Origin of the sequence: Rhodococcus sp. H36-A4 (genome assembly GCF_027158005.1) — a bacterium.
Classification (GTDB): domain Bacteria; phylum Actinomycetota; class Actinomycetes; order Mycobacteriales; family Mycobacteriaceae; genus Rhodococcoides.
On the sequence record NZ_JAPVLQ010000004.1, the window covers coordinates 397,859 to 455,529 of the forward strand.

The following is a 57,671-nucleotide window of genomic DNA, read 5'->3' on the forward strand; positions in this document are numbered from 1 at the left end:
GCCGCATCGACCACGATGGCCATTGCGTCCTTACCTGCTTCGGCCGCGGCCTCGAGCACTACTACCCGATCCTCGGCGAAGAGCGAGGGGCTCAACAGTTCGGCCAATTCCGGGGCGCTGGCGTCACCGGCACGAAGCTTCGTCACCGGGAGATCTTCACCGGGTTGTTGAGTCGATCTGATCTGCCCGACGATCGACGCCACTGCGCGGTCCATCAGCAACTCCTCGTCGCCGAGGACGAGATGAAGGGCTGCAGGTGAGGTATTCGCATTCACATGTGCGATCGTGCCATGCCGGTCCGACCTTTTCCGAACTCCATGCAGCTCTCACGACCGAAGTCCCGTGAGCCAGAACAACACGAGGACTACGCAGAGACCGCCGAGGATCCAGCGGGCCAGCTGAAAGCGCAATCCGAGTATCAGGACGGTGAGCGCACCGATCACCGCTGCGGCGCCGGGAACGCCACTGGTGATCTCGAACCCGGCCCCGGGTACCGACGCGGCCCAGTGCGCCACGGAGATCAACCACCACAGTGGCGCGGATGCCACCAGCACGATCAGCGATGCGGCGCCGGTGGCGAAGCTCGCTACGACGGCCACGATCGCACCGATCACCGTGACGGGCGCCACGAGTGGAGCGACGGCTACGTTCGCCACCACACCGACCGCTGAGAACGTGCCCGACATCCCTGCCACCACTGGCGCCGTCACCGCGTGGGCGGCGGCTGCCACCGCCACGATCTCGGCGCTCGCTCTCCCCCATCCATGTCTGCGCAGCCAGTCCACCCACACCGGCGCCAAGACGACCAAACCTGCCGTCGCCGATACCGACAGCGCGAATCCGAAGTCCACGGCAAGTTCCGGCCACCAGGCGATCAGTCCGAGTACCGCGGTACAGAGACCTGGAACCGCTTGGCGCCTGCGTCCGGTGACGAGCGCGAGCAGTCCGATGCTTCCCATCACTGCCGCGCGCAGGACACTCGGGGACGGACGCGCGATCACCACGAAGATCAGCAGAACAAGAGCACATACCAATGCCGTTGTGCGCGGCCCCGTTCCGATTCCTCGGGCCAGCAGAAGGACAGCACCGAGCAGGATCGAGAAGTTCGCGCCGGAGACCGCCGTCAGATGAGTCAGACCAGCAGCCCGGAAATTGTTCGCTGTCTCTTCCGGTAACGCGGACACGTCGCCGACCACCAGTCCCGGCAAGAGACCGCCCCGGTCGGGCGGCAACGACGTCGAAGCGACGAGGGCGAGATTCGATCGGACATGCCGAGCGGCCGCCGCGAGCAGTCCGGGTTCGGAGACCGAGGTCGGCGGGCCCCCGACTCGCACCACGGCCACGGTGAGGTCCGCGCGGCCCGGTACGGACAGCTGCCCGCGGAGCGTCACCTCTTGGCCTGGTACCAGGTCGTCCCAACCGTCGGCAGGTGCGATGACCAGTACACGTCCACCGACGCGGTGTGGTGCGCCGGCGATATCCATCTGCGTCAGCTCGGCTCGGACCGTCACGGTTTCGGGCCCAGCGGACCGCGACGACCGCGGATCTTCACGCACGGTCACGGCGGCGCTGACCCAGGCCTGCCGTTCTGCGGCTCTACCGACCGGGCTTGTCTCGAATACTCCGACGTGTATCGCGGCCGCTGCGGCGAAGCACGCTCCCAGAACGAGCATCGCCACAACGCCTGGCACCACGCGCCGAACCGAGCCGGACTGTTCAGAAACCCGTGCAGTGCCGGCCACACCGAGCACGGTGGCGGCAACACCGAGCGCAGCGGCGAGAATTGTCACTGCTGCGGCACCGGCCAACACGCCGAACACCATCGCAGCCCAACACAGCAGAGTCGAAGGGACCAGCCGAAAATCGTAGGGACGAATCTCCGGTTCGATCACACGAACACCTGGCTCCGGAGCTTCTCGAGACGAACGGGGCCGATACCGTCGACCTCACCTAGTTGAGCGACATCGGTGAACGGACCGTTCACCTCACGCCACGAGACGATGTTCGCAGCGGTTACCGGGCCTACTCCCGAGAGGGCATCCAGCTCGGCGACCGTCGCAGTGTTCAGATTCACCGTGCCGGCCTCGGGGCTGCCGGACAACAGCGCTCCGGTCGATCCCGACTGCTCCGCCGTAGTCGAACTCGCTTGGCCGCCTGCGGTTCCCGAAGCCGCTGATACCGTTCCGCTCACCAGCGGCCGCGGATCCGGCGGGATCGCCCCGACTAGGATTTGATCACCGTCGGTGACCTTCGCTGCCAGGTTCAGTGCCAAGACGTCCGCACCGTCGAGCGGACCTCCCGCCGCAGCCAACGCGTCCGCCACCCGCGAACCGGGAGGCAGATTAATCAGACCCGAAGACGACACCAGTCCGACGACACTGACTACGACGTCTACTGCAGGAACCGGCTCCGATCCTTCGCTGGGCGGACCGGACTTCGGCGGTGTCGCAGCAGCCACCGACTCTGGTGTCACCACCGGAAGCGGTGGTACCGGAACGACTTCCGCTGAATTACGGAGAAATCCGTAACCGGCCACGAGGACGACGAGAAGGCCGACGGCGAACAATGCGAACATGCCTTTTCGTCCCGGATCGAACCTGGCACCTCGCCAACGCTCCGGAAGATACGGCGAGAGTGCCGTCGTACGGCCTTCTTCTACATCGAGCCAACTATCTTGTCCCAAAGCATCATCGATACTTTCAACGGACTCGGGATCGCTACCCGAACCAGTCAGTGATCGCAGTCGCTCTTCAGGTCTCGCCATCTCACGGACACTAACGATGGCCACATCACGTCGGCACAGAATTGCGTGGTCACCGATTGCCCTGTGGAACAAGGCCTCGCCTGTGGACAACCCCCCTCGCACAACCGAAACTCTCGTGCGAGAGGACGGTGGTCACACCTGGGGACACACCGCGACGCCCACTGCGCCTGGACCCACATGAGCACCGACAACAGCACCGAACGGCAGCGTTTCGAGCGTGACGATCTGCGGGATTCGGTCGGCGAGCATCGAAGCGACAGTCGCTGCGCGGGCTTCGCACTGCATGTGATGAACGGTGAGCGCAACCCCCGATTCACCCGATACCGCGGCAACCGCCTCGACGAGCTTGCCGAGTGCCTTCGTCGAGGTCCGAGTCTTTTCTTTCAACACGAGCTTTCCGTCGGCGAGGTGGAGCACAGGCTTCATGGCAAGCGCCGTCCCCAACAACGCTGCCGCCGCCCCGATCCGCCCGCCGCGGCGTAAATGATCGAGCCGGTCGACCACGATGAAGCATCGCGTCCGGGCCGACACCGCCACGGCTTCGGCAAAGACCGAATCGAGAGTGCCGCCGCCAGCAGCAACACGCGCTGCCGAAAGTGCGGCATAACCAAGTCCCATGGCCACAGCAGCCGAATCCACGACGCGGACGCGATCGCCCAGTTCAGCGGCGGCTTGCCGCGCCCCATCCCAGGTGCTCGACAGTCCACTCGAGATATGGACGGCCACCACTCCTGCACCGCCACTTTGCTCGAGTGCCGCGCCGTAGAGTTCGACCAGCTCGCCCGGCGAGCTGCCCGCGGTGGTCACCGGCCCGCCCGCGGCAAAGTCCGTGGGAATGTCGTCGACACTTTCGCGGAGATCGACGCCGCCGACGAAGACGTGCAGTGGTGCGATCGTGATACCAGCACTGCGCGCGGCACCCGGTTCGAGGCACGCCGAAGAATCGGTCACTACCGCGATGGTCATAGCGCGGTTCCCTGTGCCTTGCGAAGTTCGACCAGCATCGCTTCGGCCACGGCGACGTGCGCGTCCCAGCCCCAGTGGATCCCGTCCGGGTTGGCGTTGTCGGAGAAGATGTTGTCGCGGACCGCTTCTGCAAGGTCGACCAAGGGGACGCCCGTGCTCTCACTCCAGGTGCGTAGTGCGCGCTCGGCCGCTGGTCGACCTGCATGAACCTTGCCGTATGCGTCACTGCGATGCACTGAGGGCAGTGTGCCGATGACGGGAAGCTCCGGTCGAACGTATGCCAAAGCAGCGCGCGCCTGCTCGAGATAATCGACACTCAGCTTCGGTGGCAGCGCTACCGGCCAACGCAAATGCGCGAATCTCGGTTGTACCCACTGATATCCCGCTCGAACGACCCTCCGCAGCGCAGGCGGGCGGACGTAACGAATTTGCTCGCGAAGAGCCGTCGGCAACGGCGACGGCAACGAGTCCATTCCGCCGACACCGAAGACGACTGCACCCGCTTTCGGGATGGCAGCCCAGACCCGCGGATCCTGTGTCAGAGCCCACCAGACGTCGCGACTGGTCCAGCCGATTCGGGCAACCAACTCGACCCGCCATCCGAGCTCGGCCGCGACGAGGTTCGGCCAAATTCTCGGATCATCAACCGGCAGACCACCTTTGGGGCCAAAGTAACTGAGGGAATCGGCGAGCACCAGCAGTACCGGCGGAGCATTCTTCTCGGCCACAGGCGGTGCGTAGTCGTCAGAGGATGTCATTGGCCACTCGCGCCGACGCGTTCCAGACATCCAAGCGCCAACCGAGGTCTTCGCCCTCCCCGTGACTGCTCAGCTGTACCCAACTCGTGTTGGAGAGACCACCGAGAACCGGCCAGCGATCGACTGGAAGGTCGAGTAGCGACGCGGTGAGAGCGGCGATCAATCCGCCGTGCGCGACGAGCACGACCGGTCGATCAGAGGCGTCGGCCCCCCACTCTGGTAGCTGCTCCAGAAGTTCTTCGACGACGGGCACACTGCGACGGGCCACGTCGAGACGGCTTTCACCCCCGGGTGGTGTGATCGAAGCGTCGGCACGCCACTTCAGACGCGCTCCAGGTGCCTGCACATCGACATCGAGGTGCGTGAGCCCCTGCCACTGACCCAGGTGCGTCTCACGCAACCGCGCGTCGGTCGAGACCGGCAGTCCCGAGGCGTCCCCGAGTGCGACGGCGGTGTCGAAAGCGCGAGCAAGGTCCGACGAGACCACGCTCAGCGGCGAACGCAGTGTCAGTTCCGCTGCCGCAGTTTTGGCCTGTGTGCGCCCCAGCTCCGACAGATCGGTATCGAGCTGACCCTGCATCCGGCTCGTCGCGTTGTATTCGGTCTGACCGTGGCGCAGCAGGATCAAATGCCGCTTGACGGCAGCGCTCACTGCTCCGTTTCCGGTTCCGCGCGCTCGCCGAGCCCCGGAACCTCCACGGTCGGGCAGTCCTTCCACAAACGCTCGAGAGCGTAGAAGTTGCGCTCGTCCTCGTGCTGAACATGGACGACGACGTCCACGTAGTCGAGCAGCGCCCATCGACCCTCGCGGGTGCCTTCTTTGCGCACCGGCTTGAAACCGGATTCGCGCAGGGTGTCCTCGATGCTCTCCACGATCGCGTTGACCTGACGCTCGTTCGATGCCGAGGCGATCACGAAGCAATCGGTAATGAACAATTGATCCGACACGTCCAACACAACCACGTTCGTTGCGAGCTTGTCGTCGGCTGCGAGTGCCGCAATTCGCGCCATTGCGACGGCCTCGTTTGTTGCAGTCACTTGACTTCTCTCCCACTGTTCAGGCTCGAGTCCTCGGTCACTGCGCTTGTGACGGACTTTGCCGGTTGCTGTTTTTGTGGCGCAGGCTCCGACATGGTGACGGAGCCGTCGAGACGCTGTGCGCCCCTGGGTCGGTATAGGTTTCTCTTCGAGATGTACTGCACCACGCCGTCGGGTACGAGGTACCAGACCGGGCGATTCTCGCTTGCTCGGAGCCTGCATTCGGTAGAGGAGATTGCGAGTGCAGGGATCTCGATGAGCGTAAGCGCATCCGGTGACAAGTCTTGCAGGTGATCCGCCAGGTGCTCGACACCCAATTCGAACCCCGGTCGCGATACGCCGACGAATTTCGCCAGTTCGAAGAGTTCCTCCCAGTTCTGCCAGGTGAGGATACTCTCCAGCGCATCGGCTCCGGTAATGAAGTACAGCTCCGCAGTGGGATGCTGCGCGCGAAGATCGCGCAGTGTGTCGACGGTGTAGGTGAGCTTCTCGCGATCGACATCGACTCGGCTGACCGAAAACCGCGGGTTGGAGGCGGTAGCGATCACTGTCATCAGGTACCGGTCCTCGGCCGGGCTGACAGACTTACCTTCTTTCTGCCACGGCACACCGGTCGGAACGAAGATGACCTCATCGAGATCGAACGTATTGGCAACTTCACTCGCCGCTACGAGGTGCCCGTGGTGGATCGGATCGAAGGTTCCACCCATCACGCCCAGCTTTCGGCGCGTTGCCGAATCGGAGGCTACGGCCGGAGATGGTTGCTGCACGATTGTCGAGCTTACTTCGCCCCGGCAACGTGTCTTCGGCCAGACACCGTCCGGAGGTCCCGGTGGGCTCGAAGATCACACCGGGAGCAGTCTCGACACGATGTCGGCCAGCTGCTGCGCCGAACGGCACTCGTACATGTTGATGACCTCGCGATAGACATCGGCGGCGGAATCGCCGGACCCCCATTGTCCGATCGGCTCCGGGTTGAGCCAATAGGCATGCTTGGCGACCGACACCGTGTGGGCCAGAGCGGCGACCTTCGGATCACGGTAGTTCGTCCGGGCATCACCGAGTATCAACACCGAGGTCCTGGAGGTGACGGATTGGGCGAATCTGTCGTCGAAAGTCTGGAACGCATTTCCGTAGTCCGAGTGCCCGTCGAAGGTGATCAGATCGGACTCGCGGATGATCCGCGACATCGCAGCGCCGAGATCGGCACTGGAATCGAAGAACTGCGTCACCTCGTCGGTCGAGTCTATGAAAGCAAAGATTCGGACCTTCGAAAACTGCTCGCGGAGAGCATGAACCAACAGCAACGTGAAATGACTGAAGCCTGCGACCGAGCCCGACACGTCGCACATCACCACCAGTTCGGGTCTGGCCCGACGGGGCTTGCGCTGCACGAGGTCGATCGGTACGCCGCCGGTGGACATGGATTTGCGCAGGGTCCGACGCAGGTCGATGGAGCCTGCGCGGCTTCGGCTGCGTCGCGCAGCGAGCCTGCTGGCCAGAAGCCTGGCAAGCGGTGTGACGCTGCGTCTGAGTGCCACCATTTCGGTGTCGGACGCGCGCAGAAAGTCGACTTCTTCAGCCAACTTGGGAACGCCGTAACTTGCCACTCGCTCGCGTCCGAGTTGCTCCGCTGCGCGACGCCGGGTCTCGTTGTCGATCATCTTGCGGAGGTCGGCGATACGCGCCGCAGCGGTGCGCTTGGCGACCTCGTCCTCGTACGGCGAGGAGGACCGGTCCGAACCGGTCTCCGCGTTGCCGAGAAGACCCTCCAGAATTTTGCTCAGCAACGTATCGGGTGCGACGTCGCGTAGCGCCTGATACGCAGAGAACGACGGCCCGTTCGTCGAGGTGTACTGCCCGAGTTCCTCGACCATCTGCGCCGCGAGCATTTCGGTGAGGCTCACCGCCTCCGGGCTGCCGTCGACGAGCAGCTCGGTGATGAGTTCGCGCAGCGCAGTGATGTCGACCTCGCCGTCGGCCGTGCGTGGAAGGGCAGTGTCGATCCCCCCTGAGTCCCGTTGCCCTGATGCCGCTGGAAACCACAGATCGAAGAGAGCGTCGAACGTGTCACGATGAGTGGGCCGACGAAGGAGCGAGCATGCAAGCCCCTCGCGAAGCGCTTCGCGGTCCAACATATCGAGCACCGAGAGCACTCGACCTGCGTCGATGGTTTCGGACGGCCCGACCGCGATCCCGCGTTTACGCAACGCGGTGACGAAATCTACGAGGTGACCGGGCAGACCGTGCGGAGGTGACTGCATGTCAGTTCAGCCGAAGGTCGGCCGCAGCTTTGATCTGGTCGGATTGGTGTTTGAGGACGACACCGAGGGTGGCTCGGACCGCGTCGTCGTCCAGGGTGTCCATGCCGAGTGCGAGGACAGTGCGACCCCAATCGATGGTTTCGGCCACCGATGGCAGCTTTTTCAGTTGCATCGCGCGCAACACTCCGATTGTGCGCACCATCTGCTCGGCAATCGCTTCCGGAAGCTCCGGCACTCGACTGGCGAGGATTCGCAGTTCGAGATCGGCGTCGGGGAAGTCGAGATGCAAGTAAAGGCAGCGCCGCTTGAGCGCTTCCGACAACTCACGGGTTGCGTTCGATGTCAGGATGACGAACGGCTTCCGCGTTGCGGTGATGGTCCCCAATTCGGGAATGGTCACAGCGAAATCGCTGAGTACCTCGAGCAGCAAACCCTCGATCTCGACGTCGGCCTTGTCTGTCTCGTCGATCAGCAGAACGGTTGGATCCTCGCGTCGAATGGCCTGCAGCAATGGCCGGGCAAGCAGGAACTCTTCGGAAAAGACGTCCAGCTTCGTCTCGTCCCAATCCTGATGGCCTGCCGAGCTCGACTGAATGCGCAATATCTGCTTGGCGTGATTCCACTCGTACAGTGCTCGTGCCTCGTCGACACCTTCGTAGCACTGCAGTCGAACCAGTTCGGCGTCCGTCGACTGAGCGACGGCACGGGCAAGTTCGGTCTTCCCGACCCCTGCCGGGCCTTCGATCAGAAGAGGCTTGTCCAGTCGATCGGCAAGGAACACCGATGTTGCCGTGGCTTTGTTCGCCAGGTAGCCGGTCTCGCCGAGCCGGGTGACGACGTCGTCGACGCTTGCGAACAGCGGCGGCGACGTCGGTAGTGCTCGATCCACGTCTGCTCCTTATGCTTTTTCTCAGACCGCGCGGGTGTGTCCTTCGCCCCAGACGGTCCATTTGGTAGAGGTCAGTTCAGGCAGGCCCATGGGCCCGCGAGCGTGCAGTTTTTGCGTCGAGATTCCGATTTCTGCGCCGAACCCGAACTGCTCTCCGTCGGTGAATGCTGTCGACGCGTTGACCATCACGGCCGCGGCGTCGACCCGGTTGGTGAACTCGCGGGCCGCGCTGAGGTCCGCGGTGACGATTGCTTCGGTGTGTCCGGTGCCGTATGCGTCGATGTGCGCGATGGCCTCGTCGATACCGTCGACGACCTTGAGGGCGACGTCGAGGGACAAATATTCCTCGGTCCAGTCCTGTTCGGTGGCGGGCACGAGCCCGGGTAGGTCGCCGTGCACGACGACGCTATGGCTCTGGAAAGCCTGTAGGAGCTGCGGGACGGCAGTCTCGGCGATTGCCGCGTCGACCAGGACGGTCTCTGCTGAATTGCAGACGCTGACGCGTCGAGTTTTCGAATTGAGAACGATCTTCTCGGCCATGAGAAGGTCGGCCGCGGAATGAATGTAAATGTGGCAGTTACCCACTCCGGTCTCGATCGTCGGTACCGTCGCATCTCGCACGACGGCCGCGATCAGTCCCGCGCCGCCGCGCGGGATCACGACGTCTACCAGCCCTCGTGCCTGGATCAAATGCGTGACGGAGGACCGATCCGCGCTCGGAAGCAGTTGCACTGCGTCGACCGGAAGACCGCTTGCTGCCAGCGCATTCTGCAACACCTGGACCAATGCGGCATTGGAACGGGCAGCGGACGAAGATCCCCGCAGCAGCGCCGCATTTCCTGACTTGAAGGCAAGTCCGAACGCATCGACCGTGACGTTGGGTCGGGCCTCGTAGACCATGCCGACGACGCCGAGGGGCACCCGTACCTGGCGAATCTCCAGCCCATTGGGCATAGTCGAACCACGTACGACGCCGCCGATAGGATCCGGCAGCCCTGCGACCTTACGCAGGCCCGCAGCGATACCGTCGATACGTGTGTCGGTGAGTCGAAGTCTGTCGAGCAGTCCTTCGTCGGTTCCGGCGGCGCGCGCGGCGTCGACATCGGCAGTGTTCGCGGCCAGTACCTCGGGAACTGCCGCCAACAGGGCATCGGCTGCAGCATGCAGCGCAGCGTCCTTGGCTGCGGTCGTCATCAGCGCCAAGGTCTTCGATGCCACGCGTGCGCGTCGGGCCGCGGTGTGAACCTGCTCACGCGTATCGAGTTCACCGATGGTCGCGTTCGCCGAAACAGGTGTGACCGTCATGCCCTACACAGTAGCCAGCGGCTTCTTCCAGCACGATGCGGTGCCCCGTGAAGCGAAGATCCTCCGCTCGACGCTACGGAACGAACCCCAACTTCTTGTCGACGACGTTCCGAAGCTCCTCCGCGTGCGCATATCGGTGGAAGTTGGACACGAAGACTTCGGCCAGCTGCCTCCGCCACCCGGTGGCATCCCCGCTCATGTGCGGGGTCACGACGAGGTTCGCGGTGGTCCATAGGGGATCGTCCGCAGGGAGTGGTTCGCTGTCGAAGACGTCGAGCGCTGCACCGGCGACGTGTCCGCTGCGCATGTATTTCACCAGCGCATCGGTGTCGAGTAGTTCACCCCTGCCGACGTTGACCACACGCACACCCGGCTTCGCTGCAGCTAGAACGCTCGCGTCGACGAGTCCTCTGGTTGCCGCGGTCAGCGGGGCGACCAAAACTAGATAGTCGACGTCGTGCACGACGTCGGCGAGGTCGAAACTGGCGTGAACGACGCCGAAATCGACATCTCCTGCGCGTGCCGTTCTACCCACGCCCGAGACCGTCATACCTACCGCCGACAACAACCGGGCAATTTCACGCCCGATTGCACCGGTGCCGACGATCATTGCGTGTGCAGCATCGATGCGCTCGGTCTCACGATGCTTCCAGACTCGCTGTCGCTGCAGCTCGGCTGATTCGGACGAATGCTTGGCAAAACCGAGAATGTGGGCAAGCACGAACTCCGCTATCGGGCGATCGAATACTCCTCGCGAATTCGTCACCACTACATCCGAAGCCACGAGATCGTCGAACATCAGGGAATCGACGCCCGCGGCAGCTATGTGGATCCACTTCAGATTGTCGAACCTATCCCACACTTGCCGCACGGCGGGCGAGAAGAAATCCCACAGCAACAGAACGTCCGCCCCAGGCACCGCGTCACCGAGGGAGTCCACTGTGGCGTAGCGCATGTCGGCCACAGCGGCCACTGACTCGAAGCCTTCGGGGACATTGTCGGCGTGAAATATCACGACGACGGGCCGGTTTGTCATTTCGATTTGTATCCGACCAGTTCGATGCCTCGAGCGGCCAACTCGGCGTCGTTGTCACCGGGACACTGATTTCCGCGAAGCGAACGCCCGGCCGTCTCCGGCATCAGAAGAATCGGTACGAATGCAATAGCCGCGGCCAGCATCATGTACCAGCCTGGGATCAGGTTCGATCCGGTCCTGTCGATGAGGAATGTCAGAATGAGCGGAGCTGTACCACCGAAGAGTGAAGTGGACACGTTGTAGCCGATTGCAAAGGCGCCGTAGCGAACCTGTGTCGGAAAAAGCGCCGGCAACGTCGAGGATACGCACGACAACATGATCACGAGGAGAATTCCGAGCCCGAGCAGACCCACGGTCTGGCCGACGATGCCGGTATTGATGATCAGCAGAAACAGCGGAACACTGAACACGAAATAGCCGACACAAGCAGTGAGCAACAGCGGCTTTCGACCGACTCGATCGGACAAGGCACCGATCGGATTGATAATGGCCATCAAGATCAGCATGATGACGACAAGCGTGAAATTCGACTGTGTGGTGCTGTGCCCCAACGTGTCACTGAGGTAGGACGGCAGGAAGGTGAGCACCGTGTAGTACGCAATATTGAGTAGCAGCACGAAACCCATCAGAATGAGGATTCGCTGCCAGTGGGTCATCGTGGACTTCAGCGAGGCGATCGCTCCGCCCTGCGAGCCTTCCGAGATGGTCTCGCCGTCGGCCTTGGCTTCGGCGAATACCGGCGAATCTTCGAGTCGGGTACGCAACCACAGCGCCACCATGCCGAGAGGAAGAGTCAACAAGAACGGGATTCGCCAACCCCATGCCTCCATGGTGTCGTCTCCGAGACCGAGGTTCAACAGGGTGCACAGCGTCGCGCCTGCGACAGTGCCTGCCAGCGTACCGAATTCGAGAAACGAACCGAAGAAACCTCGACGTTTGTCGGGCGCATACTCCGCCATGAAGACAGCCGCACCACCGTACTCACCGCCGGTCGAGAATCCCTGCACCAGGCGGCACACCAACAAGAGAATCGGTGCGAAGATGCCGATGCTGTCGAAGGTAGGCAGGATGCCGATCGCCGCGGTCGCCAGGGACATCATCGTCACGGTCAGGACGAGCACCTTTTGGCGACCGATTCGGTCACCGAGAGGTCCGAGTACGATCCCACCGATCGGCCGAATGATGAACGATGCCGCCAAGACTGCGAATGTCGAGAGCAGGCTCGCTCCCCCATCCTCGGATGGGAAGAAGTTCGCGGCGATATACACCGCCAGATAGCCGTACACGGCATAGTCGAACCACTCGACGGCGTTGCCCAGGGCAGAACCGCCGATAGCGAGGTGGAGAGTCTTGGTTTCTTTCCGAGTCAGTTCCTTGGTATTCGGCGGATACCCTGTGATCGGGTGACCATCTGCGTCGGCTGTCGGGCTTTTGGGTGACTGTGTCACTGTCCAATACCTCTCGCTGTGTGATGAAAATGAAGCGGCGGGTTGGTCCTGTGCAGCGGTTCACGTTACTTGCGTATACATCTCGGGTTCGTGCAACCCCTAGGTTGTAGCCATAACACCTGGTAACTGCGCGTTTCTGAACGCAATGAGTGCATACGCCGCTGCGCTGTCACATAATTGGCGCACGGACACAGACTCGTCGGGCTGGTGAGCTTGCATTTCGATCTCGCCAGGACCTAGCACGATGGTGGGAATACCCATGTCGCGCACGATGAAACCGCCGTCGCACGACGCGGTCCAGATGTCGGTGCCGTAAGGTCCGGCCGAGTCGGCCACTGCAGCGAGAGCAGAGTGCACGATATCGGAATCTTTGCTGGTCAGAAAGCCGGGCATCTCCATCGAGACGTGCACTGTTACCTCGATCCCGTCGCCGATGATCCCGGCCGCGGCAATGCGTCGATGCAGCTGGGCCGCCACGAGATGAGCATCTTCTCCTGGTAGCAACCGCCGGTCCACGGTAATCACGGCGCAGTCGGCAACCATCGAGGTCCCGGTTCCGCCGGAGACAGTACCGACGTTGAACGTTGCTGCTCCCAGCACCGGGTGAGCGCCGGCACGTAGTTCCTCGCCTATCGCGTCGATCACTACGATTATCTGCGCCGCCGCCGAGATTGCGTTACGCCCGTTGGACGGCCGCCCTGCATGAGCCGAACGCCCCCGTACGGTGATCTCGAGATTCGCTGCACCTCGACACCCGATGATGGTCATCAGATCCGTAGGTTCGGCGACAATACACCGAGAATAGCTACGGCGCTTGCCTGTTCGTACGAAAGACCGAATTCCCAGTCCGTTGTCTTCCTCGTCGACAAGACACGCCAACGATACGGGCGCGGAACCTACTGCACCGCAACGCTTCAGGGCGGCCATAGCGACTACGACGGCCGCTAGTCCCCCCTTCATATCGCATGCGCCCCGTCCGTACAGGCGCCCGCCGCGCACTGTTGCCGCGAAGGGATCCCTCGACCATCCGCCTCCTGCCGGTACGACGTCGGAGTGCCCGAGAAACAACACACCAGGTTCTTCGCTTCCCCCGACCGACACCATGACGTTCGGCCGTCCCGGTGCAACCTCGTCGATCTCGATGTCGAATCCGAGCTCGCGGCACGTGTCGGCCAGCACTTCGGCCACGCATTCCTCGGTACCACCGGGGTTTTCTCCCCCCGCATCGATCAGCGCCGACGCCAGCGCCACCAGCTCACCTTCGTCGATCGCAGCCAGTACCCGAGCCTCCAGTTCGGCTCGACTGTTCGATCTTCCCCTCATCGAGTGGAATCGGCATTTCGTCGAATGGCATGTGCAGTCCGCGGCACGGAATCGAGAGATCGAAGCGAGAGCGACTTGTCCACTGCCGCTGCCAGTCGCTTGACGCCCTCGTCGATACGCTCGGGCGAGGAAGATGCAAAACACAGCCGCAGGGAATCTTCGAATTTGCCGCCGACCGACAACGCCGGGCCGGGAATGTAAGCAACGCCTTCGGCAAGAGCGACTTCGAACAGCGCCTGTGTGGACAGCGCGGCGGCGTCGCCTCTCAGTGTCGCCCAGAGAAAGAAACCGCCTTCCGGGTCGGTAGTCGAGATCCGATCACCGAAATACTTGTCGAGACTGCGTTGCATTGCGATTTTGCGTGGGCGATATACCGCACTCAACGAACGCAGATGCGTCGCGAGGTGTCCTCGTCGGATGAATTCGGCGATCATTCGTTGCCCCGGAAGGTTGGTGCACGTGTCCATCGCCTGCTTGGAGTTGATCAATAGCTGTCGCGCCTCGGGCGCCGCGTCGACCCAACCGACTCGAAGCCCGGGGGCGATCATCTTGGAAAAGGTCCGCACCGAGAAGAGGAGTGGATCGTTCGGGCTCAGAGATTGGAAGCTCGGGATGTGTTCGCCCTCGAATCGGAGCAGACCGTACGGATCGTCGTCGAGAATGACCGAACCCCATCTGTGCGCCAATTCCAGCAGCAACTTTCGTCGCGCCAGTGACATCGTTGTGCCCGAGGGGTTTTGAAAGTTCGGGATGACGTAAATCATCTTGGGCAGCCGGCCTGCGGCCTCGACCAGATCGGGCAGCGCCTCCACCACGAGGCCGTCGGCATCCATCGGCGCTTCGAGCACGTCGCCCCCGTAGCTCAGGACGGTGGCGGTCCCGTTGGTGTACGTGGGACTTTCGACGATCACGAGATCCCCGGGATCGACGAACAGCTTGCATGCAAGATCGAGGCCCTGCATACCACCGGACGTGATGACGATGCGATCAGAAGACGACGGTTCACCGACCGAATCGAGATATCCCAGGAGTGCGTCGAGTAGACCCGGGTCGCCCTCGGTGGCCGCGTAGTCCATGGCATCGGCCGTGAGAACGGTAGCGGCGATTTCCGAAAATATCTCGGCTGGAACGGTTTCCGAAGCAGGCGAACCCATCGCGAACCGGACGATATCGTGCTTTTGAGCGGCTAGAAGCGATGTCGACGAGTCGATCACCGATCCCACCAGCTTGTCGGTGCGCAGGGACCACGGAATGGTGGTGGCGATCATGTCTCACTCCTTCGTCAGTAGTTGCCGCGGGAAATCGGTGAAAGTCTCGACGCCGCGTTCGGTCACGCGAACGGCCTCGGATACCTCGTATCCGTAGTCGTCCATCCACATTCCTCCGATGATGTGGAACGTCATGTTCTCGGTCAGAACCGTGTCGTCGTCGGTTCTGATGCTCACTGTCCGCTCGCCCCAGTCGGGCGCGTAGGCGATACCGATCGAGTACCCGATGCGCGACGGCTTGTGCAGTCCATGCTTGGCAAGACTGACGTTCCATACCTGCGCAAGTTCGGTGGTGCTGGCGCCGGGACGAACGGAATCGAGGACCTCGTTCAGCGCCTCACCGGTGGCACGAGCCAGGTAGTCGAGCCGCTTGCTCGGCTTACCCAGAACAATCGTGCGAGCCATCGGGATGTGGTATCGCCGGAATACACCGGCAAGTTCGACCACAGTGGTCTCACCTTCGACGAACACCTGATCCGACCAGGTGAGGTGCGGAGTGTCCGCACCTGCTCCGGTCGGCAGCATCGGCACAATTGCCGGATGGTCGCCACCGAAGTCGACGGTGCCCTTGATCTGTGCATTCATGATCGCCGCCGCCGCGTCGCACTGCCGCAGTCCGACGCCGATCGCATCGAAGGCCGCCCCCATCGCTGATTCGCACACCTGCGCGGCACCCCGCATGAGGTCGATCTCGGCCGGGCTCTTGACGACGCGAACCCAATTGATCAACTCGAACGAGTCGGTGAACTGGTACTCGGGCAATGACTTCACCAAGGCTTCGAACGCTTTGGGGCTGAAGTAGTAGGAATCCATCTCCAGGCCCACCAGACCGTGGGAGAAGTTGTTGACCACTCCCAGTTCGCGTAATTTCTGTGCAACCCATACGAACGGGTGTGTTTCCTTGCGCTGCACGAATGTTTCCGGGTACCCGAAGGTCTGGTCCTGAGGCAGCCAGGAGGTACGGAATGCGCCGTTGGCGTCCATCTCCCTGGCGAAGAAGTACAGGTCGCCCTCGAGCGGCACGTACAGGACTTGCGGTGTGTAGAAGGAGAGCGCGTTGTAACCCAACAGGTAGTAGAGATTGGACGGGTCCGTGACGATCAGCGCCGTGAGATGCTGCCGGGCCATTCGCTCTCGCACTGTGGCCAGGCGATGGGAGTACTCGTCTTCGGTGAACGTGATCGGCGTGGTGTTGGGAAGGTCTGCATACTCTGCCAGCCCGGGGGCGTGGCGTGGACCGACAGCGCTGGTGAATGTGACTGCTGGTTCGGCTGGATCGATCGGTTCGACTGGGTGCCCGGACTCGTTCACTCGTACCCCCTTTCGGGGCATCGCGGGAGGCTCGAGGCCTCCCGTGCATTTTGCAGATTGTTGACAATCAGGCTATGCGGAAGAGTCCAGGTGCTGCAAGAGAACTCGTGTTACTTCTTCGTTTCGATCAGTCGCACGCTGTCCACAACGTGCACGCTCAGTCGGCCACGGCGCCGACGCGGCCGCCGAACCCATCGGCAGCCGCCTCGGCCTGCATGGACCGACTCAGATCATGAATCGCAGTGTCCATGTGCTCATGTAAACCTGCTTCGAGTGCAGCCCAATCCGAACCCAGGAGTAGGTCCACCAACAATTGATGCTCCTCGACCAACGCCTCGGGCCGGAAGTAGGCCGTCTCCAAGTTGGCCATACAGATGCGCGCCTCCGCTGCCAATGTGGCGTACATCCTCGACATCCGACTGTTCGACGTCGCAGCAACCATCGCCGTGTGGAACGCCAGGTCCCGCTCGGCCAGACCGAACCAATCCGCTGAGTCGATGAACGGTTGCATCTGGTCGACGATTGCCGACAACTCTGCCGCCGTCGCCTTCAGGACGGTGATCTCGCCGTGGACGAGCGTCCATGCGGCACCGACTTCGATCGCCGCGCGGGCCTCGTATATCTCGGCGACGTCGTCGACGCTGAGCTCGACAACGAACACACCGCGATTTCGGTAGCTGATCAACAAACCTTCCTGATTCAGCCGCTGGAGCGCTTCGCGAACCGGGCCACGCGAAATCCCCAGCTCGGCAGCAACATTGGCTTCGTTGATCTGCTCGCCCGGTGCATAGGATCCGTCGATGATGCGATCACGAATCTGATCGGCTATCACCATCGACGTATTTCGGGCATCGATCGGGGTCAATCTTCGGGAACCTGACATATGCAAACCTCCTGCTAGGACCTAGGGATTGCGAAGTATTTGTATTCCAAGAACTCGTCGATACCGACTTTGCCGCCTTCGCGGCCGAGTCCGGACTGCTTGACGCCGCCGAACGGGGCAGCGGGGTTCGATACGAGACCGGTGTTGATGCCCACCATCCCCACTTCGAGCCGCTCCCCCATACGCAATGCGCGATCGATGTCCTGCGTGAAAACGTAACCCACAAGCCCCCATTCGGTATCGTTGGCAAGCGCGATCACTTCGTCCTCGGTGTCGTACGGAACGATCGCGGCAACGGGACCGAAGATCTCGGTCGACATGAGATCGGATCGGGCGTCGACATCGTCGAGCACCGTCGGAGGGTAGAAATATCCTGGCCCAGGATCCTCTTGCCCACCCACCACCGCCCGAGCACCGCGCGCGAGTGCATCGTCGACGAGGCGTTGCACCTTGGCGCGGCCGCTGCGATCTATGAGCGGCCCCACTTCGACACCGGGCCGGCTGCCGGCACCGACTGTCAAGGCACCCATGCGAGCAGCGAGCTCGGCAGCGAAATCGTTGGCGAGCGAGCGGTGGACGAGAAACCTATTGGCCGCTGTGCATGCCTCGCCCATGTTGCGCATCTTGGCCACCATCGCCCCGTCGACGGCCCGGTCGAGATCAGCGTCCTCGGCGACGATGAACGGGGCGTTCCCGCCGAGTTCCATCGACGTCCGCATCACGGTCGGAGCTGCCTGCGCCAGCAAAATCTTCCCGACGGCGGTGGAGCCGGTGAAGCTGATCTTCCGCGCCGAGCCGCTGGCCATCCACGATCCGACGACTCCTGCGGCGTCGGTCGTCGGGACCACGTTGACTACGCCGTCGGGAACCCCTGCTTCGAGGAGGATCGCGGCGAGCGCGAGCGCGGTCAGCGGAGTCTGTTCGGCCGGCTTGAACACCACCGTGCATCCGGCAGCAAGCGCGGGGCCGATCTTTCGGGTGCCCATCGCCAATGGAAAGTTCCACGGCGTCACCAGAATGCTAGGACCGACCGGGGCTCTGGTGACGATGATGCGGTTCTTCCCATCGCCGGTCAGCGTGTGGTCGCCCGAGATGCGGACCGCCTCTTCGGAGAACCATCGAAAGAACTCTGCACCGTATGCGACTTCGCCTCGGGCATCGGCGAGCGGCTTGCCCATTTCTGCGGTGATGATGGCCGCCAGTTCCTCGGTCCTGGCGATGATCAAGTGGAATGCACGAGAAAGAATCTCGCTTCGAGTGCGCGGTGCCGTCTGCGCCCAGGACTCCTGCGCTGCGACGGCGGCTGCCATCGCAGCCTCGGCATCGCTGATGTCGGCATCGTCGACGACGGCGATCACCTCGCCGGTTGCGGGATCGACGACGTCGAACTTCCTCGCGCTGTTCGCTGTTCGCCAGGTCCCGCCGATGAACAGCTGGGTCGGCGAGGTGATGGCCGGGCGCGTCATGGACGTCATAGCTGATGCCCCTTCCTGGGGGTCTGGGTCGAACGTGTCGAAGGTGCGGGATCGAGGAGTTGCGCCAGGTGCATCGAGGCCGCCGCGTTCTGGTTGCCGGTCAGCTGGCGCACCTGCATGTGGCAGCTGAAGCCGTCGGTCAGGATCGGCGTGGTCGGCTCAGCACGTCGTACCGCTGGTGCCAGGGCCTGTTCGGCGACTTTCATGCTCATGTCGTAGTGATCCGGTTCGAAGCCGAAGTTACCTGCCACCCCGCAGCAGCCGGTCGCTTCGTCGACTCCGCCGATCCCCACGGCAGCAAGCGCCTTTCGCTGTGTGGCTTCGCCGAACACTGCGTACTCGTGGCAGTGGGTCTGCACGGTGACTGCTTCGGGGACGTCGGCCGACGGACTCCACCCCGCGGCTGCCAGCTCGATCACCGCGCCTGCGAAACTCTGCACCCGTGCGGCGACCCGCCGAGCCGCCTCGGTGCCCACCAGTTCGGGCATATCCTTGCGGAGCGTTGCCGCACAGCTCGGTTCGGTGACGACGATCGGCCGATCGGTGCCATCGTCCAGTGCGGCAACAGTTCTGCTCAACTGCTTCTTGGCGGTTGCCAGCTGCCCCGTCGAAATCCACGTCAACCCGCAGCACACGTCGGTCCTGCACTCTGCTGTCCGGTTGCCCTCGGCGAGAACGCGAACCGCGGCACCGACGATGTCCGGCCGAAACCCCTTCGTGAAGGAGTCGATGAGCAGCACGACATCACCTCCGGGTACCGATCCCGCTGTCTGCGTGCGTAGTTCCCGTCGCGAGGCGAACCGCGGGAGCGGTCGCTTGGTCGTGAGACCGCCGATTCTCGCAGCGATCACGCCGGTTCGCGGGGACATCGCGCGGTTGAGTACCGGTGCCAGGATCGACGTCACTTTCAACCAGCGTGGCAGCCAGCCCAGCGAGTAGTGCGCCATCGGGCGCAACTTCCCCGCGTAGTGATGATCGAGAAACTCCGACTTGTAAGTCGCCATATCCACCCCGACGGGGCAGTCGGTTGAACAGGCCTTGCAGGACAGACACAGGTCCAGTGATTCCTTGACATCTTTCGAAGCCCACCCTGCCGCGACAGTCGCGCTACTGCGAACCATGTTCTGAAGGACGCGGGCACGCCCACGGGTCGAATCCTTCTCGTCCCCGCTCGCTCGATAGCTCGGGCACATGACGCCACCGGAGGTGGATCGGCAGCGCCCGACGCCGACGCATGCCTGTGTTGCGTGCACGAACGGATCCAAGTCCGGCTTCGTTCCGATCTGATGCAGCTCGAAGGTCGTCTTCCATTCACGATTCGGAACACCCTGCAATGCAAGGTCGTTCATCATCGGCATCGGATCGACGATGCTGCCCGGATTCAGGACGCCCGCAGGATCCCAGATGCGTTTGAACCGCGCGAATGCGTCGAGCATCGAGGTCGAGTACATGATCGGCAGTAGTTCCGACCGTGCCCGACCGTCTCCGTGTTCACCCGACAATGAACCGCCATGCCGGACTACCAGTTCGGCGGCTTCACGTAGGAAGGTCGCCATCACCGCTCTTCCGGCGTCACTGCGTTGGTCGAAAGTGATACGGACGTGCATGCACCCGGCGCCGAAATGCCCGTACATCACGCCGGTGAGCGAATGCGCGGCAAGAAGGTCACGGAAGTCTGCGAGGTACGCGGACAAATTCTCGGGTGCGACTGCGGAATCCTCCCAGCCGGGCCAGGATTCGCCGCCGCCGGCAAGACGCGCCGACAGTCCTGCACCATCCTCCCGAACACGCCACAGCGATTTTCGTTCCACGAGGTCTGCGACGATGCGCCCATCCATCACCCTGCCGAGCTCACGTAAACGCTCGAGCAATCGCCCAGCCTTGTCCTCGACTTCGGCGAGGTTCTCGCCATCGAGATCGACGTAGAGCCAGGCGTTTCCCAAAGGCAAGCCTTGAACCGAGTCCGCTCCCCTTCGGTGCTGCATCGTCTCGACGATCTTCTCGTCGATCCCTTCGACCGCCGCCGGCGAGAATTCGAGGATTGTCATGACATCCTCGGCTGCTTCGACGACATCGGCGTATCCCAAACTCAACAGCAGCGCAGCAGGCGGGACCGGAACGAGCGCGACGGTCGCGGCGACGACGATCGCGCATGTACCTTCGCTGCCGACGAGGGCACGTGCGACGTCGAAGCCGTTCTCCGGCAACAACGTCGACAAGTGAAACCCCGAAACCTGCCGCGGAATCCGACCGAGTTCGAGTCGAAAGTCGGCTAGATTGTCCGACACCAGAGTACGGAGTTCGGAGGTGATTCGGGCCGCTGCGGCGACTGCGACGGCGTCGTGAGGATCGAGGGCCGTGACGCCGGAACGTGTCGCCCGCAGCACCACCCCGTCGACAGTGACGATGTCGAGAGCGATCGTGTGGTCGGCTGTCCGGCCGTACCGGACCGAATGATTGCCGCAGGCATCGTTGCCGATCGCACCGCCGACAGTTGCTCGTGATTTGCTCGATGGGTCGGGTGCATAAGTCAACACGCCGCCGCTCGCCCCCGACACGGTCTCGGCGAGTTCCGAGAGCACGATCCCCGGCTCGACCAGGGCCGACTTCGATTCGACGTCGATCGAGAGCACGGTATTCATGTGCCGCGAGAAGTCGAGGATCACACCCTCGCCGATCGCGTTGCCTGCCATCGATGTTCCCCCGCCGCGGCTCACGATCGGTATGTTGCCCTTCACGCACGACTTCACTACTGCGCACACGTCCGCGGTGCTGCGAGGAAACACCACGGCGACCGGAGGCACGCGATAGTTCGACGCGTCGTACGAATACTCGGCCAGGCGCCGCGAGGTCACATCGACGTCGACGCCCGCCCTGCGCAGTTCGTCGAGGACCGGTCCGACGCCGCTGATCACCGTCACAATGCGCGCTTCAACGTTCGGGCGATGGCATCGAGCCCCTCGGTCACCTCGTCATCGGTGACGACAAGTGCAGGAATGACTCGTACGACATTGCCGAATGCGCCGCAGGTGAGCAACAGCAGGCCTTCCGATATTGCGGTCTGCTGGACGCGGCCGGCAGCAGCGGCGTCGGGTTTGCCGTTCTCGTCGACGAATTCGAGGGCCTGCATCAGACCGAGTCCGCGAGCGTCGCCGATGGCCGAGTACTGCGTTTGGAGTGCCACCAGGCCGTCGAGCAGCACGTCGCCCTGTCGGCGCGCGTTCTCGACGAGGCCTTCGTCGCGGACGACGTCGAGCGTGGCCACAGCGGCAGCCGCGGCGACGGCGTTTCCACCGTAGGTACCGCCCTGCGATCCCGGCCACGCCTTGGACATCAGTTCGGTGGATGCCGCGATCGCCGAGATCGGGAATCCCGAAGCCAGGCCCTTGGCTGTGATCACGATGTCGGGGGTGGCAGTCGAATGCTCGTGTCCCCAGAACTTTCCGGTCCGTCCGACACCGGCCTGGACCTCGTCGACGATGAAGACGATCCCATGCTCGTCGGCGCGTCGACGTAGCCCTTCGAGGAACGCGGGTGGAGTGGGTAGGTAGCCACCGTCGCCCAGCACGGGTTCGATGATGAACCCAGCGGTGTCTGCCGGGCTGGAAATGGTTGCGAGAAGGTAGTCGAGTTCCTGCAGAGCGAAAGCGATAGCGGTGTCCATGTCCCAGCCGTAGCGAAAGGCATGGGGAAACGGCGCGATGTGCACCCCGCCCATGATCGGAGAGAATCCGGACCGGAACTTGGTACCGGCGGTGGTGAGCGACGCCGCAGCAACGGTGCGCCCGTGAAATCCGCCATGGAATGCGATGATGTTCGGCCGACTGGTTGCCATGCGCGCCAATCGAATTGCGGCCTCGACGGCCTCGGAACCGGAATTGGCGTAGAAGACACTGTCGAGCCCGGTAGGCAGGACCTCTCCAAGTTTGTCGGTGAGTTCGAGCAACGGCTTGTGCATGACGGTGGTGTACTGCGCGTGGATGATCTTGCCTACTTGATCACGTGCCGCTTCGACGACGCGCGGATGACAATGCCCGGTGCTGGTCACACCGATGCCCGTGGTGAAGTCCAAATACCGTTTTCCGTCGGTGCCGTAGATCCAGCTACCCAGTGCATGGTCCACGACAACCGGAGTCGCTTGCTTGAGTGCGGGGCTGAGGTGCGTGCGTGTCGGCGCGGTCATGCGATCCATCGTGGTGGAGCATTTGCAGATTGTCAACAATCTGCAACATGCAAACTCCATGCGCACATGTAGGCCATCGTGGACGCCGCATATCGTCGTGGAATGACGACTCCGCGCATCGTTGTCCTGGGCAGTATCAACATGGATCTGACCACAACGACTCGACGCCTACCCGAGCCCGGCGAAACCGTCCTGGGTGACTCCTTCGACACTGCACAGGGAGGAAAAGGTGCAAACCAGGCGATCGCGGCGGCACGGGCAGGCGCCGACGCGGCATTCCTCGGGGCGGTAGGCGACGACGCATTCGCTGTCGACCTCGAACGAAGCGTCAGGAAGGCCGGTGTCGACGTGTCCGGACTCCGACGCACCGACGGTCCGAGCGGGATCGCAGCTGTAACAGTCGACCGTCACGGAGAGAACTCGATCGTCGTCGTCCCGGGCGCCAACGCCACGATGTCCACCTTGACCGATCGTGAACTCGATACCATTGCCGCCGCGGATATCCTGCTGTGTCAGTTGGAAATTCCCCTCTACACGGTCGTCGCCGGCGCCGTTCACGCCCGAGCCCACGGCACTGTGGTCATGCTCAACCCCTCCCCCGTTCGACCACTCCCGGAGGCCCTCGTCGACGTCGTGGACGTCCTGATCGTCAACGAGTCCGAAGCCGACACTGTCGGCGGAAGCGTCCTCGATCGCATTGCACACGTCGTCATCACGCTCGGCGCCAACGGCGCTCGATACCGCGGACCGGCGTCGACGTTCGAGGCTCGAGCACCACGGGTCGACGCCATCGACACCACCGGTGCCGGAGATGCCTTCACCGGAGCATTGGCGGCACGCTGGCTGCAGGCCCCCGAGGACTCCGTCCGATGGGCTTGTGCAGCAGGGGCATTGGCCGCGACACGTCGTGGCACCGGAGCATCGTCGGGATCGCGATCGGATATCGACGCGCTCATCGCGAATGCAGCACGACAATGACACTGTCTCCGCGGGTCCCCGATCTTGCCGCGCTCGACGTGATGGTCTCGGTCGCACGGCTGGGCAGTATGAGCGCAGCCGGACGGGAACACGGATTGAGCCAGCAAGCGGTCAGCGCACGAATTCGGGCAGCCGAGCGCGACATCGGTCTCCGTGTGTTCGACCGCACCAGCCACGGCGTGGTGCTCACGCCCGAAGGTGTCGCCGTACTAGAGTGGTCAGGGAATGTTCTCGGCGCCGCCGAAAAGTTTGCGACGGGTGTCCAATCCCTCCTGCGGGAGGAAAATGCGAGCCTCACCGTGGCCGCGAGCATGACGGTCGCAGAGCATCTGTTGCCCGGCTGGATCGTCCTGATGCGGGCTAGGTTTCCGGACGTACGAACGCAGATGCGGTTGATGAACTCGGCCGAGGTTGCCCACCAGGTCCTCGCGGGTCGAGCCGATATCGGATTCGTCGAAGGACCGGAAATTCCGGACGGCCTCGGAATTCGCATCGTGGCAACCGACGAACTCGTCGTCGTCGTTCCACCGCAGCACCCGTGGGTGTCACGAGGCTCGGTCACCGTCGACGAACTGGCCGCAACAGCACTCGTCCAACGCGAACTCGGATCCGGTTCCCGCACCACCTATGAGAGCACCGTTCACCCGACGGTACCGCCGCTGCTGGAACTCAACTCGGTCACTGCGATCAAATCGGCCGTGGTGACTGCGAACGCACCGACGGTCCTGTCTTCGTTGGCGGTCGCGGCCGACCTTCGCGATGGCCGATTGACACGGATCGACATCGACGCCGTGACGATGCCGCGGGAACTGTGCGCGGTGTGGGATCTGCGTGAACCTCTTCGCGGCCCACGCCGAGACTTCCTGGACATCGCCACCTCACCGCGTACTTGATCGCCGACCCGTCTTCAGTACCTGGAGCCGACCGCCGCGGGTGCATTGCTCAGGAGGTCGAGATCCTCGGCCGAGGATCGCTCGGCCCTTTTTTCAGACGATGCCTGCGAGCACGAAACCTGCGGCGCAGGCTCCGACCGAACCCACCAAGGTTCCGACCGCGGTGGCCAGCGCGAGTGAACGCTTACCGACCTGCACGAGTCGAACAGTTTCGAAGCTCGCCGTGCTGAAAGTCGTGTATCCGCCACAGAACCCGGTGCCGATGACCGTCTGCAGATCGGTCGCCCCTTGCGCGAGGACGACGAGCCCGGCAAGAAATCCGACGAGCATGGATCCGGAAATGTTGATGCAGATCGTCACCCACGGGAACAGCGTTCCCTGCACCTTGGATTTGACGAAGGAATCGACAACGAATCGGCAGACTGCTCCGAGCGCGCCTGCCAGCGCCAACAGGAGGACGATCATCTCGCCGACCGATCGACATGCATCGAGGCGCCGACGACAATCCCCGCCCACGCGGCGAGCGCACCGACGAGTACCGTCGATATTCCGTACGCAAGCGCTGTCACCAGGTAGCCGTCTCTGGTGAGTAGTACTGCTTCCAGCGCAAAGGTGCTGTATGTGGTGAAAGCACCGCAGAACCCGGTGCCTGCGAGCAAGCGAATCCGTTGCCTGACACCGGCGTCAGCACCGCGTCGTGCCATGTTCTCGAGCAGAACACCGAGCATGAACGCTCCCAGCAGGTTGATCGACAATGTGGCAACGGGCCAACCTTGGATCACCTGCGGGAACGCGATCTCGATTCCATAGCGCATCGCAGTGCCGATCACGCCGCCGACGAAGACGAGAGCGAGTGCCCTCGGACGAAGATGCAGAGGCCTCGCAGGCGCGGTCATCTGCGCCGCGTCGTCGTCCACATCTGGATCGAACGGCAGGTCTTCCTCCAACAAGGGCACCTCCTCGTGTGTTCGATGAAGCGTAATCGCCCTGCGGGCGGTGGAACTGTCGGACACGTGCGGCACGATGAACAGATGAGCACCACCGAACCGTCGACGGTAGACCTGCGCGCAGATGCGGAGCGGCTCCTTCGGGAGCTGGCCGGGCCCACTGCCGGTCTTCGCGAAGATCAGTGGACGGCAATCGAGGCTCTCGTTGTTCATCGCCGCCGTGCGCTGGTGGTGCAACGCACTGGTTGGGGAAAGTCGGCGGTCTACTTCATCGCCGCAAAACTGCTCCGCGCTCAGGGACTCGGACCCACAGTCATTGTCTCACCGTTGTTGGCACTGATGCGGAACCAGGTAGCTTCCGCCGAGCGCGCCGGTGTGCGGGCCGCAACCATCAACTCCGGGAACATGACCGAGTGGGAAGACGTCCATGCCGATGTCGCTGCGGGCAGACTCGACGTGTTGCTCGTCAGCCCGGAGCGGCTCAACAACCCGGACTTCCGCGACCAGGTGCTGCCCTCACTTGCAGCAGACGCCGGCCTCGTGGTCGTAGACGAAGCGCACTGCGTTTCCGACTGGGGACATGACTTCCGTCCCGATTACCGACGCATTCGAACGCTCATATCCGAACTGCGCGAGGGGATTCCGGTCTTGGCTACCACTGCCACCGCAAATGACCGTGTCGTCGCCGATGTCGCCGCGCAACTCGGTGTCGGTGGCGGAGACACCCTCGTTCTCCGCGGCGGACTCGAACGCGAATCGCTCCACCTGTCGGTGGTCCAGATCGAGAACACCACCGAGCGCGCCGCGTGGCTCGCAGCTCATCTTGCCGAACTCCCGGGGTCAGGAATCATCTATGCCCTGACCGTCTCCGCAGCACGCGACCTCGCGAGCCTGCTGTCGGATCAGGGCTTCGCCGTGTCCGCGTACACCGGCCAGACCGACCCCACCGAACGCGAAGCGTTGGAATTGGACCTGCTGAACAACGAGGTCAAGGCCCTCGTAGCCACATCCGCACTGGGCATGGGCTTCGACAAACCGGATCTGGGATTCGTCGTCCACATGGGCGCACCTTCGTCCCCCATCTCGTACTACCAGCAGGTCGGCCGTGCGGGTCGCGCCACCGACCGCGCCGAAGTCATCCTCTTGCCGGGCCACGAGGACAAGCAGATCTGGAGCTATTTCGCGTCCGTGGCCTTCCCGCGAGAACACGTCGTTCGGCAGGTCATCGACGCTCTCGACCCCGTCAAGCCGCAGTCGACCCCCGCGTTGGAACCGTTGGTGGATCTCAACCGGAGCCGACTCGAGATGGTTCTGAAGGTGCTCGACGTCGACGGGGCGGTTCAGCGCGTGCGAGGCGGATGGATTTCGACCGGTCAGTCGTGGGCTTACGATGCACCGCGTTACGAACGCCTGGAGCAAGCCAGGGACGCAGAACAGCAAGCAATGGTCGACTATCAGCGCACCGATGGGTGCCGGATGGAATTCCTGCGGAGACAGTTGGACGATCCAGGCCTCGGCGCCGAGCCGAATCCGTGTGGCCGGTGCGACAACTGCACAGGAAAGGCTTACTCACCTCAGGTGGACGCCGCAGCTGTCCAGTCTGCGCGTGAGCGTCTCGATCGCCCGGGACTCGACCTGCCTCCGCGAAAGCAATGGCCAAGCGGGATGAAGAAGCTCGGAGTCTCCCGCTCCGGCAAGATCACCGACGGCCCCGAGCCCGGCCGTGTTCTGGGCCGCCTCACCGACCTGGGTTGGGGTGGGCGCCTGCGAGCAGCCCTCGATGCACCCGACGGTCCAGCTCCCGACGCCCTCGTGCAGGCCTGCATCGCGGTACTGGCCTCGTGGGACTGGGCGAAGAGACCGACCTCCGTGATCGCGCTGGAATCGTCGACGCATCCGACGCTGGTTCGTTCGATCGCAGGCGAGTTGGCCCGCATCGGACGGCTCGACGATCTCGGAACTCTCGCCCTGCGGCCGGACCATCCGCGAGTGACGGCCTCAAATTCGGCATTCCGTGTGGCCGGCCTCGTCGATTCCTGGCTCGTTCCAGACCTGAACGGGGTCTCCGGACCGATCCTTCTGGTGGACCTGGTCACCGATACGGGCTGGACTTTCACTTGCGCCGGCTCGGCCCTGCGCGCCGCAGGTGCAGATGCGGTACTCCCGTTTGCTCTGGCAACTCCGAAGTAGTCCTCGATATCGGTAAGACCACACTTGGCATCGGCCGGAGCAGGCCGAGTTATCGCACCCTCCTCGACCAGTTGCAACAGCAACAAGCCCAGTTTGTGACCAGTATCACATTCACGCTGCCACCTGCGAAAGGACGGGTGTTTTCGACACCAATTTCGCGAGGCACGTGAAATGCCAAGGGCACCTTGTTACGTTTACCTTTGCTATGAAACCCGCACAGCTGAGAGCAACCACAGTCACTGCGCCGGACGCAGTGAAGTTTCGTAAGCCAAAGATCTCCGACGGAGTCCGGCTCTGGGAAATCGCAAGAGATTCAAAGGTGCTCGATCTCAATTCGAGCTATTCGTACGTTTTGTGGTGTCGAGACTTTGCAGCAACCTCGGTCGTATCCGACGTCGACTCTCGCGCAGTGGGATTCGTCACCGGCTACACCCGACAGGATTCTCCCACAACATTCTTCGTGTGGCAGGTCGCAGTCGACGCTGATCAACGGGGTAAGGGCCTTGCCGGCCGGATGCTGAACGAACTTCTCGATCGCCTTACCCCACAGGGCATCACACACCTGGAAACAACGATCAGCCCGGACAACGAAGCGTCGATCGCACTGTTCACGGCCCTTGCTCGAACACGAGGGACCGACATTGGAAAAACAGATCTGTTCGCGCCCGACGATTTTCCTGACAGCCACGAAGCAGAGGAACTCTACACAGTAGGGCCGGCCGACGTGCGCGCCAGCGAAAGGAACACGCAATACATGACAGACACGACCGACACCACCGAAAAGCCGGACGTATTCGAAACCATCGAGTCCGGCGTTCGTAGCTACAGCCGCCAGTGGCCGGCAGTGTTCAAAACTGCCAAGAATTCGACGCTGACCGACGAGAACGGGCGCGACTACCTCGACTTCTTCGGCGGGGCAGGCGCACTCAACTACGGCCACAACAATCAAATCATGCAGGACGCGTTGGTCGACTACATCACCAGCGACGGCATCACACACGGCCTCGATATGTCCACGGTGGCCAAGCGTGAATTCCTCGAGACGTTCAAGAAGAATATTCTCGACCCGCGCGGCCTCGATTACAAAGTTCAGTTCCCAGGCCCGACCGGCACGAATGCCGTCGAAGCTGCACTGAAGTTGGCTCGCAAGGTCACCGGTCGCGAGTCGATCATCAACTTCACCAACGCTTTTCATGGCATGACGCTCGGTGCGCTCGCTGTCACCGGAAACTCGATGAAGCGAGCCGGCGCCGGAATCCCGTTGGTGCACAGCACACCGATGCCGTATGACAACTACTTCGGTGGAGTCAACGAGGACTTCCAGTGGTTCGAGCGCGTTCTCGACGACTCGGGCAGTGGATTCAACCGCCCGGCAGCGGTCATCGTAGAGACCATCCAGGGCGAAGGCGGCATCAACGTCGCGCGACCGGAGTGGTTGCGCGCACTGTCCGATCTCTGCTCGCGGCGCGACATCTTGCTGATCGTCGACGACGTTCAGATGGGTTGCGGCCGCACAGGCCAGTTCTTCTCCTTCGAGGACTCGGGCATCACGCCGGACATCGTCACCCTGTCGAAGTCGATCGGCGGCTACGGCATGCCGATGGCACTGACACTGTTCAAGCCAGAACTCGACGTCTGGGGCCCAGGCGAGCACAACGGCACCTTCCGCGGATTCAATCCCGGCTTCGTGACCTCGAAGGTCGCGATCGACCATTACTGGTCCGACGACAAGTTCGAGAAGGAGATCCTCGCGAAGGGCGAGCACATTCGTGATCGCTTCATCGCGCTGTGCGCCAAGTACGAAGGCGTTTCCACTCGCGGTCGCGGCATGGTTCAGGCTCTCGTATTCGACGATGCAGAACAAGCAGGCAAGGTCGCCAAGCTTGCTTACGAAGAGCACCTGCTGGTGGAAACTGCCGGCCCGAAGGACGAGGTTGTCAAACTTCTTCCGCCGCTGACCACCACGATCGAAGAGCTCGATCGCGGACTCGACATCCTCGAAGCTGCGACAGCAAAAGTCTGCTCGTAGAACACTTCTCACGTGTCGAATGTTTGCTGAAGGGAGCTACACCGCATGATCGTACGTACCACCCAGGAAATCACCGGAACTGATCGAGACATCGAGAGCGAGGATGGACAGTGGCGCAGCAAGCGCATCATCCTCGGCGGTGACAGGGTCGGATTCTCGTTCCACGAAACGACCATCAAGGCCGGGACGGTGAACAACTTCCACTACGCCAATCACGTCGAAGCTGTGTGGCTCATCGAAGGCGAAGGCACCCTTACCGATCGCGAAACCGGTGAAACCTACGAACTCGGTGCAGGATCGATGTACCTGCTGAACGGCAACGAGCGACACACCGTCGAGCCGCGTACGCAGATGCGCATGTTGTGCGTGTTCAACCCTCCCGTAGTGGGCAACGAAACCCATGACGAGAACGGTGTGTACCCCCTCATCGAGGTCCCCGCGTAAGTCGAAATCCTGACGTAGGTGAGGTGTCCACGTAGACGGACTCCGTATAGCTCCGCCCCACTCGACTTCAGTCGAATGGGGCGGAGCTATTTCTGCAGTCCGATCCGCTGAAGGGACCCAGCAGGGCTCGGCGCCGTAATTCGTGGGTTCCAAGCCTTCAGCTGACGACATCGACCCCCTGTGTCCACCTGCGCGCTACCCTGGTGACGTGCCTGCCCCCGCTCGTTCAGCTGCCGCAGCGGCAACCCGACTCGACCAAGTGGTCGCACTGTTGTCGGGAAGATCCATCGCGGTCGTCTCCGGAGCCGGCATGTCCACCGACTCCGGTATCCCGGACTACCGGGGGCCGGACTCACCACCTCGTAACCCGATGACCTATCAGCAGTTCACCGGCGATCACGAGTTCAGACGCCACTACTGGGCACGGAACCATGTCGGTTGGCGACATATGGATGCGGCAAGACCGAACGACGGCCACCGCGCGCTGGCCCAGCTCGAGCGCCGAGGGATCGTTTCCGGGATCATCACCCAAAACGTAGACATGTTGCACACCAAAGCAGGTAGCCGAAGAGTCATCGACCTCCACGGCGTTTACGCGCGAGTACGGTGCCTGAACTGCGAGCGACTGGTTTCCCGCTTCGCTCTGGGACAACGCCTAAATCGCGAGAACCCTGACTTCCTCGACAGCGTCGCGCCGGCCGAAGGCGTCGAGATCGCCCCCGATGCCGACGCGATCATCACCAGCACCGCACACTTCCGGATGGTCGACTGCGAGTACTGCTCCGGCATTCTCAAACCGGACATCGTCTACTTCGGGGAGAGCGTGCCCAAGCCAAGAGTTGCCGACGCTTTCGACCTCGTCGATCAGTCCGATGCACTTCTGGTTGTCGGATCTTCTTTGACGGTCATGTCGGGTCTACGGTTCGTCCGACGCGCGGCGAAGGCCGAGATCCCGATCGTGATCGTCAATCGCGGAATCACCCGGGGCGACGAATTCGCTACTCTGACAAGCAATGCCGGCTGCTCTGAAACGCTCACCGCACTCGTGGACACCCTGCCGTCACACCTCTGAACGACAAGCGTCGCGGCGGTCGACAATAGATCAGACCGGCACCAGATCGTCGGCATGCACCACTGGACGCTGTAGCTCGGGAGTGAGATCGCAACTGGACCTACCGAGCATTCCGCTCAGCTCCGACGCGTCGTACGCCACCACTCCCCTAGCCACGAGTTCGCCATCCGGGCCGATCAGCGACACGACGTCGCCACCGTAGAACCGACCCTCGACGGCGGTGAGTCCCGCAGACAGTAGCGACCGCCGCTTCGTTGCGACCGCGTGTACGGCACCTGCGTCGAGGTATAGCTCACCTCGGGCGTCCGCAGCATGACGTACCCAGAATTTGCGCGAGGACAGTCGAGTGTAACGTGCGGTGAAAGCTGTGCCCACCGCAGCCGTCGTCAAAGCTTCCGCTGCGTCGGAAGCGGCTGCCAATAGAACCGGAACGCCTGCATCGGCCGCCAATCGGGCAGCGGACAGCTTGGACGCCATCCCGCCGGTTCCTAGCGCGCCTCCGGAACCGGCGACGACTCCATCGAGATCTTCCGGGCTCGCGACCTCGCGGATCAGGGTGGCGTCACCTTTGCGCGGGTCGCCGTCGTAGAGACCGTCGACGTCGGACAACAACACCAGCGCGTCGGCACCGACGAGGTGCGCGACGAGCGCGGCGAGACGGTCGTTGTCACCGAATCGGATTTCCGTGGTCGCGACCGTGTCGTTCTCGTTGATCACGGCCACTGCCCCGAGCACACGCAACCGATCGAGGGTGCGCTGGGCGTTGCGATGATTCGTGCGCCGGGCAATGTCCTCAGCGGTGAGCAACACCTGGCCGACGGTTCGTCCGTATCTGGCGAACGAGGTACCCCAAGCGTGCGCAAGAGCAAGCTGGCCGACGCTCGCTGCGGCCTGTTTCGTCGCGAGATCGCGCGGACGGGTCGTCAGACCCAGTGGTGCGAGTCCGGCGCCGATGGCACCGGAGGACACAACCACGACATCGGATCCAGCACGCATTCGTGCTTCGACAGCATCGGCCAATCGGTCGAGCCTGTCGACGTCGAGTCCGCCGACCAGTGAGGTCAGCGCCGAGGAGCCGATTTTCACGACTACCCGTTTGGCACTGGCCACAGCGGTCCTGGCCCCAGTCGAATCCATTGCAACCGAAGAGGATTCAGAATTCACCGGAACCTACACTTCACTCTTCGGGGTCGAGTCCGCGGCGGGCTCGACGTGCGTGTTTGCGCTCGTCCGCACCGATTCGCTCCACCTGATCGAGCCTCGCATCGGTGCCACGACCGGTCATGGTGATCTCCACACCCGCCGGCGTCTGTGGCTCCCAATCGAAGGAGACATCACCGATGGTCACAGATGCACCCGGCTGAGCGCCCTTCTTGATCAGCGCATCCTCGACGCCGAGGCGGGCGAGACGGTCAGCCAGGTAGCCGACTGCTTCGTCGTTGCTGAACTGTGTCTGGAGCACCCAACGCTCCGGGCGCGTGCCGAGAACGATGAACCCACCCTCGACATCGGGATCCTTGATGACCTGGAAACCCTCTTCGTTGCGTGCGACAGGACGAAGCACCGGTCGGCGCTTCTCGGCCGGAGGATGAGCGAGACGGTAGTCCTCGACCATTTTGCCCAGCGCGAAGATCAAGGGCTTGAGGCCTTCACGGGTGATCGTCGAGATTGTGTAAACAGGCCATCCGCGGGCCTCGAACTCCGGCGTCACCATCTCGGCGAGCTCGGCGCCCTCGGGAATATCAGCTTTGTTGAGCACGACGATGCGCGGCCGATCGGCTAGGTCGCCGAGACTCGCGTCGCCCAACATTGCCGGCTTGTAGGCCGCCAACTCCGCTTCGAGGGCATCGACGTCGGAGATGGGATCTCGACCCGGATCCAGGGTTGCGCAGTCGACGACGTGCGCCAGAACGGCGGTACGCTCGAGATGTCGAAGGAATTCGAGACCGAGGCCCTTTCCTTCGCTCGCGCCGGGAATCAATCCGGGGACGTCGGCCACCGTGTAGGTGGTGTCACCGCTCGAGACGACGCCGAGGTTCGGAACCAACGTGGTGAACGGGTAATCGGCGATCTTCGGCTTCGCGGCAGAGAGCACCGACACCAGCGAGGACTTGCCTGCAGACGGGAAGCCGACGAGACCGATATCGGCGACCGACTTGAGCTCGAGCACCACATCGCGCTCGATACCTTCTTCACCGAGCAGCGCAAATCCAGGTGCGCGACGCGCCTTCGAGGCGAGCGCGGCGTTGCCCAACCCACCGCGACCACCGGGTGCAGCAGCGTATCGAGTGCCCTCGCCGATCATGTCGGCCAGGATGCGACCATCCTTGTCGAGCACCACAGTTCCGTCGGGCACCTTGAGGATCAGATCCTCGCCGTTGGAGCCTTCGCGGTTGCCGCCCATGCCCTGGGTTCCATTGCTGGCTTTGGCATGCGAATTGAAGTGGAAGTCCAAGAGTGTGTGGACATTGCTGTCGACGACGAAGATGACGCCGCCGCCCTGCCCACCGTTTCCACCGTCTGGACCACCGAGCGGTTTGAACTTCTCGCGGTGAACCGAAGAGCAGCCGTTGCCGCCTTTACCGGCGCTGACGTGCAGCACCACGCGGTCGATGAATCGTGACATGACTGCCTTCGATCCTTCCTCGGTCGAGAATGCGACCGAAATATTTCGATGCCCACAAATACGATAAGGGCGGACCGGGCATTTTCACCCTGGTCCACCCTCATCGTCGAGTTCGAGCGCGTCGAGATTTTCGCGGCGTAAGCCTCACGAAAATTTCCAGACGCAGATTGTGCAGCGGAGACTAGGCCTCTACTGCGACCGGAACGATGTTCACGGTCTTGCGTCCACGCTTGGCGCCGAATTCGACTGCGCCTGCGGACAGAGCGAACAAAGTGTCGTCGCCGCCACGGCCGACGTTGACGCCGGGATGAAAGTGCGTGCCGCGCTGACGAACCAGGATCTCGCCTGCGCTGACGGTCTGGCCGCCGAAACGCTTGACGCCGAGGCGCTGCGCATTCGAATCGCGACCGTTACGGGAGCTTGATGCACCCTTCTTATGTGCCATGTTGCATACCCTCCTCGGGGTGAAAGTCAGCGCTGAAAAGTCAGTACTGAACAGACCTGGTTACTTGATGCCGGTGACCTTCAGGACAGTGAGCTTCTGCCTGTGTCCCTGACGCTTGTGGTAGCCGGTCTTGTTCTTGAACTTGTGGATGCGGATCTTCGGACCCTTGGTGTGCTCGACGACCTCACCGGTTACCGAGATCTTCGCCAGCTTGTCGGCATCGGTGGTCAGATCGGATCCGTCTACGACGAGGACCGGAGCAAGCGAGACAGCAGTGCCGGGCGCTCCCTCGATCTTCTCGACCTTGACGAGGTCACCAACAGCGACCTTGTACTGCTTTCCGCCGGTCTTGACGATCGCGTACGTTGCCATCGGAGGGCTACCCCTTGCTTCTTCGAACTTGCTCGCATTGCCCATGGCAACACGACTGGTCTGGATCGTGCATGTGATTCTTGCGGTATTTCTTGCGGTGTTACTTACTACCGGGTGCGTCCGCCGCCGCACTCGAACGAAAGGCCGTCGAGGCACAGCAGAAAATTGTCACCGGCAGCGACCTTGTCAGGTTACGGCAGACGGGCAGTCGTGGTCAAACTGCCCGTCGACTCACATATCCGCGTCCACCGGCGGCCCTGCCGGGCGTGCCGCCGCCCGACGTCGGCGAGGCTTCTTCACGGGCACCTCGTCCGTGGTGGGAGCACTGGAAACCGGTTCGGCGGCCGTCGTGACCGCAGGCTCCGGCGGCACTGCCGGCTCCTCGTGTGTAGCAGGAATCACGAATACGGCAGCTGCGTCGGGAGTCTCGGCCGTCGGTGCCGCTGCCTTGCGAGCAACACGGCGACCACGACGCGCTTTGACGACCGGTTCCGGCGACTCCTCGGCGACAGCCGAGTCTGCTGCCTTTTCGACAGCATTCTCCGGGACCGTCAGGTCCGGCTGTACCTCGGACGACACCGTCCCGGTCGATTCTGGCTCGGTCGATTCTGGCTCGGTCGATTCTGGCACGATGTCCCGGCCTCGAGCACGAGCCACCTCGGCGGCATCGATGATCCTCGGCTCCGAAGACGTACTCGAATCCGAGTGTGCATCGAGCACCTCGGCTGGAGTGACATCGTCGACAACGTCGTCGTGATGCGCAGCCATGGCGAGGGCCACGGGGTGTGCACGCTTCACCGACGGGTCCGGTGTGTGCTCGTGCGCCTCGGGCTGGCTCTTCGGTGCAGGACTGTTCGTATTGTCAGCCGCGTTGTCGGTCTTGTCGCTGTCCGACTTGTCGTTGTCGGATCTGTCGCGACCGCGGCGTTTGCGCGGCGTACTCGAATCGGAGCGCGGTGAAGAGGACCGCGAGCCGTCATCGGTCTTCGCCTCGACCGGGTACGGGTGAACCATGATCCCCCGGCCCTGGCAGTGTTCGCACGTGGTCGAGAACGCTTCGACGAGACCTGTGCCCATCTTCTTACGCGTCATCTGAACGAGCCCGAGTGACGTCACCTCGGACACCTGATGGCGCGTCCGGTCGCGACCGAGGGACTCGGTAAGCCGGCGCAACACCAGGTCCCGGTTGGATTCGAGCACCATATCGATGAAGTCGACGACGATCATTCCGCCGATGTCGCGTAGACGCATCTGCCGAACGATCTCTTCGGCGGCCTCGAGGTTGTTCCGCGTCACCGTCTCCTCGAGGTTGCCGCCTGCACCGGTGAACTTGCCGGTGTTGACGTCGACCACGGTCATCGCCTCGGTGCGATCGATGACGAGCGTGCCTCCGGACGGTAGCCAGACTTTACGGTCGAGCGCCTTGGCCAACTGCTCGTCGACCCGATGCGCTTCGAACACGTCCGGGCGACCGGGCTCGGCGATGTGGCGCTCGAGCTTGTGCAGCATGTCCGCTGCCACCGTCTCGATGTACGAAGACGTCGTGTCCCAGGCCTTGTCACCTTCGATGACAAGTTTGACGAAATCCTCGTTGAACAAGTCACGGATAACCTTGACCAGCAGATCAGGCTCTTCGTACAGTGCCTGCGGTTGAGAACCCTTGCCTGTTTCCGCCTTGGCCGACGCTTCTTCGATAGTCGCCCACTGTGTCTGCAGACGGATCACGTCACGCGCGAGCTCATCTTCACTGACGCCTTCGGCTGCGGTACGGATGATCACCCCGGCCTCGGGAGGAACGATATCGCGAAGAATCTCCTTCAGACGCTTCCGCTCGGTGTCGGGCAACTTGCGACTGATACCCGTCGAGCTGCCACCGGGCACATAGACCAGGTAGCGGCCCGCCAGCGACAGCTGAGTCGTCAGACGTGCACCCTTGTGCCCGACCGGATCCTTGCTCACCTGCACCAAAACCTGGTCACCCGGCTTGAGCGCCTGTTCGATCTTGCGAGAGTTGCCACCGAGACCTGCTGCGTCCCAGTTGACCTCCCCGGCATACAGGACGCCGTTACGACCACGGCCGATATCGATGAACGCAGCTTCCATGCTCGGCAGTACGTTCTGCACACGGCCGAGGTAGACGTTGCCGACCATCGACGCGGACGCACTACTGGTGACGAAGTGCTCGACCAGTACGCCGTCTTCGAGAACGGCGACCTGTGTGGTCACTCCGTTGTCGGGGAACGACTTTTCCCGGACGACCATGACGCGGTCGACCGACTCGCGACGTGCCAGGAACTCCGACTCGGTGAGAATCGGTGGCCGTCGGCGTCCGGCATCACGTCCGTCGCGGCGGCGCTGACGTTTCGCTTCGAGTCGAGTCGAGCCGGTGATTCCCTGGACCTCGTCCTTGCTACGGGACTTGTTCCGCGGTTCGCGCTCGTGCACGACGGTGTTCGGTGGGTCGTCCTCGGTCTCGGTGGACTCGGACGAGGCATCACCGGTGCTGCGGCGACGACGACGTCTGCGGCGGCGGCGGCTCGAACCGTCGGACGAATCCTCGTCGTCGTCGTTTTCGTCGGCAGAGTCGACCGGCGAATCGACCGACTCTTCCGATTCCGTATCCGCAGCCTGCTTCTGGGCATCGTCCGTATCGCTGGATTTGGCGTTCGAACGACTACGACCACGGCGACGTGAACGACGCTCGCCCGCTGGCTTGTCGTCGTTCTCGGAGTCGCTATCCGAATTGTCGGAATCGGCACTCTGCGCGTCTGCTACGCCGGAATCAGCGGGGTCGGATTCAGCCGAGCCGGATACGGATTCATCGGACTCGGAAGAGTGCGTGTCCGAAGACGACGACGCTGCGTCCTCACTCGAATCGTCGTCACCCTCGGAGGCATCGTCCGAATCTTCGTCCGAACTACCATCGGCAGACTGTTCCCCACGTCCGCGGCCACGACCACGGCGACCGCGCCGACGCCGCCTGGGTTGCGACTGATCGTCGTTGTCTTCCGAATTGTCGGCATCTTCGGAGGTGTCCGAGCTGTCGACGGTGTCCGAGGCGTCGACTGTGTCAGAGGTGTCGACTGTGTCCGAAATGTCGGTTGTGTCAGTGCGGTCGGCGACTGCATCCGGAGCGGCCTCGACAGCGGGCTTACCGCGAACGGGAGCCTTGTCCGGCTCGATGACCGGATCGGCAGCGAGAACCGATGGATCTTCGACGGCAGGCGTCGATGTGAGCTCAGCGGCAGGACCTGCGGCTTTCCGGCTTCGTCGACGCTTGGGAGCCTCGACGATCGCTTCCGGCTGGAGGAACACCGGAGTTGCGAACGCAGGGCGCGCGGGAGGACTGTCCACTGCCGGCTCCTCGACAACAGGCACGGTCTCGACCACAATCGCGTCGGCCTTCACCACTGCTGCAGCCGGCGTCTCGGTCGCAGGTGCAAACGAGGAATACACCGTCTCGGCGACGTCGCGTCCCAGGCTCGACTGCGCGCTGCGCGCCTCTATTCCGAGCTCACCTAATTTGGCGAGAACCTGTTTACTGGTGACGCCCAGAATCTTCGCAAGTGCATGCACTCGGAGGCGCTCGGGGAACGCCGGACTTCGGCTGGATGACGATTCGTCATCGACCGAACTTCCTGAGTTCGAATTCTGTACATCTTCGGGCGGGGCTTGGTCGGCCACGTAAGTCTCCTCGGGCCCCCGGGCGCGTCCACCTGAGTCGAAGCTGGTGCGACGCGGCCACGCGAGAGCAATCCTAGTGTGCTGACGTCGGTTTGACGCCAGATCGTAAGTCGCGCTCCGCACGGAGTGCACCGTCCACAGCGAGTGGTCGGCGTACGGATGCACGGTGCCTGGCTGGATGGCTATGGTGTCCCGAGTCCGAGCGCCTGATCATCAAGCATGCCGCACGTGGGAGGTCTTCCTACGTGTTCGGCAGCGATGACGGGCATCGCACTGCGGGTGTCATCCGGTCACTTTCACGAGAACGTCACTTGCGTGACGCTCGTGTTCGGTGTTGCACAAAACTGGTAACGGCAAAATTTTTTTACTGGCAAAACTTGTCGAGGTAAAGCGTGTTGTGAAAGCAACCTTCACGAGTATCCCACACCGGGTGAAGCGAACCCGCCACGCCGCACCGATCTTGTAGTCGGCGGCACGGCGGGCGAGCCCGAATTAGTGTCGAGAATCAGGAAAGGCCTGGAAACCACAACGCGATCTCACGCTCGGCGGACTCGACGGAGTCCGATCCGTGCACGAGGTTCTGCTGTCCGTCGAGGGCAAGATCTCCGCGGATGGTTCCTGGAACCGCCTTCTCGACCGGGTCGGTGCCACCCCCGATCTGGCGGAACGCAGCGATAGCTCTCGGTCCTTCCAACACCGCGGCGACGACGGGTCCAGAGGTGATGAACTCGAGTAGCGCTGGGAAGAACGGCCTGTCCTTATGTTCGGCGTAGTGCGCACCGGCCAGTTCGAGGGAAACGGATTTGAGTTCCAGTGCTGCGATACTCAATCCCTTCTTCTCGATTCGGCCGAGAATCTCGCCTACGTAGCGGCGGGCAACTCCATCTGGCTTGATCAGTACAAGGGTGCGCTCGGTCACGAAAGTAGACAGTAGTGGACGGACCCCGACGACCTACGCTCAGACCCACCGCGGAGTGCCGATATTCGCGGGATTCGCAGTCTCAGTCCCGCTGACCTCTGAGCATGCCGCGTTCGATCCGTCGAGTGATGTCCCGCCGTAGGTACAGCAGATATATCCACACCGCGAGGAACACCACTCCCACGATTGCGATCGACAGGTGAATGAATCCACCGAGCAGAACGAACACCTGAAGAGCGAGATTGATCTGCATCGCCTGCGGTCGTCCTTGCATACCTGCGGCAAGCACGAACGCCACGGCCATCCCCACCAGGTACAACGTGGAGAACCAACCGAGGCCGCCCCCGACCGTCGACACGACGGGCAACGCGAGCAAAACGACGATGGCCTCGAGAACGAGCGTCCCTGCCATGACTCCGCGGAAGCCTTTCCACGGATCGATTGCCGGCGGCTTGAACTCGCTACCGCCCTCCCCTGCCTCACTCATACTGGCTCCTTTCCGAACAATGTTCGAGCTGCTCCGGCGGTGACTACCGATCCGGTGACGATCACCCCGGCACCCGAGACGGCCTCACCGGGATCTGCAACTTCCTCGGCGAGCCCGATGGCGGTCTCGAGCGCGTCGGCGAGCGTCGGGGCGACGACCACGCGCTCGTCGCCGAACTTGGCGACGGCCAGGCCTGCGAGTTCCTCGACGTCCATGGCTCGCGGTGATCCGTTGTGTGTGACGACGATTTCGTCGAACACCGGCTCGAGCACCGTCAACATGGCCTCGACGTCCTTGTCTCCCATGACACTGACAACTCCGACCAGTTTCCGGAAGTCGAATTCATCGGTGAGAGCCGCAGCGAGAGCTCTGGCCCCGTGTGGGTTGTGTGCAGCGTCGAGAAACACCGTTGGAGCATTGCGAACGCGTTCGAGCCTGCCAGGATTCACGATGGACGCGAAGGCCGCTCGAACGATGTCCACGTCGAGTTGATGATCGGCGCCCGCGCCGAAGAACGCCTCGACCGCGGCGAGCGCCAACGACGCGTTCGTCGCCTGATGCTCTCCGTGCAGCGGTAGGAAGATGTCGGTGTACACCCCACCGAGACCTTGCAACTCGAGTTGTTGACCGCCCACGGCGATCCGACGCGCGAGCACCCTGAATTCCGAACCCTGCCTGGCGACGGCAGCATCGGCTTCCACCGCGGCGCGCAACAGCACGTCGGCAACTTCGGGCTTCTGCTCGGCCAGGATGGCGACGGTGTCTCGCGGCACGAGCCGCTCCGGTGCTTTCTTGATGATTCCGGCTTTTTCTTTGGCGATACCACCGAGATCACCACCGAGAAACTCGACGTGGTCGATATCGATCGGGGTGATCACAGCTACTTCACCGTCGACGACGTTGGTGGCATCCCATCTACCACCGAGACCGACCTCCACGACGGCGACCTCGATCGGCGCCTCCGCGAACGCCGCGAACGCCATGGCGGTGGTGACCTCGAACTTGCTCATACGTGGTCCGCCTGCGGCCTCGGACTGCGCGTCGACCATCTCTACGAACGGAGCGATTTCGTTGTAGGTGTCCACGTACAACCGCGGCGAGATCGGGATGCCATCGACACTGATCCGCTCGGTCGCCAATTGCAGATGCGGACTGGTGGTCCGGCCTGTTCGGCGGTGAAAATGCGTCAGCAAGGCATCGATCATGCGGGTCACCGATGTCTTGCCGTTGGTACCGGCAACGTGAATCGACGGGTACGCCTTCTGCGGTGAACCCAAAAGGTCCATCAGCGCCGCGATCCGCGCGGTCGACGGCTCGATCTTCGTCTCCGGCCAACGCTTGTCCAGTTCCGCCTCGACAAGCGCCAATTCGGCCATATCCACCGGACTGGGTCGGGAAGGAGCTGAATAGGATTCGGACACTACTGACCCATCGTTTCTAGCCGTGTATTGATTCGCGCAATCTCTTCGACCGCGATCTGCTGTCGGCTCTTGATCTTTTCGACCACGGCGTCCGGGGCTTTGGCGAGAAATGCCTCGTTGCTCAGTTTGCTCGTCGTCTGCATCAGTTCTTTCTCGGACGCGGCGAGGTCTTTGACGAGCCGCGCGCGTTCGGCAACGAGGTCGACGGTTCCTGAAGTGTCGAGCTCGACCGTCACCGTCGCCTTCGTCAGTCGAACCTCCACGGATGCAGTAACGGTGAAATTTTCGGCAGGTTCGATCAGTCGTGCGAGAGCGCGAGTGGCATGAACCTGAGTGGACAGATCGGCGTCGGTGATCCCGACGAGCCTTGCACCGACCTTCTGCGACGGTTTGAGACCCTGGTCGCTGCGGAAGCGTCGAACCTCGGTCACGAGCTTTTGCATATCTGCAACACGCTGTGCAGCAACCACATCCGCGATGTCTCCGGATGCGACGGGCCACGATGTGATGACGATCGACTCGCCACCGGTCAACACCTTCCACAACGTTTCGGTGACGAACGGAATGACCGGATGCAAGAGCCTCAGCAGCGCATCGAGCACGTTGCCGAGCACGGTACGAGTCGAATCAGCCTGTGCGGTATCACCGAACTGCACTTTGGCGATCTCCAGATACCAGTCGCATACTTCGTCCCACGCGAAGTGGTACAACGCCTCACAGGCCTTGCTGAACTCGTAGCGCTCGAATGCGACGTCGACCTCGGCGCGCACTTCGTCGAGGCGATCGAGAATCCACCGGTCGGCGTCCGTCAGTTCCGCTCGCGCCGGAAGTGGCGCAGGCGCAGCGCCGTTCATCAAGGCGAACTTGGTCGCGTTGAACAGCTTGTTGGCGAAGTTACGTGAGGACTGCGCGTGATCCTCGCCGACCGACAGGTCCGCACCCGGGTTTGCACCACGAGCGAGGGTGAAACGCAACGCATCTGCCCCGAAGCGGTCGACCCAGTCGAGTGGATCGATACCGTTTCCTCGGGACTTCGACATCTTTTTCCCGAACTGGTCACGCACCAGCCCGTGCAGGAAGATGTCCTTGAACGGCACCTTATTGCCGGCCTCCCCCGAACCCAGTGCCGGATCGGATGCGACGTAGGTGCCGAACATCATCATGCGGGCGACCCAGAAGAACAGGATGTCGTAGCCGGTGACCAGAACGCTGGTGGGGTAGAACTTGGCGAGCTCGTCGGTTGCATCGGGCCAACCCATAGTGGAGAACGGCCACAACCCGGACGAGAACCACGTGTCGAGGACGTCGGGATCCTGCACCCAACCCTCGGGCGGCGTTTCGTCGGCGCCGAGGCACACCGTCTCACCGTTCGGGCCGTACCAGATAGGTATGCGGTGACCCCACCACAGCTGACGCGAAATGCACCAGTCGTGCATGTTGTCGACCCACGCGAACCAGCGGGGCTCCTGACTCGCCGGATGGATAGTCGTCTCGCCGTTGCGAATTGCATCACCCGCAGCGGCTGCGAGCCCATCGACCTTGACCCACCACTGCAACGACAGACGCGGCTCGATCGACTCACCGCTGCGTTCGGAGTGTCCGACGCTGTGCAAGTAAGGACGCTTTTCGGCAACGACGCGTCCTTGCTCGGCCAGCGCCTCACGAACCTTGATTCGGGCCTCGAACCTGTCCATGCCGTCGAACTCGGTTCCGGTGTCGGCAATCCGACCTGCCTTGTCCATGATCGTGGGCATGGGCAGGTTGTGCCGCAACCCCATCTCGAAGTCGTTGGGATCATGGGCAGGGGTGATCTTGACTGCGCCCGTGCCGAATTCGGGATCGACGTAGTCGTCGGCGATGATCGGGATCTGTCTGCCGGTGAACGGGTGCTCCAGGGTCGTTCCGAGCAGATGCTGGTAGCGGGCATCGTCCGGGTGAACTGCCACCGCAGTGTCGCCGAGCATCGTCTCGACGCGAGTGGTAGCGACGACGACGTGGGGCTCGTCGTCGTTCAACGAGCCGTACCGCAGAGAAACGAGCTCGCCTTCGACGTCCTCGAACTTGACCTCGATATCGGAAATGGCGGTCTGCAGCACGGGTGACCAGTTGACCAGCCGCTCCGCCCGGTAGATCAAGCCGTCGTCGAACATTCGCTTGAAGATGGTCTGTACTGCCTTCGAGAGGCCGTCGTCCATAGTGAAGCGCTCGCGAGACCAGTCGACGCCGTCACCGATGCGGCGCATCTGGCCGCCGATGGTGCCTCCCGACTCACGCTTCCAGTCCCACACCTTGTCGATGAAGAGTTCCCGGCCGAAGTCTTCCTTGGTCTTCCCCTCGGCCGCGAGCTGCTTCTCCACCACGGTCTGCGTCGCGATACCCGCATGATCCATTCCCGGCAGCCACAGGACCTCGAATCCGAGCATGCGCTTACGACGGCTCAACGCGTCCATCAACGTGTGATCGAGCGCGTGACCCATGTGCAGACTTCCCGTCACGTTCGGTGGGGGAAGCACGATCGAGTACGGAGGCTTGTCGCTCGTGGCGTCGGCTTCGAAGTAGCCTGCGTCGACCCAGCCCTGATAAAGCTCGGCCTCTACCGCGCTCGGGTCCCAGCTCTTCGGCAATCCGACTGGGTCGTTACCCACGCTGCGGTCCTGGGCGTCGGCGGGGTTGGCTGGGTTCTCTGGCACTGAACTGGTCACCGGTCGATTCTAGTTGTCAGCCGATTCGATACCGACAGGCCCACTACCGGCCCCACTGCCGGTGCCCGGTCAGCCCAATATCTCGGGGATCTCCGTCTCGATTCCGAGTACGTGTTCGGAAAGGAACGACAGTACGACCTCATACCAGATCTTGGCGTGTTGTGGAGTGAGGACCCAGTGATTCTCGGACGGAAAGTACAACAACCGATGGTCGGTCTTTCCTTCGTCATCGGTGGGAAGTCCGGATTCGCTGAGCAGTTCGAACCACAGACGAAGACCTTCACCGATGGGTACGCGGTAGTCCTTGTCTCCGTGAATGACCAGCATCGGCGTATCGATGTCTGCCACGTACAGGTGCGGTGAGTTCTCGAAGGCCATCTCGGGTGACATCTCGCGCTGCCAGTAGTACGCGGCGTCGGTGGTGGGGCCGAACTGATCGAGCGCCCACAGGCCGGCGTGGGTGACGATCGCATCGAAACGGTCGGTGTGGCCGGCGATCCAATTCGCCATGTATCCGCCGAACGATCCTCCCATCGCTGCGGTGCGTGTGCCGTCGACCTCTTCGAGCGCGGCAGCAGCATCGGTGACGGCCATCAGATCGGTGAACGGTTCCTTGCCCCACCGCCCCCAGCCACGATCGACGAAACTCTGGCCGTAGCCGGTGGACAGCGCGGGGTCCGGCAACAACACCGCATACCCTTTCGCGACCATTACCCAGGGATTCCAACGCCACGACCACGTGTTCCACGAAGACAGCGGCCCACCGTGCACCCAGAGCAGAAGCGGTGCCGGTGCCGACTCCGACGCATCGGCCGGTAGCGCAAGCCACGCGCGAACATTCCGGCCGTCCTCGGTCACGGTCTCGACCTCGGTCAATGTTCCAGGCAGCGCCGGTAATGGGTCCGGGAGTGCCAACGGAAACACCACACCCGACTCGATGTCGATCCGAACCGGATGCATGGGTTGCCGGTACGACGCCTCCAATGCCATGACGACCCCGGTCGACGCCACGTGGAGGTGGCTGTACGCGGAATCGGTTGTGGTCACCGGGTTGGCCCCGCCGTCGCGCACCAGGAATACCGGGGCACGACCCCGGTCGTCGGCGACCACCAACACTCCGGTGCCATCGGACAACCACACCGGATTCGACGGCCATCGATCCCATCCAGGAGCCAGATCGGACACCGTTCGATCTTCGAATACATACTGTTGCAATGTCATTCGAGGCGCTTGTTCCGGCGTCGACAACGATTCACGGATGAAGGCCACTCGTGAACCGTCCGGTGAGATCGACGGCGAGCCGAGATCGGCATCATCGTCGTCGACGATCGTGGTGCGCGTTCCGGTGTCGAGGTCGACTCGGATCAGCACAGTGCGCGACGTTGCCAGCGCACCTCGAACCGTCCAGGTCGACACGACGAACGAACCGTCGGCGCTGATGCTGTAGGACGCCTCGTGAAGAGCTCCTTCGGCGTTCGCGGTGACACGACGGGGGTCGCTGTCACGGTCGCCGACATACAGATGCGGGGTCGCCGGTCCGAGGTCTTGATCCCAATGGCGAACAGGGTAGCCGGTGTGCAGAATTGCGCCGACCTTCTTGTTCTTACGCAACTGACGAAGGCGCTCGTCTTCCTCGTCGGTCCCGGCAGAACGCATGACCTCGGACATCGCCACGAAACGTGAAGAATGGCTCGCTGTTTCCACACCGGAGTAACCGGCGCCACGCTTCGAAACAACGTGGGCCTCACCGACACCAGCAGGCAAGCACCACACTGCTACCGACTCGTCGTCCTCTGACGTTCGACGCAGAAAGTAGAGGTCTCCGTCAGCGGTGAACGCGGGACCGCTCTCGCCGTGTTCACTCCACGTCAAACGCCGGGCGGGAGCCGAACCCTCGACGTCGATTTCCCAGAGAGCGCCGACATAGGCCACCTTGTCGATGTCGAGCCTTGAAACGACGACGACGACTCTCGATCCGTCCACGGACATCGCCATATCCGACACCCGCGGCGCCGCCATGTATCGATCCAGGTCGTCGAACACTGTGGCTACTGCAGGTGGCACCTGGGCACTCCTCGAGGCTGAAGACATCGTCGCCCGATGCTACGGCGCGGAGCCGACTCGCGGTCAGCTCGGCCCGAGTTCCTCGCGCAGTTGGGTGAGCGTTCTCGACAGAATTCTCGACACATGCATCTGTGAAATGCCCATGCGGTCGGCAATCTGGGTCTGCGTCATCGAACCGAAGAATCGCAGAACGACGATCTGCCGCTCACGCTCAGGCAGCTTCTCGAGCGCCGGCCGCACGGTGAGGTAGCTTTCCATCTTCTCGAGTTCCGGGTCGTAGTCGCCGAGGGTATCCATCAGCGGCAAGCGATCCTCGCTCACTACCGAGTCGACGGATACCGTCTGATAGGCGCTGCGAGCCAGCAGTGCCTGCGATGCTTCCTTGACATCGATGCCAAGTTCAGCGGCTATCTCACTGGCCGTCGGCGCGCGGCCCAGCTTTTGCGACAGCGACCCCACCGCGCCCGAGATCATAGAGTTGAGCTCTTTCATCCGCCGCGGGACGCGGACCGACCAACCAGCGTCTCGGAAGTACCGACGCGCCTCACCCATGATGGTCGGCACTGCGAAGGAAACGAAGTCGGATCCACGTTCGATGTCGAACCGATCGACGGCATTGACGAGACCGAGCCTCGCGACCTGAAGCAGATCTTCGTGAGCTTCACCGCGACCACCGAAGCGTCGCGCGATGTGCTCCGCGAGGGGCAGGCATCGAGTGATGATGCGATCGCGAAGAACTTGCCGCTGCGGTGAATCCTTGTCCAACAACTGCATCTCTTGGATGAGTGGGACTACTTCGCTGTAGTCGTCGGACTGACGCCGCGCGGTCTTTTCGTACGGCGCAGGCACTAGGTGTTGCTCCTCCGCTTGACCACGTCCACCGACACGGACATTCCGTCTTGTGTGGACTGCTCGCTCATCGCGATCGAATCGGTCAATGTCTGCAGAACGTGCCAGCCGAAGCTATCGGACTTCGGCACCTGATCGGGAACCAGGACCGAACTCGAAGAAATCCGTATGCCGCTCTCGCTCACGGTGAAGGCACAGGTTAGCTCTGCACCGGGTAGCGCCCCGGCGATCAGTTCCGAGCACACCTCGTCCACTACCAACTTGATGTCGGCAATGTCGTCGAGGGTGAAATCACCAAGGACCGCAAGCGTTTCGGCGACCGCACGTACTACCGGCAATTGCTCGGCGTCCGCGACAACGCGCAGCTCGACCGGCGCGCCAGAGTTGCGCTCCAGCTCTTCGATCTTGCCGACGCCAGTCATCCGCTCTCCCTATCAGTCGTCCAAAAGTCTCTGTCGGTCGAAATCATGTGGCCCCTTAGGAACGCAACTGCATCGGCCGGAGTCAGAGTACCCGGGTCGACCAAGTTCAATCCTTGCGAGTCGCTTCGTTTCCCACGCCGGTAGATTTCGGCACGAGACAGCACAGACCCCGACCGTGAACGGCAACTTTCCCGACGGTGGAGCGCTCGGGCGCGAGGTTCATTCTCGCGTCGATCGGCGGCTGTGGTGTGTCAGCAGGTGACGTGAACTGTCGGTACTGGCACGATCAAGCTGTGGACTACACAGTGCAGTTGGCCGAACTCGCCGAAAGATCCGGTATCTCGACGTCCTATCGGGGCTGGGATCAGGCCGAGCACGAGGTATCCGAGCAGACCCTGCAGCAGATACTCCGAGCACGAGGTATCGCCGCCGAGAACGAAACGGAGGTTGCCCGGTCCCTTGTCGATCTCGACGAGGGACCGTGGCGCCGCATGGTCCCACCGGTCGTCGTGACGATTTTCGGTGAACCGCAAACCGTGGAAATTCATGTGCCCCATGGAGATCCCGTCACCGTCACGATCACGACAGAAACCGGTGAGCTGGTTCTGCTGCAGCAGGTTCAGATCTGGGTCGAACCACGCGACATCGACGGCGAGCGAGTCGGCCGCGCCACTTTCGATATTCCCGGCGATATCCCTCCCGGCTGGCACACCCTGACCGCGGTGAGTGCGCCTGATTCCAACCACGCGACGACAGCGCAGTGTCCGATCGCGGTGACACCGAAGCGACTCTCGACCAACGATGCATTGACCAATACACAGCGAACCGGTCTTCTGACGCAGTTGTACTCCGTCCGCTCGAACAGGTCATGGGGCGTCGGTGACTATGCCGATCTGGCCGATCTGGCCGCCGTGGCAGGAGGAACCCATGGGTTCGACTATCTCCTCGTCAACCCGATGCACGCCCAGCGTCCCGCCCCACCGGTGGAGGCATCCCCTTACCTGCCCACCACGAGGCGCTTTTTCGACCCGATGTACATCAGGGTCGAGGACATCGCGGAAACCGCGTACCTGAGCCGTGATCAGTACGCCAAGGTTCGCGAAGCGGCACGCAGTTTCGTCAAGGCGAACAAGCGCACCCGCAGCATCGACCGCGACCCATCCTTCCGCGCCAAACTTCGCGCCTTGAAGCGTATTCACCGCGTCGAGCGTTCAGTTGCACGGAAGTACGACTTCGACGCGTTCGTCGCGAGGGAAGGAAAGGGTCTCGACGACTTCGCCCTGTGGTGCGCACTGGCCGAGAAATATCGACCTGATTCTCCGGTCTGGTCGAGCACAGCGGCGCATCCGAACACCGACTTCGCCACCGGCCAGCGCAGGGCCCTCGCCGAACGTATCGATTTCCACAAATGGTTGCAGTGGATTTGCGACGAACAGCTCGACCGTGCGCAGCGCGTCGCCGTTGCATCCGGAATGGACATCGGGATCATGCACGATCTGGCGGTCGGGGTGCATCGACAGGGAGCCGACGCCTGGACGTTGGGAGATGCCCTGACCGCAGGCGTCACCGTCGGGGCACCACCGGACAACTTCAATCAGCAAGGCCAGAACTGGAACCAGCCGCCGTGGAACCCGGACAGACTCCGCGAACTGGGCTATGCGCCGTATCGCGACATGCTGAGAACGGTGCTTCGTCATGCCGGCGGCGTACGTGTCGACCACATACTCGGGCTATTCCGACTGTGGTGGATTCCAGAGGGCTCCGCAACCCCGGGCGAAGGAGCATACGTCCACTACGACTACGAGGCTTTGATCGGAATCCTCATCCTCGAGGCCGAGCGTGCCGGGGCTGTGGTGGTCGGCGAGGATTTGGGCGTTTTCGAGCCACGCGTGCAGGAATATCTGGGGCAACGTGGGCTTTTCGGTACTTCGATTCTGTGGTTCGAAAATGATCATGGAGCACCGATTGCACCGGAGAATTACCGCACGCTGTGCCTCACGTCGGTCACCACACATGATCTCCCGCCCACCCTCGGATATCTGAGGGGAGAACATATCGCCCTTCGCGATCGGCTCGGACTACTCGAACGAGATCTCGACGCCGAGATCGAGCAGGACACCGCAGGCCGGGAGGCAGTGCTCGATCTCGCCCGTGAGCGGGGTCTGCTCGCGCCAGGTGCCTCCGAGCAAGAGTCCATCGAAGCGTTGTATCGGCTCATCGTTCGGACCCCTTCGCGCCTGCTGGGAGTTGCACTCGTCGATGCAGTGGGCGAGAACAGAATTCAAAACCAGCCCGGCACCGATGAGACTCAATACGAGAATTGGCGGGTTCCACTGGCCGACTACAACGGGAAGGCGGTCTGGGTCGACGAACTTGTCGATCATCCACGGATGCTGGCCCTAGTAGCCGCACTGAGACGGGGGTAGACCGCGGTCCGCCACCGAGAGTGCACAATCGAGGAATGAACCAACCCACCAAGAGTGCTTGACCGATGGGACGCATCACAACCCGCAGGCCCGTGGTTCGGCTGAGGGGTCGGGTCGAGACGACTCGCCCCGACACCCTCGTCGTCGAGGAGCCGTTGGAGATCCGCGTGAACGGCACCGCACTGGCTGTCACGATGCGTACGCCCGGACATGACGTGGACCTCGTCCACGGTTTTCTGCTGACTGAGGGCGTCATCACGAGCCGAGACGATATCCGGATCGCGCGCTACTGCGACGGCGTGGACGACACCGGACAGAACACATACAACGTGCTCGACATCGAACTCGCGGAGGGAGTCGCACCGCCTGAGCCTGGAGTGGAACGCAATTTCTACACGACCTCTTCGTGCGGTGTGTGTGGAAAGGGATCACTCGAGGCGGTCCGCTCCAAGACCACGTACTCCCCTGTCGTCGACGACGTTCGCGTCAAGTCCGAGGTGTTGGCGATGCTACCGGACCGGTTGCGTCAGGCTCAGAAGATCTTCGATACCACCGGCGGCCTGCACGGCGCGGCGTTGTGTGACAGCGACGGTCAGGTCCTCGTTGTTCGCGAGGACGTGGGTCGGCACAACGCCGTCGACAAAGTACTCGGATGGGCGACCGGTGAGGGACTCATACCGTTGCGAGGCCACATATTGATGGTGAGCGCTCGGGCATCGTTCGAATTGGCGCAGAAGGCAGTGATGGCCGGCGTCCCGATTCTTGCCGCAGTGTCGGCGCCGTCTTCGCTCGCCGTGGATCTCGCGGAAGAATCCGGACTGACGGTCGTCGGGTTCCTTCGCGGCGAGAACATGAATCTGTACTCGCATACCGAGCGCATCCTGCGTTGAAAGTCCACCGAACGAGCCGAAGACGAGTGAAGCCCCGATCATCTGATCGGGGCTTCGCTCGTGAATATGCGAGCTATGCAGACTTTTCGCGACGCTCGGGGCGTTCGGGCTTGCGTGGAACGATTGTCGGCAACACATTGTCGTTGACGGTCTCGGAAGTCACGACGACCTTGGCAACGTCGTCGCGGCTCGGAATGTCGAACATCACGGGGTTGAGGACCTCTTCGAGAATGGCGCGGAGCCCACGAGCCCCTGTACCTCTCAGGATTGCCTGATCAGCAATAGCTTCGAGAGCGTCCTGAGTGAACTCCAACTCGACATTGTCCATCTCGAAGAGTCGACTGTACTGCTTGACCAGCGCATTCTTCGGCTCCGACAGGATGGTGACGAGGGATTCCTTGTCCAGATTGGTCACCGAGGCGATAACCGGGAGACGCCCGATGAACTCGGGGATCAGACCGAACTTGATCAGGTCCTCCGGCATGACCTCGGCAAAGTTGTCTTGGGTGTCGAGTTCGGCCTTCGACCGAACCTCCGCACCGAAGCCCAGACCGCGTTTACCGATCCGGTCCGAGACGATCCTCTCGAGGCCTGCAAAAGCACCGGCCACGATGAACAGCACGTTTGTCGTGTCGATCTGAATGAATTCCTGGTGTGGATGCTTGCGACCGCCCTGCGGAGGCACACTCGCCTGGGTTCCTTCGAGAATCTTCAACAGCGCCTGCTGCACACCCTCACCGGACACATCCCGAGTGATCGACGGATTCTCACTCTTGCGAGCGATCTTGTCGACCTCGTCGATATAGATGATGCCGGTCTCGGCTCGCTTCACATCGTAATCTGCTGCCTGAATCAACTTGAGGAGGATGTTCTCGACATCCTCACCCACGTAGCCGGCCTCGGTGAGTGCTGTGGCATCCGCTATCGCGAACGGCACGTTGAGCATCTTTGCAAGTGTCTGGGCCAAGTAGGTCTTGCCACATCCGGTGGGTCCGAGCATCAGGATGTTGGACTTGGCCAACTCGACGGTCTCACCCCGCGCATCGCGAGCTTTGTCCCCGGCCTGAATGCGCTTGTAGTGGTTGTAGACGGCCACGGCCAGCGTGCGCTTGGCAGTGTCCTGACCGATCACGTAGTTCTCGAGGAAGTCCCGAATCTCGGCCGGCTTCGGCAGATCGTCGAGTTTGACCTCGCTCGACTCCGCGAGCTCTTCTTCGATGATCTCATTGCACAGGTCGATGCACTCGTCACAGATGTACACACCAGGCCCTGCGATGAGCTTCTTCACCTGCTTCTGGCTCTTACCGCAGAAGGAGCACTTCAACAGATCGCCGCCGTCACCGATGCGTGCCATATTCGAGGTTCCTACTTCCTTGTTCGCGTCCGGCCGGTGGACACCATCACGATGTCGGCCCAGTCCTCGGCAACTTCTCGATCCACAACTCGTTCATGCCCTGAAGCGACCGTACCCGTGTTCGACGACCATGGGTGAGATGTTTCCGGTGATTCGCTGCCCAACTTATTCCGACCCCAACGTCTTGCTGGTCGAAGACAGCCGAAGCGTGTGAACGTTCGTGCTGAACAGGGTTGTCGGACGGGGTTGTCGGACGTAGAAGAGCTTGACCTACGCCCGACAACGAGAGGTCTCGCGGAGAGACCTGCTGGCACTACTTCTGTGCCGACAACTTTCGGTATTCGAAAACCGTGTCGATGATTCCGTAGTCCTTCGCCTGCGCGGCGGTCAGAATCTTGTCACGATCGGTATCCTTACGGATGACGTCGGGATCCTTACCGGTGTGCCGTCCAAGTGTGGTCTCCATGAGACGACGCATGCGCTCGATTTCCGCAGCCTGAATTTCGAGGTCCGAGACCTGGCCCTGGATGCCACCACTCGATGGCTGGTGGATCAGCACACGCGCATTCGGCAGAGCGGCGCGCTTTCCCGGTGTACCTGCGGCGAGCAACACGGCCGCCGCAGATGCTGCCTGTCCGAGGCAGACCGTCGCCACGTCCGCACGGACGTACTGCATGGTGTCGTAGATGGCCATCAGCGAGGTGAACGAACCACCAGGCGAGTTGATGTACATCGTGATGTCACGATCGGGATCGAGACCTTCCAACACGAGCAGCTGGGCCATGACGTCGTTGGCCGACGCATCATCGACCTGGACGCCGAGGAAGATGATGCGCTCCTCGAACAGCTTGTTGTACGGGTTGGATTCCTTCATGCCGTAGCTGGAGTGCTCGACGAAAGAAGGCAAGATGTACCGCGAGGACGGCATCTGATTGGGATCGAACAGGTTTGTCATCATTTCTCCAAGATGTAAGTGATCGAGGGATCGCCGGTCCGGGCGGATCTAGTCGCCGATTCCGCCGGCCTGCCGGGCACGGCTGACGACATGATCGACAAACCCGTACTCCTTTGCCGCTTTGGCGGTGAACCAGCGGTCACGATCGGAGTCTTCGGTGATCTGCTCGACGGTCTGGCCGGTGTGCAGCGCGATCAGTTCGGCCATCTCACGCTTGGTGTGCGCGAACTGCTCGGCCATGATGGCAATGTCACTGGCACTACCGCCGATTCCTGCCGAGGGCTGGTGCATCATGATCCGGGCGTGCGGGAGTGCGTAACGCTTTCCCTTGGCGCCTGCCGACAACAGGAACTGCCCCATGGATGCAGCCAAACCCATTCCGTAGGTAGCTACATCGCACTCGGCGAATTCCATGGTGTCGAAGATTGCCATGCCCGCGGTGACGGAGCCACCGGGAGAGTTGATGTAGAGCGAAATGTCGCGGGTGGCGTCCTCAGCAGACAGAAGGAGAATTTGAGCACACAGCTTGTTGGCGATGTCATCGTCGACCTGAGTACCGAGGAAGATGATGCGCTCGCGAAGCAGACGCTCGTACACGGAGTCGCTGAGATTAAGGCCGGAGGAGGCCGAAGTCATGACGGGACTCTGCTGACGCGAAGCCGCCGAATTCTGAACAGTCACGGTACCTGCCTTTTCCATACGATCGTTGGTTCCTGATACAGACACTAACGAAAGAAGGCGGCTCCGGAGTCCCGGAACCGCCGTCGTTCGCTGTAAGCGTTACTTGTCTTGTTCACCCTCGGCAGAATCGCCTGCTGCAGGCTCTTCCTCGTCCGCGGGACTACCGAAAAGCTCTGCGGTGTCCACGGTCGCACCGGCCGTGTCGGTCACATTGACACGGTCTACGACCGAGGCCAAAGCCTTCCCACGACGTACATCGGCGAATATGGCGCCGAGCTGATTTGCCTGCTGCACCTGCTGGATGAACTCCTCGGGCGAGATACCGTAGCGCTGCGCCTGGAAGATGATCCGCTCGGTGAGCTCGTCTTGACCGACCTGAGTCTGTTCTGCTTCGGCAATGGCATCGAGGAGCAACTGCGTGCGCACCGACTTCTCGGCGGCTTCCTTGACGTCCTTGTCGAACTCTTCACGACTAGAACCCTGCGCCTCCAACATCTCGGCAAGCTTGGCTTCGTCGTGGTCGAGTCCATGGATGGCCTCGTGAAGCTGGGAGTCGACCTCGGCCTTGACGACAGCTTCCGGAGCCGGGATCTCGAGGGTCTCGAGAAGCGTCTCCAACACCTTGTCGCGGATCTGACCGGCCTGCTCGACCTTCTTCACTCGTTCGACGCGAGTCTTCAGATCGGCGATCAACTCTTCGAGGGTGTCGAACTCGCTGGCAAGCTGTGCGAACTCGTCGTCGGCCTCGGGAAGTTCGCGCTCCTTGACGGAGACGACCTTGACGGAGACCACTGCTTCCTTGCCTGCGAACTCTCCCGCAACGAGCGTGGAAGTGAAGTCCTTGGACTCGTCTACCGACACTCCGACGATGGCATCGTCCAAGCCTTCGATGAGCTGGCCCGAACCGACCTCGTGGGACAAGCCGCTGGCCGAAGCCTCTTCGACGGTTTCACCGTCGACTGTGGCCGAGAGATCGATGGAGACGAAGTCTCCGGACTGCACGGGACGAGTCACACCGGTCAACGTGCCGAAGCGCTGGCGCAGCGACAACAGCTGCTCGTCTACCGCTTCGTCGGTGATTTCGAGGGGATCGACCGTGATGTCGATGGTCGAGTAGTCCGGCAGGGCGATCTCGGGACGGATGTCGACCTCGGCGGTGAAAGTGAGCTCCTCGCCGTCCTCGATCTTGGTGATCTCGATATCGGGCTGTCCGATGACCTTGATGTTCTCCGCAGAGACGGCTTCGGAATAGCGAGTGGGAAGGGCGTCGTTGACGACCTGCTCCAACACTGCTCCTCGTCCGACTCGAGCTTCGAGCAGCTTCGCGGGAGCCTTGCCCGGGCGGAACCCCGGCAGGCGGATCTGCTGAGCGAGAGCCTTGTAGGCGCGGTCGAAATCAGGCTTGAGCTCCTCGAAGGGCACCTCAACGTTGATCCGGACTCGCGTCGGGCTGAGCTGCTCGACGGTGCTCTTCACGGGACATGCTCCTTTTGGTGGTCTTACCTTGCTGTCTGGATCATCGTCTGCCTGGATCACCGTGTGTCTGGTCCACCGAACTAGCGGGCGACCCGGCGGTGATTCCTTGATCGAAGCCGGATCCGCATTGGATCCGGCTTCTCTTGTCGGGGTGACAGGAATTGAACCTGCGACCCTCCGCTCCCAAAGCGGATGCGCTACCAAGCTGCGCCACACCCCGTCTACCGCACAAACCTACAGGCACCATTGAACAGCAAATACATGGACCTTGGAACAGCAGGTGCAGGACCCATTGAACAGTATGCACTATCTTGGGTCGTCAACGGGCCACTGTTACGGTGTCCACAGGTCGTGAGTACAGCCAATTTGTAATCTCGAACCGAGGTTCTGTAGAGTCTCATAACGCAAGCGGCGCAGATGGCGATCCCATCGAGTCGCTCGCATGCCGATGTAGCTCAATGGTAGAGCCCCTGTCTTCCAAACAGGCTACGCGAGTTCGATTCTCGTCATCGGCTCCAGCAAAAAGCCCGGTCCTGTTCTTCATGGACCGGGCTTTTTTGTATCTGCACTCTGCAAGTCCCCTTCAGATACGTATTCCGTCGTAGAGCGCCTGCGCCACTGCACGATCGCCGACGATGTCGAGGCCGTCCAACGGTCGTCGACGCCAGAGAGTGAGCATCAGGTTCTGCGCAGAACCACGCAGCGCCACATCACCTTTCCGGTGTAGGCGAGATACTGCGACCTCGTCTCCGGTGAAGTCCAGGAACAACTCCGCATCGGTCCCGTCATCGGTGTGCACATGGACTGTTCGTCCCGCCACGGCAGGAACCTTCTCGACGGGAAACCTTGTGAGAAACTGCTCCGCCCACTCGACTATTGCGTCCGCAGCACCGACTGGGTCGGCCGATTCGGGTTGTGGGCCCCCGCGCTCGTGCACCGCATCCTGGGCATCGAATCTGTGGACAGTCACCTCGTGTAGCTGCCTCCTGATCCAATAGTCGGCCGAATCGATCCCGGCCCACGTGGCAACTTCCTGCGCTGGATCTACGGCTCGATACGCCGCGAGCATGTGGGCGACGGACTCTCGATAGTCATCGAGGACTTGCGGTCCACGCTCCGGCTTTGCAACGGATCCAACAACTTTCGCCATTCCATCGGATGCAGGCGTTTCGAGTGCAGCAACCGCCATCCGGTGCACGAAGTTGACATGGCGGATCAGCTTTTCCACGGTCCAACCGGGCATCGACAGAACCGGCAACGCGAGGTCGTCGAGGGTCAGCGATGCCATCCGCTCGCACTCACGGGTCAGAAGTTCGAACTGCGGGACTGAAGTCATAGCGGCGATTCTCCCTCGCACAGGACATCTCCGCGCGCGTATCCGCCGCACCTCTGGGATGCGTCCGATTCGTCTGGACGACGGTGGAGAGCGAGGTGGTTGCTAACTCGCCTGACAGACCGGGCACCAGAACAGGTTTCTTGCCTGCATCACCGAATGCAGGATCGCGGTCCCACACACACGGCACGGACGTCCCGCTTGGCGATAGACGTACGAGCGCGGCCGTTTCGCGTCGTATCCGACGTCGCCGTGGTCGTCTTCCGGCCGAATGGTGATGATCTTCCCGCGTCGGACACCGATGTTCATCAGGTCGACGAGGTCGAACCACAGCGCGTCCCATTCGGAATGGTCGAGATCCTTGCCAGGACGCATCGGATTGATCTCGTGGCGAAAAAGAATCTCGGCACGATAGACATTACCCACTCCCGCAAGGACCTTCTGATCCATCAGCAGAGTGCCGATAGCCGTGCGCGACTTCGCAATTCGTGCCCACGCGCGTTCGGGGTCGGCGTCTTTTCGGATGGGGTCCGGTCCGAGCCGCGCCTTGAGTGCGTCGACTTGCTGCTCGGTGTATATCTCGCATGCGGTCGGGCCCCGCAGGTCGGTCCCGTACTGCTCCCCCACCATGCGCAAGCGCACTGCCCCGACCGGATCATCCAGCGGCACGGCCTGTTCGGTGAACTTCCCGTACAGGCCCAAATGAATGTGCACGATCAAGTCGGATTCGTATCGGTGAAGAAGGTGCTTGCCCCACGCCTCTGCCGCGTGGAGAACAAGGCCGTCGATCAGCGCGGCGCCCGAGGCGAACCGTCCCTGAGGACTGCTCACCTCGACCGGCGCCCCGCCGAATCGTCGTTGATGCAACCGAGCCAGTCGGTGCAACGTGTGCCCTTCGGGCACAGTTACGCAGGCTTCACATCGCCGCCGAGGGCTTCGCCCCCGGGTACTGCCGGAGCTACTCCACTGCGCTCGTACTCGGACAAGATGTCGATGCGACGCTGATGACGTTCTTCACCGGAGAACGGTGTCGACAGGAAAGCGTCGACAATCGCCAGAGCCTCGGGAAGTGTGTGCATGCGCCCACCGATACCGATGAGC

50 protein-coding genes, 2 tRNA genes and 1 pseudogene (2 of these 53 running past the window's edge) are annotated in these 57,671 nt (G+C 62.2%); 11 read left to right on the plus strand and 42 right to left on the minus strand.

The features are described from left to right. The 20 genes from holA to O1W68_RS13810 form a co-directional block, all read right to left on the minus strand. A protein-coding gene (holA, locus tag O1W68_RS13715; protein WP_269304321.1) for a DNA polymerase III subunit delta crosses the window boundary here: on the minus strand, positions 1–275 show its beginning. Its footprint begins 700 nt before the window's first position; the window shows 275 of its 975 coding nt (coding positions 1–275); it begins with the start codon at positions 273–275; its stop codon lies beyond the left edge, outside the window. Between the two features lie 51 nt (positions 276–326). Beyond that, a complete protein-coding gene (locus O1W68_RS13720; RefSeq protein WP_269304323.1) occupies positions 327–1,892 on the minus strand; it encodes a ComEC/Rec2 family competence protein in 1,566 nt (521 codons plus the stop codon). Further along, positions 1,889–2,764 carry a ComEA family DNA-binding protein gene (locus O1W68_RS13725; protein WP_269304324.1) on the minus strand — a complete coding sequence of 292 codons (876 nt, stop codon included), beginning with the start codon at positions 2,762–2,764 and terminating at the stop codon, positions 1,889–1,891. The genes O1W68_RS13720 and O1W68_RS13725 overlap by 4 nt, the downstream gene beginning before the upstream one ends. A 132-nt stretch (positions 2,765–2,896) precedes the next feature. Further along, entirely contained in the window at positions 2,897–3,730 is an 834-nt protein-coding gene (locus O1W68_RS13730; protein WP_269304326.1) for a DegV family protein, read from the minus strand. Further along, entirely contained in the window at positions 3,727–4,488 is a 762-nt protein-coding gene (gene octT / locus O1W68_RS13735) for a diglucosylglycerate octanoyltransferase (RefSeq protein ID WP_269304327.1), read from the minus strand. Before octT ends, O1W68_RS13730 begins: the two co-directional genes overlap by 4 nt. Further along, a complete protein-coding gene (locus O1W68_RS13740; protein WP_269304329.1) occupies positions 4,475–5,140 on the minus strand; it encodes a histidine phosphatase family protein in 666 nt (221 codons plus the stop codon). Before O1W68_RS13740 ends, octT begins: the two co-directional genes overlap by 14 nt. Beyond that, positions 5,137–5,526, minus strand: coding sequence for a ribosome silencing factor (gene rsfS / locus O1W68_RS13745; RefSeq protein WP_084344710.1), 390 nt, complete (start codon positions 5,524–5,526; stop codon positions 5,137–5,139). Before rsfS ends, O1W68_RS13740 begins: the two co-directional genes overlap by 4 nt. Next, positions 5,523–6,296, minus strand: a complete 774-nt coding sequence (gene nadD / locus O1W68_RS13750) for a nicotinate-nucleotide adenylyltransferase (protein ID WP_269304332.1) — start codon at positions 6,294–6,296, stop codon at positions 5,523–5,525. Before nadD ends, rsfS begins: the two co-directional genes overlap by 4 nt. Before the next feature lie 75 nt (positions 6,297–6,371). Further along, positions 6,372–7,790, minus strand: coding sequence for a vWA domain-containing protein (locus tag O1W68_RS13755; RefSeq protein ID WP_269304333.1), 1,419 nt, complete (start codon positions 7,788–7,790; stop codon positions 6,372–6,374). A gap of 1 nt (position 7,791) precedes the next feature. Next, the gene (locus tag O1W68_RS13760) at positions 7,792–8,679 is read right to left on the minus strand and encodes an AAA family ATPase (protein ID WP_269304336.1); all 888 of its coding nucleotides are present in this window, start codon (positions 8,677–8,679) and stop codon (positions 7,792–7,794) included. Between the two features lie 21 nt (positions 8,680–8,700). Beyond that, on the minus strand, positions 8,701–9,984 hold the full coding sequence (locus tag O1W68_RS13765) for a glutamate-5-semialdehyde dehydrogenase (RefSeq protein ID WP_269304337.1): 1,284 nt from the start codon (positions 9,982–9,984) through the stop codon (positions 8,701–8,703). 73 nt (positions 9,985–10,057) lie between these two features. After that, on the minus strand, positions 10,058–11,020 hold the full coding sequence (locus tag O1W68_RS13770) for a D-2-hydroxyacid dehydrogenase (protein WP_269304338.1): 963 nt from the start codon (positions 11,018–11,020) through the stop codon (positions 10,058–10,060). Further along, a complete protein-coding gene (locus O1W68_RS13775; protein ID WP_269304555.1) occupies positions 11,017–12,390 on the minus strand; it encodes an MFS transporter in 1,374 nt (457 codons plus the stop codon). Before O1W68_RS13775 ends, O1W68_RS13770 begins: the two co-directional genes overlap by 4 nt. Positions 12,391–12,567: 177 nt before the next feature. After that, positions 12,568–13,791 (minus strand): M20 family metallopeptidase, encoded by a 1,224-nt coding sequence (locus O1W68_RS13780; protein WP_269304340.1) that lies wholly within the window; start codon positions 13,789–13,791, stop codon positions 12,568–12,570. Beyond that, a complete protein-coding gene (locus O1W68_RS13785; protein ID WP_269304342.1) occupies positions 13,788–15,059 on the minus strand; it encodes an aminotransferase-like domain-containing protein in 1,272 nt (423 codons plus the stop codon). The genes O1W68_RS13780 and O1W68_RS13785 overlap by 4 nt, the downstream gene beginning before the upstream one ends. Before the next feature lie 3 nt (positions 15,060–15,062). Further along, positions 15,063–16,277: a M24 family metallopeptidase gene (locus O1W68_RS13790; RefSeq protein WP_269304556.1), complete on the minus strand. Its 1,215-nt coding sequence runs from the start codon at positions 16,275–16,277 to the stop codon at positions 15,063–15,065. Positions 16,278–16,527: 250 nt separating this feature from the next. After that, complete coding sequence (locus O1W68_RS13795) at positions 16,528–17,253, minus strand: GntR family transcriptional regulator (protein WP_269304344.1); 726 nt, start codon at positions 17,251–17,253, stop codon at positions 16,528–16,530. A 14-nt stretch (positions 17,254–17,267) separates the two neighbouring features. Beyond that, complete coding sequence (locus tag O1W68_RS13800) at positions 17,268–18,728, minus strand: NAD-dependent succinate-semialdehyde dehydrogenase (protein ID WP_269304346.1); 1,461 nt, start codon at positions 18,726–18,728, stop codon at positions 17,268–17,270. Further along, on the minus strand, positions 18,725–21,649 hold the full coding sequence (locus tag O1W68_RS13805) for an FAD-binding and (Fe-S)-binding domain-containing protein (protein ID WP_269304348.1): 2,925 nt from the start codon (positions 21,647–21,649) through the stop codon (positions 18,725–18,727). Before O1W68_RS13805 ends, O1W68_RS13800 begins: the two co-directional genes overlap by 4 nt. Then, positions 21,646–22,911: an aspartate aminotransferase family protein gene (locus tag O1W68_RS13810; protein ID WP_269304350.1), complete on the minus strand. Its 1,266-nt coding sequence runs from the start codon at positions 22,909–22,911 to the stop codon at positions 21,646–21,648. Before O1W68_RS13810 ends, O1W68_RS13805 begins: the two co-directional genes overlap by 4 nt. A gap of 102 nt (positions 22,912–23,013) precedes the next feature. Between O1W68_RS13810 and O1W68_RS13815 the strand changes: the two genes are divergently transcribed. After that, entirely contained in the window at positions 23,014–23,889 is an 876-nt protein-coding gene (locus O1W68_RS13815; protein ID WP_269304351.1) for a ribokinase, read from the plus strand. Further along, on the plus strand, positions 23,886–24,782 hold the full coding sequence (locus tag O1W68_RS13820) for a LysR family transcriptional regulator (RefSeq protein ID WP_269304353.1): 897 nt from the start codon (positions 23,886–23,888) through the stop codon (positions 24,780–24,782). The genes O1W68_RS13815 and O1W68_RS13820 overlap by 4 nt, the downstream gene beginning before the upstream one ends. 93 nt (positions 24,783–24,875) lie before the next feature. On the opposite strand, the gene crcB (O1W68_RS13825) is transcribed toward O1W68_RS13820, so the two are convergent. Together crcB (O1W68_RS13825) and crcB (O1W68_RS13830) are read right to left on the minus strand one after the other, a co-directional pair. Continuing rightward, positions 24,876–25,247, minus strand: a complete 372-nt coding sequence (gene crcB, locus O1W68_RS13825; protein ID WP_269304355.1) for a fluoride efflux transporter CrcB — start codon at positions 25,245–25,247, stop codon at positions 24,876–24,878. Further along, a complete protein-coding gene (gene crcB / locus O1W68_RS13830; protein WP_269304558.1) occupies positions 25,244–25,678 on the minus strand; it encodes a fluoride efflux transporter CrcB in 435 nt (144 codons plus the stop codon). Before crcB (O1W68_RS13830) ends, crcB (O1W68_RS13825) begins: the two co-directional genes overlap by 4 nt. A 135-nt stretch (positions 25,679–25,813) precedes the next feature. Here crcB (O1W68_RS13830) and O1W68_RS13835 point away from each other — a divergent pair, with 135 nt between their 5' ends. The 5 genes and pseudogenes from O1W68_RS13835 (at position 25,814) to O1W68_RS13855 (ending at position 31,464) form a co-directional block, all read left to right on the plus strand. Beyond that, complete coding sequence (locus O1W68_RS13835; protein ID WP_269304357.1) at positions 25,814–27,919, plus strand: RecQ family ATP-dependent DNA helicase; 2,106 nt, start codon at positions 25,814–25,816, stop codon at positions 27,917–27,919. Between the two features lie 205 nt (positions 27,920–28,124). Continuing rightward, positions 28,125–28,625 (plus strand): annotated as a pseudogene (gene ectA, locus O1W68_RS13840) (diaminobutyrate acetyltransferase); the annotation flags it as partial. A 48-nt stretch (positions 28,626–28,673) separates the two neighbouring features. Next, on the plus strand, positions 28,674–29,948 hold the full coding sequence (gene ectB / locus O1W68_RS13845) for a diaminobutyrate--2-oxoglutarate transaminase (protein ID WP_269304560.1): 1,275 nt from the start codon (positions 28,674–28,676) through the stop codon (positions 29,946–29,948). A gap of 45 nt (positions 29,949–29,993) precedes the next feature. Continuing rightward, positions 29,994–30,392 carry an ectoine synthase gene (locus O1W68_RS13850; RefSeq protein WP_269304359.1) on the plus strand — a complete coding sequence of 133 codons (399 nt, stop codon included), beginning with the start codon at positions 29,994–29,996 and terminating at the stop codon, positions 30,390–30,392. A gap of 208 nt (positions 30,393–30,600) precedes the next feature. Further along, positions 30,601–31,464, plus strand: a complete 864-nt coding sequence (locus O1W68_RS13855) for a Sir2 family NAD-dependent protein deacetylase (protein WP_269304361.1) — start codon at positions 30,601–30,603, stop codon at positions 31,462–31,464. 30 nt (positions 31,465–31,494) lie between these two features. Here O1W68_RS13855 and proB read toward each other — a convergent pair whose 3' ends face one another. The 6 genes from proB to ndk all read right to left on the minus strand — a co-directional run bounded on the left by proB (position 31,495) and on the right by ndk (position 39,510). Further along, positions 31,495–32,601 (minus strand): glutamate 5-kinase, encoded by a 1,107-nt coding sequence (gene proB / locus O1W68_RS13860; protein WP_269304562.1) that lies wholly within the window; start codon positions 32,599–32,601, stop codon positions 31,495–31,497. Positions 32,602–32,641: 40 nt separating this feature from the next. Next, entirely contained in the window at positions 32,642–34,090 is a 1,449-nt protein-coding gene (gene obgE / locus O1W68_RS13865; protein WP_269304363.1) for a GTPase ObgE, read from the minus strand. A 181-nt stretch (positions 34,091–34,271) separates the two neighbouring features. Continuing rightward, positions 34,272–34,535: a 50S ribosomal protein L27 gene (gene rpmA / locus O1W68_RS13870; RefSeq protein ID WP_072802495.1), complete on the minus strand. Its 264-nt coding sequence runs from the start codon at positions 34,533–34,535 to the stop codon at positions 34,272–34,274. A gap of 60 nt (positions 34,536–34,595) precedes the next feature. Continuing rightward, positions 34,596–34,907, minus strand: a complete 312-nt coding sequence (gene rplU, locus O1W68_RS13875; RefSeq protein WP_075839359.1) for a 50S ribosomal protein L21 — start codon at positions 34,905–34,907, stop codon at positions 34,596–34,598. Between the two features lie 231 nt (positions 34,908–35,138). Continuing rightward, the gene (locus O1W68_RS13880) at positions 35,139–38,591 is read right to left on the minus strand and encodes a translation initiation factor IF-2 N-terminal domain-containing protein (protein ID WP_269304372.1); all 3,453 of its coding nucleotides are present in this window, start codon (positions 38,589–38,591) and stop codon (positions 35,139–35,141) included. A gap of 505 nt (positions 38,592–39,096) precedes the next feature. Continuing rightward, the gene (gene ndk / locus O1W68_RS13885; protein WP_269304374.1) at positions 39,097–39,510 is read right to left on the minus strand and encodes a nucleoside-diphosphate kinase; all 414 of its coding nucleotides are present in this window, start codon (positions 39,508–39,510) and stop codon (positions 39,097–39,099) included. Here ndk and O1W68_RS21630 point away from each other — a divergent pair. Continuing rightward, a complete protein-coding gene (locus O1W68_RS21630; RefSeq protein ID WP_442972356.1) occupies positions 39,497–39,652 on the plus strand; it encodes a hypothetical protein in 156 nt (51 codons plus the stop codon). The two genes, ndk and O1W68_RS21630, sit on opposite strands and share 14 nt — an antisense overlap. Here the strand turns inward: O1W68_RS21630 and O1W68_RS13890 are convergent. From O1W68_RS13890 to O1W68_RS13915, 6 genes are all read right to left on the minus strand, one after another. After that, the gene (locus O1W68_RS13890) at positions 39,593–39,997 is read right to left on the minus strand and encodes a DUF4233 domain-containing protein (RefSeq protein WP_269304376.1); all 405 of its coding nucleotides are present in this window, start codon (positions 39,995–39,997) and stop codon (positions 39,593–39,595) included. The two genes, O1W68_RS21630 and O1W68_RS13890, sit on opposite strands and share 60 nt — an antisense overlap. After that, complete coding sequence (gene folC, locus O1W68_RS13895) at positions 39,994–41,418, minus strand: bifunctional tetrahydrofolate synthase/dihydrofolate synthase (protein WP_442972357.1); 1,425 nt, start codon at positions 41,416–41,418, stop codon at positions 39,994–39,996. The genes O1W68_RS13890 and folC overlap by 4 nt, the downstream gene beginning before the upstream one ends. Then, complete coding sequence (locus tag O1W68_RS13900) at positions 41,418–44,120, minus strand: valine--tRNA ligase (protein WP_269304380.1); 2,703 nt, start codon at positions 44,118–44,120, stop codon at positions 41,418–41,420. Before O1W68_RS13900 ends, folC begins: the two co-directional genes overlap by 1 nt. Positions 44,121–44,189: 69 nt before the next feature. Continuing rightward, positions 44,190–46,211, minus strand: coding sequence for a S9 family peptidase (locus O1W68_RS13905; RefSeq protein WP_269304382.1), 2,022 nt, complete (start codon positions 46,209–46,211; stop codon positions 44,190–44,192). Between the two features lie 36 nt (positions 46,212–46,247). Further along, complete coding sequence (locus O1W68_RS13910) at positions 46,248–47,033, minus strand: SigB/SigF/SigG family RNA polymerase sigma factor (RefSeq protein WP_084344662.1); 786 nt, start codon at positions 47,031–47,033, stop codon at positions 46,248–46,250. Further along, a complete protein-coding gene (locus tag O1W68_RS13915; RefSeq protein ID WP_269304385.1) occupies positions 47,033–47,455 on the minus strand; it encodes an ATP-binding protein in 423 nt (140 codons plus the stop codon). The genes O1W68_RS13910 and O1W68_RS13915 overlap by 1 nt, the downstream gene beginning before the upstream one ends. 293 nt (positions 47,456–47,748) lie before the next feature. Here O1W68_RS13915 and malQ point away from each other — a divergent pair, with 293 nt between their 5' ends. Next, complete coding sequence (malQ, locus tag O1W68_RS13920) at positions 47,749–49,881, plus strand: 4-alpha-glucanotransferase (protein ID WP_269304387.1); 2,133 nt, start codon at positions 47,749–47,751, stop codon at positions 49,879–49,881. A 65-nt stretch (positions 49,882–49,946) separates the two neighbouring features. Continuing rightward, positions 49,947–50,771: a formate dehydrogenase accessory sulfurtransferase FdhD gene (gene fdhD, locus O1W68_RS13925; RefSeq protein ID WP_269304389.1), complete on the plus strand. Its 825-nt coding sequence runs from the start codon at positions 49,947–49,949 to the stop codon at positions 50,769–50,771. A gap of 73 nt (positions 50,772–50,844) precedes the next feature. On the opposite strand, the gene clpX is transcribed toward fdhD, so the two are convergent. The 5 genes from clpX to O1W68_RS13950 form a co-directional block, all read right to left on the minus strand. After that, positions 50,845–52,125 (minus strand): ATP-dependent Clp protease ATP-binding subunit ClpX, encoded by a 1,281-nt coding sequence (clpX, locus tag O1W68_RS13930; protein ID WP_269304391.1) that lies wholly within the window; start codon positions 52,123–52,125, stop codon positions 50,845–50,847. 313 nt (positions 52,126–52,438) lie between these two features. Continuing rightward, complete coding sequence (locus tag O1W68_RS13935; protein WP_084344656.1) at positions 52,439–53,080, minus strand: ATP-dependent Clp protease proteolytic subunit; 642 nt, start codon at positions 53,078–53,080, stop codon at positions 52,439–52,441. A gap of 48 nt (positions 53,081–53,128) precedes the next feature. Further along, complete coding sequence (locus tag O1W68_RS13940; protein ID WP_269304393.1) at positions 53,129–53,779, minus strand: ATP-dependent Clp protease proteolytic subunit; 651 nt, start codon at positions 53,777–53,779, stop codon at positions 53,129–53,131. Positions 53,780–53,860: 81 nt separating this feature from the next. After that, positions 53,861–55,237 (minus strand): trigger factor, encoded by a 1,377-nt coding sequence (gene tig, locus O1W68_RS13945; RefSeq protein ID WP_269304394.1) that lies wholly within the window; start codon positions 55,235–55,237, stop codon positions 53,861–53,863. Between the two features lie 146 nt (positions 55,238–55,383). Continuing rightward, positions 55,384–55,457: transfer RNA gene (locus O1W68_RS13950), tRNA-Pro, on the minus strand. Positions 55,458–55,681: 224 nt separating this feature from the next. Between O1W68_RS13950 and O1W68_RS13955 the strand changes: the two genes are divergently transcribed. Next, a tRNA-Gly gene (locus O1W68_RS13955) sits at positions 55,682–55,755 on the plus strand. A gap of 65 nt (positions 55,756–55,820) precedes the next feature. On the opposite strand, the gene O1W68_RS13960 is transcribed toward O1W68_RS13955, so the two are convergent. The 3 genes from O1W68_RS13960 to O1W68_RS13970 form a co-directional block, all read right to left on the minus strand. Further along, positions 55,821–56,573 carry a maleylpyruvate isomerase family mycothiol-dependent enzyme gene (locus O1W68_RS13960; RefSeq protein WP_269304396.1) on the minus strand — a complete coding sequence of 251 codons (753 nt, stop codon included), beginning with the start codon at positions 56,571–56,573 and terminating at the stop codon, positions 55,821–55,823. 102 nt (positions 56,574–56,675) lie between these two features. Then, positions 56,676–57,473, minus strand: a complete 798-nt coding sequence (locus O1W68_RS13965; RefSeq protein ID WP_269304398.1) for an Fpg/Nei family DNA glycosylase — start codon at positions 57,471–57,473, stop codon at positions 56,676–56,678. Positions 57,474–57,475: 2 nt separating this feature from the next. After that, on the minus strand, positions 57,476–57,671 hold the 3' portion of the coding sequence (locus O1W68_RS13970; RefSeq protein WP_269304399.1) for a ribose-5-phosphate isomerase. The gene runs 308 nt beyond the window's last position; only the last 196 of its 504 coding nucleotides appear in the window; the start codon falls outside the window, past its right edge; the stop codon is at positions 57,476–57,478.

What these genes read in the sequence shown, in the direction of transcription:
- O1W68_RS13730 (WP_269304326.1), bottom strand. Translation starts at nt 3,730, where the DNA reads ATGACCATCGCGGTAGTGACCGATTCTTCGGCGTGCCTCGAACCGGGT.
- O1W68_RS13905 (WP_269304382.1), bottom strand. Translation starts at nt 46,211, where the DNA reads ATGTCTTCAGCCTCGAGGAGTGCCCAGGTGCCACCTGCAGTAGCCACA.
- O1W68_RS13820 (WP_269304353.1), top strand. Translation starts at nt 23,886, where the DNA reads ATGACACTGTCTCCGCGGGTCCCCGATCTTGCCGCGCTCGACGTGATG.
- O1W68_RS13780 (WP_269304340.1), bottom strand. Translation starts at nt 13,791, where the DNA reads ATGAGGGGAAGATCGAACAGTCGAGCCGAACTGGAGGCTCGGGTACTG.
- O1W68_RS13785 (WP_269304342.1), bottom strand. Translation starts at nt 15,059, where the DNA reads ATGATCGCCACCACCATTCCGTGGTCCCTGCGCACCGACAAGCTGGTG.
- O1W68_RS13815 (WP_269304351.1), top strand. Translation starts at nt 23,014, where the DNA reads ATGACGACTCCGCGCATCGTTGTCCTGGGCAGTATCAACATGGATCTG.
- rpmA (WP_072802495.1), bottom strand. Translation starts at nt 34,535, where the DNA reads ATGGCACATAAGAAGGGTGCATCAAGCTCCCGTAACGGTCGCGATTCG.
- O1W68_RS13915 (WP_269304385.1), bottom strand. Translation starts at nt 47,455, where the DNA reads ATGACTGGCGTCGGCAAGATCGAAGAGCTGGAGCGCAACTCTGGCGCG.
- O1W68_RS13810 (WP_269304350.1), bottom strand. Translation starts at nt 22,911, where the DNA reads ATGACCGCGCCGACACGCACGCACCTCAGCCCCGCACTCAAGCAAGCG.
- O1W68_RS13765 (WP_269304337.1), bottom strand. Translation starts at nt 9,984, where the DNA reads ATGACGGTCACACCTGTTTCGGCGAACGCGACCATCGGTGAACTCGAT.
- O1W68_RS13770 (WP_269304338.1), bottom strand. Translation starts at nt 11,020, where the DNA reads ATGACAAACCGGCCCGTCGTCGTGATATTTCACGCCGACAATGTCCCC.
- octT (WP_269304327.1), bottom strand. Translation starts at nt 4,488, where the DNA reads ATGACATCCTCTGACGACTACGCACCGCCTGTGGCCGAGAAGAATGCT.
- crcB (WP_269304355.1), bottom strand. Translation starts at nt 25,247, where the DNA reads ATGATCGTCCTCCTGTTGGCGCTGGCAGGCGCGCTCGGAGCAGTCTGC.
- fdhD (WP_269304389.1), top strand. Translation starts at nt 49,947, where the DNA reads ATGGGACGCATCACAACCCGCAGGCCCGTGGTTCGGCTGAGGGGTCGG.
- O1W68_RS13940 (WP_269304393.1), bottom strand. Translation starts at nt 53,779, where the DNA reads ATGGAAAAGGCAGGTACCGTGACTGTTCAGAATTCGGCGGCTTCGCGT.
- O1W68_RS13890 (WP_269304376.1), bottom strand. Translation starts at nt 39,997, where the DNA reads ATGAGTGAGGCAGGGGAGGGCGGTAGCGAGTTCAAGCCGCCGGCAATC.
- O1W68_RS13960 (WP_269304396.1), bottom strand. Translation starts at nt 56,573, where the DNA reads ATGACTTCAGTCCCGCAGTTCGAACTTCTGACCCGTGAGTGCGAGCGG.
- clpX (WP_269304391.1), bottom strand. Translation starts at nt 52,125, where the DNA reads ATGGCACGCATCGGTGACGGCGGCGATCTGTTGAAGTGCTCCTTCTGC.
- proB (WP_269304562.1), bottom strand. Translation starts at nt 32,601, where the DNA reads ATGGATTCGACTGGGGCCAGGACCGCTGTGGCCAGTGCCAAACGGGTA.
- O1W68_RS13800 (WP_269304346.1), bottom strand. Translation starts at nt 18,728, where the DNA reads ATGACGTCCATGACGCGCCCGGCCATCACCTCGCCGACCCAGCTGTTC.
- obgE (WP_269304363.1), bottom strand. Translation starts at nt 34,090, where the DNA reads ATGTCACGATTCATCGACCGCGTGGTGCTGCACGTCAGCGCCGGTAAA.
- crcB (WP_269304558.1), bottom strand. Translation starts at nt 25,678, where the DNA reads ATGACCGCGCCTGCGAGGCCTCTGCATCTTCGTCCGAGGGCACTCGCT.
- O1W68_RS13725 (WP_269304324.1), bottom strand. Translation starts at nt 2,764, where the DNA reads ATGGCGAGACCTGAAGAGCGACTGCGATCACTGACTGGTTCGGGTAGC.
- rplU (WP_075839359.1), bottom strand. Translation starts at nt 34,907, where the DNA reads ATGGCAACGTACGCGATCGTCAAGACCGGCGGAAAGCAGTACAAGGTC.
- O1W68_RS13835 (WP_269304357.1), top strand. Translation starts at nt 25,814, where the DNA reads ATGAGCACCACCGAACCGTCGACGGTAGACCTGCGCGCAGATGCGGAG.
- ectB (WP_269304560.1), top strand. Translation starts at nt 28,674, where the DNA reads ATGACAGACACGACCGACACCACCGAAAAGCCGGACGTATTCGAAACC.
- O1W68_RS13935 (WP_084344656.1), bottom strand. Translation starts at nt 53,080, where the DNA reads ATGACAAACCTGTTCGATCCCAATCAGATGCCGTCCTCGCGGTACATC.
- O1W68_RS13850 (WP_269304359.1), top strand. Translation starts at nt 29,994, where the DNA reads ATGATCGTACGTACCACCCAGGAAATCACCGGAACTGATCGAGACATC.
- O1W68_RS13755 (WP_269304333.1), bottom strand. Translation starts at nt 7,790, where the DNA reads ATGCAGTCACCTCCGCACGGTCTGCCCGGTCACCTCGTAGATTTCGTC.
- O1W68_RS13795 (WP_269304344.1), bottom strand. Translation starts at nt 17,253, where the DNA reads ATGTCAGGTTCCCGAAGATTGACCCCGATCGATGCCCGAAATACGTCG.